This is a genomic window from Oligella urethralis DSM 7531 (genome assembly GCF_000372065.1).
GTDB classification, from domain to species: domain Bacteria; phylum Pseudomonadota; class Gammaproteobacteria; order Burkholderiales; family Burkholderiaceae_B; genus Oligella; species Oligella urethralis.
Genome location: NZ_AQVB01000005.1, coordinates 1 through 57,671 on the forward strand (window position 1 = coordinate 1; position 57,671 = coordinate 57,671).

Here is a 57,671-nt window from a genome sequence, read left to right on the forward strand (position 1 = left end):
GCGTTGCATGCGGATATTATAATATGGCCTATGAGCGACGACAACGATATTAGGCATGGACGACACTGCGTTTTTAAGATACATGTCCATGTGGTCTTTGTANCGAAGTATCGCCGCAGCGTGTTCGATGGAGATGCTATCAACCGGCTGCTCACCATCTTCGCCAAGGTCTGCGCCGATTTCGAGGCTGAACTGATGGCGATGGTTGGCGAAGACGATCACGTGCATCTGCTGGTCGAGTACCCGCCCAAGGTCGCCATTTCCAACCTCGTGAACAGCCTCAAGGGTGTGTCCAGCCGCCTGCTGCGCAAGGAACGGCCCGACATCCAGAAACGCTACTGGAAGGGCGTACTGTGGTCGCCGTCTTACTTCGCTTCATCCTGTGGCGGTGCGCCGATTTCCATCGTGTGGCAGTACATCAAGCAGCAGCAGACACCCCACTGAAACTCAAGGACGGCTACGCCGTCTGCGCTATCCTTCCCCGCCCTGAACGGAGGGGCTTGTCGCGCACCCGGTCAAGTAAAAAAATCAAATACTCACGTATCAGACTGACACTGAGCTTAATATCTTTGATTTGCATCAAAAAACAAATAATTTGTTAAAATAATAACCTTGTTGATTCAACTAGTGATGACTAGTTATTTTCATAGGTAGTGGTATGAGCAAAACCATCATTCTTGATGATAAGTCGGTGCACTGTAGTCAGTGCATGAGTAATCATCTCTGTATGCCGGCCGGTTTAAATGCACAGGAGACGGAAAAACTAACAGAGCTGGTTAAGGAGCGTATCCGTATCCCCAAAAATCAAGTCTTATTTCAAGCCGGTGATTCTTTCAGCGCTATTTATAGTGTGCGCTCTGGCTCGCTCAAAACGCAATTAGAAAGTGAAAATGGTCACATACAGATCACCGGTTTTTCACTACCTGGTGAGTTGATTGGCTTTGATGGTATTGCCACCCAAACGCACTCCTCTACCGCTATGGCCATGGAGGACTCTGAGGTCTGTGTTATTCGTTTAGATGATTTAGATCGTTTAGCTCAATCCATCCCCGCGCTTAATTCACAGTTACGTCAACTGATGGGTAATGAAATTAACCGCTCTCACCATATGGCCTTGACCTTAGGCTCACTAAAATCCGATCAACGCGTTGCCGCCTTTATTTTAAATATGGTGGATCGCTTAGCTCGTTTAGGTTATTCATCCAGTGAATTTATTCTACGCATGACACGTGAGGAAATTGGGGTCTATTTAGGTTTGACCTTAGAGACAGTTAGTCGCTTGCTGTCGCGCTTTGCCCGTGAAGGCTTAATCACGGTGGAACAAAAAGAGATTAGAGTATTAGACCGTGCAGGCTTACAAGCCTTGATAAAGAAAGAGAATCACTGATATCAACAGTGAATTACACTTATTTAAAAAGACCATGACAGTATCAGGCTGCCATGGTCTTTTACTATGAAGTATTATTTTTCAAACTGTGAGCGCAAATGCTCAGGAATTGGACGATCGACTGGCGGCAGAAAGCGTGGTGCCTCAGCATCGGCACTACGATCAATCTTTAAACCCTGGCGGTTTTGCTTATTCACCAAAGGGATATCTCTATCCTGAGTAAAGGCTAAATAAATCGTAATAATACACGCCACAACAACAATCGCTGGTCCTGCCATCAGGAACCATGGCCAACGCTCCTTGTACCATGGTTTACTTACTTGAGGCTCAATCGCGCCTACTTGATTTAATCCTTTTGAAGACATAATAAAACCTCAATTATTCGGGTACAAAGAAACTGCTGGATTTATCGATTTTGAGCTCCTTGCCCTCATCAATACTACGCACATGGAAGTCCATATCATAGCGACCTACCGCACTACCCTCTACTGGAGCACGCACAATCAGTGGAATCCATTGGTTGGTACGAGGTGAAACAACGATCGTATTAGAGCCACTATTCTCAAGATTGACATCCAGTTGTGACAGGGCAGGAGAAACAGCATCGATCCTAAACTCACGGGTCTCGGAACTCATATTGACTAATAGAACGCGGTAAACGTTTTCATAGTAACCACCTGGCACCTCTCGACCTAATGAATTACGGTCACGCACCACATCAAAGCGCAACTCGTTACGTAGGGCTAAGGAGGTCACAATGCTAGTAATAAAAATAACTAACAAGGTCAAATACACTAAGGTACGTGGTTTAAATAAACGCTTACGCTCTTCCTTCTTAGTCAGTCCCATCTTGATGCTGTTTTCAGAGGTATAACGAATTAAGCCGCGGGGATAATTCATTTTATCCATCACATCATCACAGGCGTCAATACAGGCACCACAGCCAATACACATATACTGTAAGCCATTGCGAATATCAATACCGGTAGGACAGACCTGTACACAGAGCGTACAGTCAATACAGTCACCTAAACCTAAAGCCTCAAGATCCGCCTTTTTGGAGCGTTTACCGCGTGGCTCACCGCGCTTCTGATCATAGGTTACGATCATTGTGTCCGCATCTACCATCACACTCTGGAAGCGCGCATAAGGACACATATAACGACAGACGTTTTCGCGCAAGAAACCAGCGGCTAACCAACAGAAACCACCATAGAGGAAAATCCAGAACCACTCCCAAAAACCAAGATCTAGTTTTAATAAGTTCGGAAATAACTCACGAATCGGTGAGAAATACGCAACAAAGGTAAAGCCCGTCCAAAAACCAACTAGGACCCATAAAATATGCTTAGTCGCCTTGATTCTAAACTTGCGTGCGCTCATCGGTGCTTCATCTAAGCGCATACGCTGAACTCGATCACCCTCTACCCACTTCTCTATATACATAAAGATCTCCGTGTAGACGGTCTGCGGACAGGCGTAACCACAGAATAAACGGCCGGCAATCGCAGTAAAGAGAAACAGCCCATAGGCCGAAACGATCAAAATAATGGCCAGATAGAAGACATCTTGAGGCCATAGGACAAGACCAAATAAATAAAACTTACGCTCGACCAAATCAAATAACACGCTTTGGCGACCGTCCCAGTTGATCCAAGGTAAGCCGTAGAATAACACCTGGGTAAACCAGATTAAGGCAATACGCCAATTATTAAAACGCCCCTTTACTGAACGCATATAAATTTTTTGCGTCAAGTCAACGAACTCAACCTCATCACCGTCCAGATTAGAGGGGATATGACCAACCACCGCAGTCTTTGGCTTGTGCTGGGCCTTGGATTTAGCATTTGCTGCGTGCTGACTATGACTTTCTGCTGCTTGAGGCTGCCACTCAGGCACCGCTTGGGGCTGCTCTGATGGTTTTTGAGATTTATCTTCGCTCATAATTTACCACGTCAATTGATTTATATATATCTAGATATTATACAGCCCAATTATCCTTGCGAACAATTGGGCTGAAATACAGGTGAAGTTTAGTATATTAAAATACGAATAAAATTACTCGTTATTCGATAAACCCCAAACATAAGCAGTTAACACATCAATTTGCTCAGGTGTTAAGTAATGCTTTTGTGGTGGCATAATGTTAGTACGACCTTCCATAATCGTTTTAACGATGGTTTGGTGTGAAGAGCTACCTAACCAAATATCATCGGTTAAGTTAGGCGCACCTAGTAATGGATTGCCTGTAGCATCGACACCGTGACATGCCACACAAACCTTGTCATATTGCTGCTTACCCTTAGCAATGAGGGTAGCGTCAGCATTAAGACCAGAAAGTGAACGCACATAATGCGCAATGGCATTGGCATTATCCGTTTGCTCACCCGCAGTGGTACCCAAGGCCGCACCTAATGGCGCCATTAAGCCAACGCGACCGTCAGTGATCACACCATGAATGTATTCTGGTGTACCAGCACCTAACCAATCATTATCAGTCAAATTAGGGAAGTCAGTTGCACCTCTAGCGTCAGAGCCATGGCACTGAGCACAGGTATTGAGGAATAAACGCTCACCAATAATACGGGCCTCGGGATCCTTGGCTAGTTCCTCTACGCTCATATCCTTAAAGCGAGCATATACTGGTGCAATACTTTCGCGTAATTGCTCCTGACCCTGCTCTACCTCATGCGCCGCTTGCCAGTTTCTAAGGCCACTCCATGAACCTACCGCTGGGTAAAGTACCATAATGCCCACACCAATCACGGTTAGACCGAGATACATAATAATCCACCAACGAGGTAGCGGATGGTTCAACTCTCGAATACCGTCCCACTCGTGACCCGTATCTTCAGTTACAACCGTTTTTTGACCTAGCCAAGAACGTTGAGTCCATAAAAGCCAAAGTACAAAGACTACCCCCAAGATTGAGACGACTGCGACCCATAACGCCCAGCCACTATTAACAAAATCACTCATGATCCTTGTCCTTGCGCTCACTATCAGCGCTTAAATTTTTTTCGTCCTCTAGACTAAACGGCAGTAGGGCCGCTTCCTCGTTATCCTTACGGCGTTGCTTGGAAAAAGCCCACCACACAATACCGAGGAAAACAACAATTGCCAAAAAGGTCGCAATACCGTTAAGCGCACCCCACATAGTTTAGCTCCCTCTAATTACTTCGCTTCAGCTGTTGTATCACGTTGGCGCCATGCGTTCATATAGCCAACACCAAGACTCTGAAGAAAAGCCACCACGGCATCCTCTTCAGTCTTACCGACTAGGGCTGCTGGTGCCTTCTCGATTTCTTCTTCAGTGTACATAGGCTTACCGTCATGATGCTCACCTAGCCAGTTAAGCGCACGCATCCGGGCTTGTACATCAAAACCCTCGACACTCTTATGCTGCAACCAAGTATAAGCAGGCATATTAGACTCAGCAACCACATCACGTGGATTACGTAAATGCACGCGATGCCATTCGTCCGAGTAACGACCACCCACACGAGCCAAGTCTGGACCCATACGGCGAGAACCCCATAAGAAAGGATAGTCGTACACCGTCTCACCGGCTTCAGAGTATGGACCGTAACGCTGCACGTCAGAGTTTAACAGACGAATCTGCTGACTATGACAGCCCACACAGCCCTCTTTGATATAGATATCACGACCGATCAACTCAAGTGGTTGATGCGGCTTAACACCCGCTGAAGGCTGGGTAGTTGAGTGTTGATGGAACAATGGAACAATTTGCACAAGTCCTGAAACACCTACCGTGATAAGGGTCAACACCATCAACATCGGTAGATTTCTCTCAATCATCCCGTGAGAGAAAAATTTAACTTTTTTATCATCAGACATTTTTAAAACCCTTTATCTTCAAATTATGCATTTGCTTCAGCAGCCACAACAGGTGCCGGCTTACCATGAGATGGCGCAGGTACCGGTGGGTTAACACCAGTGCGACCGATAACCGTAGCTAAGGTATTGAACAGCATAATCACAATACCGGTTAAGAATAAACCACCACCGATTAGACGCATAATTAATAAGATTTTCTTCGAAGCGAGTGCCTGTACAAAGCTGTAAGTTAAGGTACCGTCAGCCTCAATAGAACGCCACATCAAGCCTTCCATCACACCGGCAATCCACATAGAGGCAATGTATAACACAATACCAATGGTAGCTAACCAGAAGTGTAATTCGACTAATGATTTTTTGTACATCTGATCACGACCCCATAAACGAGGAATCATGTAGTAGATAGAACCGAAAGAAATCATCGCAACCCAACCTAAAGCACCAGAGTGTACGTGTGCAACCGTCCACTCAGTATAGTGAGATAGGGAGTTAACCGTACGAATAGCCATCATTGAGCCTTCGAAGGTAGACATACCGTAGAAAGACAATGAAACCACTAGGAATTTCAAGATAGGATCGGTTCTAAGCTTATGCCATGCACCGGACAAGGTCATAATACCGTTAATCATACCGCCCCAAGATGGCGCTAATAAGATTAAGGAGAATAACATACCTAAACTTTGAGTCCAGTCAGGTAGTGAAGTGTATAGCAAATGGTGAGGACCTGCCCACATATAAGTAAAGATCAAGGCCCAGAAGTGAACAATGGATAAACGATAAGAATAAATCGGACGCTCGGCTTGTTTAGGCACGAAGTAGTACATCATACCCAAGAAACTGGTCGTTAAGAAAAAGCCTACTGCGTTATGACCATACCACCACTGTGCCATCGCATCCTGTACGCCAGCATAGTAGGAGTATGATTTGAATAAACTCCAAGGCACTTGCAGGTTATTAAAGATGTGCAACATGGCAATGGTAATAATATATGCACCATAGAACCAGTTTGCCACATAAATATGCTTAGTGCGACGCTTAGCAACAGTACCGAAGAATACGATTGCATAAGCCACCCAAACCAAGGTAATTAGGATATCAAGTACCCACTCGGTCTCAGCATACTCCTTGGATGAGGTGTAACCCATCGAAAAGGAAACCGCAGCAGCCGCCCAAATAATCATCCAGCCATAAAAAGTAAAGCTGGCTAACCACGGGGCAAACAGCGTGGTATGACAGGTACGTTGTACCACATAGTATGAGGTCGCAAATAATGCACTACCACCAAAACCGAAAATCACCAAGTTTGTATGAACTGGACGTAAACGCCCATATCCAAAAAACTCGTTAAAGCTCAGCTCCGGGAACACGAGCTGGCTAGCAATAAATACACCCATTGCCATGCCGAGCACACCCCAGATAACTGTCGCGATCGAGAACTGTCGGACTATCTTATAGTTAAAGGTTTCCGACCCAATCACATTTTGAGTACTCATAGTACCTACCCTCTTTGTAAACAAAAAACTTATTAATACTAGTAAAGCTTGATTGCGGAAGAAGCGCTTTATAGTATGGGTTAATAAGAAAGAAACTAAGCTAGTTGTAACAAAACCCAGTCCCAAGTTATAACATTTTACTACAAAAGCTAAGCATTATGTATTAACTAAAAACCTTGTTCTGATGTAAATCAAAGTTGAAGTGCAGATATTACCCTATTCTGTGGAATTTTTTATGATTATTCCGCTACTCAATGATTTTAAGAAAGCTTAGGGTGTGCGCTAGCAGGATGACATTGAACCATCAGCGATGACTTATTTTATGCTGATCGCCATTTAGATGACTCGTACTATCATCATCATAAAGAATGGAATCACCCTTTTCATCAATATCATCATATTGACCTTTAAATACCGCCCAATATAAAAAGAAACTGATAAAGCCAATAAATACAATCGTTAGGCTACCGAGAATTAAATAGATTTTCATACTGAATCGCTTCCAGCTAGCTTAAGTCCTAGCATACGTATTGATGGTTCTCATCATCTCTACTGCATTACTGCGTTTCTTGCTTCCAGCTCAGAGCGGAAGCGCTTATATAAGCGCCAGCCCATGAGACCAACCCACATGGAGGAGATAAACATAATAATGGCAGCTAACCACGGCGACACCAAACCAATCATTGCCAGTGGCGTCATCAACAGATGAAAAACAATGGAGACAGTTAAACAAAAACGTGCAGTGTGACGCGTTCTCTGCAAGATTGACTCAAGCAAGGTCTCATCAACTTGTGATGCGGCAGCGGCATTAATTAACACAGTACGGGCAGCGGCGTAGCAAGACGGCACCGACATAGCCATTGCACAGGGGCAACTCATCACAAACAGTGAAACCGTCACTGCTAGGGCATGAGCCGGATCAATATAAAAATACCACACTAAACCACTGACCACCGCCAGGGCTATCTGTATCATCACAAAGTAAAAGGCATAACGATCCGCATGCGCCATATCCTCATCACGACACTGCTTAATTCTGTCGAGCACATGGTGCTCACCAGCGATATATGATGACTGCACGGCAATATACTCTAAATAACGTGCCGTCAACAAAAAGGCAATAAACATTACGATAGAATCGTAATACACCTCACCCTGATGATAAATGGTGGTATGCACGCTAGGAAAAAAGGCCACTGCAATTCCCAACGCCACGGGTAAATTCATATTGACCATGCTATGGCGATGCGCAAACTCACTATCGGCGGCAAAGAGTCCCTTCCAGATGGGTACTGCACAATAAAAAAGTACCGGAATAGTCAGCAACAAGCCGATCCAATTTAATAATACCAGAGCAACCTCAAGCGACTCTTGAATATCCGTGCCCATGTACTGATGCTTGAAGTAGCCAGGCGCAGCAAACATCATCACCTGCATCATAATCAACCACGACAAGCCTAAACGCACCACCATGCGGCGACGCTCTAAACGCTCAGCCGCTGGCAGATCCTTTGGTATGGCAAAAATTGAAACCGCTTTCATTAGTCGTCGTCTAAAACCTAATTAAAAATACCATCGGACAGATAGCGGTCACCTCGATCACACACGATGAATACCACTGTACCACTGGTCAGGCGCTTAGCTGTGCGAATCGCTGCGACTAGCGCACCAGCAGAGGAAATACCACCAAAAATACCCTCGCGCGCTGCTAAATCCCGCGCCATTTGCTCAGCCTCGGCCTGCTCAATCGGTTCAAAAACATCAATCATCTCAGGCTTAAAGATCGCTGGCTGATACTCCGGCGCCCACTTACGGATACCAGGAATCGAAGCACCGGGCGCTGGTTGCGCACCGATTAATTGGATGGATGGATTTTGTTCCTTTAAATACTTGCCGGTGCCCATCATGGTACCGGTGGTACCCATGGCACTCACAAAGTGAGTAATTTGACCCTGCGTTTGCTGCCAAATTTCAGGACCGGTTGACGTATAGTGAGCTGAAGGATTATCAGGATTACTAAACTGATTGAGAATCAGCCCCTTGCCCTCGCTTTGCATCTGCTCAGCTAAGTCACGTGCATACTCCATACCACCTTTAGCCGCCTCAGTCAGGATTAATTCTGCACCATAAGCCTTCATTGAAGCCCTACGCTCAAGCGATAAATTATCCGGCATGATTAAAATCATCTTATAACCACGAATCGCGGCTGCCATGGCCAACGCAATGCCGGTATTACCACTGGTGGCCTCAATTAAGGTATCACCTGGTTTAATTTGACCCCTTGCCTCAGCCTCGGCGATCATCTTAAGTGCGGGGCGATCCTTAACCGAGCCGGCGGGATTATTACCCTCTAGCTTAGCTAATATCACGACCTGATCCGACACACCGAATTGCTGCGGCAAGCGCTGTAAACGAACTAAAGGGGTATTACCTACCACTTGGTCAATGGTGGGATAATGAACTGATTTTTCAGACATAGACTTAAGGCACCGAAATAGTTAACAAAAAGCAAGCGATATGCAATTACAAGTAATCATTTTAACACTTAAGCCAGCTTCTGCTGCTAAAGTTTACTATCAGCTAGCGCACGCCATGCCCATCGTCCTTAGCAGCGGCACACAAGCGACTACTTTGGCTTGACCCAATAAGGTTCTGCGCTGACGGATGAGGACCTACCTTGCACACGCTTTTTGACCGCCACCACTTCCTGTGCTACCTGCGATTTCAGGGTGGCGCTGGATAACAAGGATGGCTTTGGCTGCCCTGAGGTTTCCCCATGAGCAATAATCAACCCCGCTTCCACCAGCTTAGCGGCTCGCTTTTGACCTAAGCCCTTAACCCGCAGGGCAAAGTCCTCAAGCGACTCAAACGCACCAGCACGCTCCCTCTCCTCAATAATTCGCGTCGCTGTTTTTTCACCAATTCCCTTAATACTTTGTAATTCTGTCTTGGTCGCGGTATTGACATTCACCGTTTGGGCAAAGGCCACTGACGCGCCAATAAGAAAAACACTAATAAGCACTGCCAAAAAAGATAATCTGCTACACATAACAATCCCCATCATCAATTAAAAACACTTAATTAATTATGGGGAAAGCAAATAGTAAATGTGTTTAAGTGGCTATTTTTAGCCAGTCGACTAGCCGCCGCTTAGTGGTTTAGCTCTGTGCCAGCAAGTGCTTGACGTACTCGGCCACTCCCTCTTGTACCCGCTTAAAGCGATGTTGATAGGCACCCACTTGTCTAAGCTTATCAGTATTCGCTTGCGTAAAGCTTTGGTAACGCCCCTTTAGATCCTCGGGAAAATCAATGTATTGCAGAAGACCTTGAGCGATCTGCTCCTCCAAACTAAGCGGTGCCTCTCCGCGCGCTTGACGTACCGTATTAATCACCGTATGAGCAATATCATTAAAAGGTTGCGCTTGCCCAGTACCGCAATTAAAAATACCACTGATTTGCGGGTTTTGCATAAAATGCAGATTGACGTTGACTACGTCTTCTACATAAATAAAGTCACGCACTTGCTCACCAGGACCGTAACCATCATATTCACCAAATAAGCGCACCCGCCCTTCAGTCATAAACTGATTAAAATGATGAAAGGCAACCGAGGCCATGCGGCCTTTATGCTGCTCGTTAGGACCATAGACATTAAAGTAACGCAAACCAACAATCTGCGCCTTACGCTCAGCCAAACGACGGCGTACCACCTGATCGAAGAGGAATTTAGAATAGCCATATACATTTAATGGTCCCTCTGACGCTAACTCTTCAGTAAAGCGCTGTTTGGCCCCATAGGTAGCGGCTGATGAGGCATATATGAAGGGAATACCTCGCTGCTGACAATAATTTAATAACTCCAACGATACTTGGTAGTTATTATCCATCATATAGCGACCATCGCGCTCTGTGGTATCGGAGCAAGCCCCTTGGTGAAAGACAATAGAAATGGGGGGCAACTGATCAGCCAGCAGCTCCTGGCGGAAAAGATCCTTATCCTTATAATCGGCAATTTGATGATTGCGTAAATTCACAAATTTATCGCCTTGCAATAAATCATCAACCGCTAAAATATCATCCAAGCCCTGTTGATTTAAACCTTTTAGCAATTGACTACCAATAAAGCCAGCGGCTCCAGTTACAACTATCATAACAATTCCTCTGCACTAACAATCGATGTCCCTAACTTGCCCACCACGATACCGCCTGCCTTATTTGCCCACTTAATTGATTCAGACCAACGCATACCAGCCGCACGAGTCACGGCCATGGTAGCTAACACAGTATCGCCAGCACCGGACACATCAAAGACCTCTTTCGCTTCAGCATTCACATGATGCACGCCATCAGCCGCAAATAAGGTCATCCCCTTTTCAGAACGAGTAACCAGCAACGCCTCTAAGGCCAGTTTCTCGCGTAAGGCTTGTGCCTTTTGCACTAACCCCTCTTCATCTTTCCAGGTACCCACTGCTTGCGTCAATTCCAACTGATTTGGGGTTAATAGACTGGCATATCGATAAAGTGAGTAATCCGTCCCCTTAGGATCGACCAAAACCGGCACCTGATGCTGATTAGCAAGTGCGATCATACTTCTAATATCTCTTAAAACGCCCTTGGCATAGTCTGATAACACCAAAATATCATGTTCAGCAATCAAATCAACAAGATGCTGATAAACACTTCTTAAACTATGATCAGTAGGTGAATGCTCAAAATCAACCCGCAGCATTTGTTGCTTTCTGCCTAAAATTCGCATTTTTAAGGTGGTGTTGATATGCTGATCTAGGCTAAGCACTGCATTAATACCCATATCATCGCACAGACTTTGCAAACGCTCGCCACCCTCATCAACCCCAATAACTCCCAACAAGGTTGCTTGGCCACCCAAACTAACCACGTTACGTGCTACGTTAGCGGCACCGCCTAAGCGATCCTCCTTTTTGACCACACGAACAACTGGCACCGGCGCTTCTGGTGAGATGCGATCGACCTCACCAAACCAATATCGGTCTAGCATCATGTCGCCGATGACTAAAATTTTTTTATTTTTAATTTGAGCGATAGGATAAGGGCTCATACTACTTTCCCTCTAAGCGCTTGGTTGAATACGTTTCCCATTGATTACAACCAGGGCACTGCCAATAAAATGATTGAGCTTGAAAACCACAAACACGACATTCACGACGATCTAAACGCTGTGCATGTTGATGGATAATTTTATATAGAAAATCCACCTGTAATATCTCGGCTAAGGCACTGGACTCGCTGGCGGTGAAACCCGTTTCTGCTGCTGACGAGGCTTTGAGTTCGGACTCAAAAAATTTACTTAGACCAAGTAAGCTAGGATGCGCCGCTAAGGTTTTAGCAGCAAAACGACGAGCCACCTCATCATCACCTTGTAGACGATAGTGCTTAAGTAGTATCACAAATAGATCAAGCGAAAAATGTGCTTCAAAATGATGTGCTAATAACTCAAGCCCTCGCGCTAACTGATCCGTCTGTTGATAATTTTGTAATAACTTCTCAGCCACCAAGCTACTATAACTAGGTGCATCATTCAGTACACTCTCAAGCTGCAATCGTTGATTCTGAGTTTGTCCTTGTTGTGCAGCAATCTCTGCTCGCAGCATGGCTATACGCGCCATGGACGCTTCACTACGTTGTTCAAGCGAATCCACCTGCATCGCCTGTTCTGCTTGATCTAGATGCTTAATCGCCTCATTCAGATTAGCGGGTTGCGTGCGTAGTGCCTGCTCAACCAATTCACAATGATAATGAACCAGGGCTGGCACCGGCTCGTTTAATAGCGCTTTGAGTCTTTCAACCATTTCGATGGCTTTAGGCCAATCATGCACCGACTCATAAATACGAATCAGATGACGGATGGCGGAAACACTCAGGCTCTGACTATTCATCACCCGTTTAAAAGCCTCTTCGGAACGATCAAACATCCCGGCTTTAAAATAGTCCTGACCAATTTGATATAAAGCCTGCTCCTGATCCTTACGTGGTAAATCGGCACGATTCAAGAGACTCTGATGTACACGAATCGCCCGTTCAATCTCACCGCGACGACGGAATAAATTACCTAATGCAAAATGCAACTCGGTGGTTTCTGTATCAAGTTTAGCCACCTCGATAAAGGCATCAATCGCTTTATCGTGATCCTCATTTAATAAAAAATTCAGACCTTTAAAATACGAATCTGGCAACTGCCGCGTCTCCGAGAGCATTTGTTTGAAGTCTACTCTAGCGGCTATCCACCCCAATGCAAACACAATGGGAATTAAAATAAACCACCAAACCTCGAAATCTACACCTGCTTCCATGGTTTATGATTTGCTATTAGGCTGCAAGGCAATAAAAATATCAGGACCATTGGCGTTAGCTGCTTTTGCATGATCTTCTTGCACCTGTTCGCGGACTTTAGTGGCGGCCTGACGGTGCAAGCTAGCAATCTCATCTTTTAGCTTAGCCTGTTGATACTTACCCCGGAAGTAAGACGGCGCCATCAAGAAGTAAGCGAAGACTGAACCCGCTACAAAAGCAATGAGAAGCACGAGAATCAGTGGCACCCCCTTGGCGCGTAAATCCGCAAAGAAATTCACATCCACCAGATGGGTATTATTAAGCGCAAACAATAAAACAAGAACAAAGATGATTATGCGAATAATCCAAACCAAATACTTCATCGACTTCACTCCGGAAATTTATTTATCGTCTATTGTAATAGGAATTAGCAAAAAACTTAAGTAAATAGCGATTATTCTAGCCGAAATAAAAAAACCCGAAATCGGGATGGTTCCAGACTTCGGGTTTAGCGAAAAGATCGCAGTACAGCAAACGATAAATTAACCGATAGCTTCTAATTGACAGTTATCTTGATTGACTCCGGTGGCAGTCCCCGGCGTAGCTGATAACTCCTCTTGGAAGGTCGCATCAACTCGTTCGCGCAACTCCTTACCGGCTTTAAAGTGTGGCACCTTTTTGCCAGGCACCATCACTTTTTCACCTGATTTAGGGTTACGACCGACACGAGGGGCTCTCTGCGACAAGGAAAAACTTCCAAAGCCACGCACCTCAATACGCTTACCCTCAACCAAGGCATCAACCATGGCATCAAGAATGGTATTAACTGCGTAATCAATGTCGCGAGCCGGCAGCTGTGGAAAAGCAGCTGCCAAAGCCTCAATTAACTCAGATTTCGTCACTGTTACTCTTCGTCTTTAGCTTCATCAAGCTTAGCTTTAAGTAAAGCACCTAAGCTTGTGGTACCGGATTGAGCAGCTGAGCCTTTGATGCTCTCCAGTTGTTCAGCAGTTTCTGCATTATCACGTGCCTTAATAGACAACTGAATTGCGCGCTGCTTACGATCCACATTAAGAATCATTGCTTCGACTTCATCACCCTCTTTAAGTGCGGTTGTCGCATCCTCTACGCGACCGCTAGAGATTTCCGAAGCACGTAAGTAACCCTCAACATCTACTGATAAAGTAACGACTGCGCCTTTAGGCTCAACCGATTTAACCGTACCTTTAACAATGGCACCTTTATCATTAGTAGAGACGTAGTTATTGAACGGATCACCTTCTAACTGCTTAATACCTAAAGAAATACGCTCTTTATCGGTATCAATCGCAAGCACAACCGCCTCAACCTCGTCACCTTTTTTGTAGTTACGAACCGCTTCTTCGCCAGACTCGTTCCAAGAAAGATCAGATAAGTGAACTAAACCGTCGATATTACCAGGTAAACCGATGAATACGCCAAAGTCGGTAATTGACTTAATTGCGCCCTGAACCTTGTCGCCACGGTTAAAGTTAGCAGCGAAATCCTCCCACGGATTCGAGCGGCACTGCTTCATGCCAAGTGAGATACGACGACGATCTTCGTCAATATCCAACACCATCACTTCAACTTCTTCACCTAAGCTGACAACCTTACGAGGATCAACGTTTTTGTTAGTCCAATCCATTTCAGAGACGTGAACTAAGCCCTCGATACCAGACTCAACCTCAACAAAGGCACCATAGTCAGTTAAGTTAGTTACCTTACCGAATAAGCGTGTGCCTTTAGGGCAACGACGAGATAAGCCAATCCAAGGATCCTCACCCAATTGCTTAACGCCGAGTGAAACACGGTTTTTCTCGCGATCGAATTTAAGTACCTTAGCCTCGATTTCCTCACCAACGGATAGTACTTCAGACGGATGACGAACACGACGCCATGCCATATCCGTAATATGTAATAGACCGTCAATCGCACCCAAGTCAATGAAGGCACCGTACTCAGTAATATTTTTAACCGTACCTTTAACTACTGAACCCTCGTTGAGCGTTTCTAATAGCTTCTCGCGCTCTTCGCCCATGGTCACTTCAAGTACAGCACGACGAGATAGTACAACGTTATTACGCTTACGATCTAATTTGATTACTTTAAACTCGTAAGTCTTACCTTCGAAAATGCTGGTGTCTTTAACAGGACGTAAGTCAACTAAAGAACCTGGTAAGAAAGCACGGATACCGTTAGTCATCACAGTCAGACCGCCTTTAACGCGACCAGTGATAGTACCGTTAACTAACTCGCCTGATTCTAGTGCTTTTTCTAACTGTAACCATGCAGATAAACGCTTCGCACGGTCACGCGAAAGAATGGTTGAACCGTAGCCATTTTCGATAGAGTCGATAGCAACTGATACGAAATCACCTACCTCAACCTCTAACTCACCCTGATCGTTTAAGAACTCTTCGATAGGGATTAGGGCTTCAGACTTAAGACCGGCGTTAACAGTCACTAGGTTGCGGTCAATGGCCACAACTTCGGCTGAAATAACTTCACCGGATTTCATTTCTTGATCGTTAATGCTTTTCTCGAATAAATCGGCAAAGCTTTCGCCACCTAGGGCGTCTTGAAAGTTTAAGGATGTCATTAAATTAATAATCCAAAGGCAATCAATGCCTAATAAAAATACACGTCGATGCAAGCACCGACGGAGTTAACAAACTTTTGTGCAGAAAATACCAACTATCTACGCAAAAGACCAAAAATCGATTGCAACTAATTGCAGTGCACTAAAGCTACTCAGCCGGATCAATACGGTGATACCAATGCTTCAGTACAACGGCCACCGTCTCATCAATATCCAAATCCGACGAGTCTACCGTAATCGCATCGTCAGCTGGCCTAAGTGGCGCATACTCACGATTCATATCACGCTGATCGCGCGCTTCTAAATCTGCAATTAAACTACTAAGTTTAACTGAAAAACCCTTGTTCATCAACTGCTTATAGCGTCTTTCAGCTCTTTTTTGCACGTCCGCAACAAGGTATATTTTTAAATCCGCATCGGGAAACACTAAGGTCCCCATATCGCGACCATCAGCCACTAGACCTGGGGCACGGCGACAATTACGCTGGCTTTGCAATAAGGTCGCACGCAGCTTAGGATACACCGCTATTTTAGAAGCGATCGCACCCACTTGCTCACTACCGATGCTCTCGCTTACATTCTCATCGTGCAAAAACACACCCTCAGGTAAGAATTTAATTGATAATCCTGCGGCCACGGCAGACACTGCATCCTGGTCATCAAGGTCCACCTTTTTCTTCATACAGTCTAAAGCTGTTAAGCGATAAAGTGCACCAGAATCCAAGGCATACCAGCCCAACTCACGCGCCAATAATGTCGCCACGGTACCTTTACCAGAGGCGCTGGGGCCGTCAATCGTAATCACCGGGATATTGCTGATGGTATCCATTATTTCCTCATTCTTTGTATGATTGGTTGATTTTAACTTATTTCAAGAGTCGCTTATACTCTTGGAAGTAAGTGGGGAAGGTCTTATTCACGCAGGCTGGATCCATAATGCGCACCTTGGCATCTGCAAATATCGCTAGCGAAAAGCACATCGCCATACGGTGGTCATCATAGGTCTCAATCGCAGCGTCTTGCCAGTGCTGTGGCGGCGTGATTTTAAGATAATCAGGTCCTGATTCTACCGTCGCACCCATCTTCGCTAATTCGGCATGCATCGCCTCAATGCGATCGGTTTCCTTAACCCGCCAGGAAGCAATATTCCTCAAAACACAAGGACCATCTGCATAGAGTGCCAATACCGCCGCTGTCATCGCTGCATCAGGAATCAGGTTAAAGTCTTCATCAAAGGCCTTAACCCTAGGAAAGCCATCTCCCTGATTAGCGCTCACCTCCACATAATCCGCCCCATATCGCAACTCAGCACCAATTTTTGCCACAAAATCCGCAAATAAAATATCACCCTGTATGCTTTGCTGATTAATACCATAAATACGAATTGGGCCTGCACCCAGTAGACCTAAAGCCAGAAAATAGGAAGCTGATGAGGCATCACCTTCAACCCAAATTTCCCCCGGTGATTGATAAACTGCATCGGCAGCAATAATATAACGCTGCCAGTTCTGATTTTCCACCTTCACACCAAAACGTTGCATCAGATTTAGCGTAATACCGATATAAGGCTTAGAAATCAGCTCCCCTACCACCTCAATTTCAATGGCTTGATTAAGTTTTTTTGCCATGATGGGTGCGGCCATCAGCAATGCAGTTAAAAACTGTGAGGACACAGTGCCTGCCACCTTAATCACCGTATTTGCTTTCAAAGTAGGACTTTCGATTTGTAATGGCGGATAACCTGGATTTTGCAAATACTCGATATTTGCACCAATACCCTGCAGCGCTTCAACCAAGTCGCCGATTGGACGCTCATGCATTCTGGGAATACCATGTAAATGATAACTTCCACCACTCACCGCTAAGGCAGCTGTGAGCGGACGAATCGCCGTACCTGCATTTTGCATAAACAGATCGGCATTTTTAACTGGAAACTCAGCCACACCATGTACCTTAACCGAGTGATTGCCTAAATCCTCAATGCGTAGACCGAGCTTTTTTAAGGCTTCTAGCATAACCGTGGTATCGTCCGAATCCAATAGCCCATGCACGGTGGTACTACCTTTTGCTAAAGCCGCCAATAACAAAACCCGATTGGAGATACTTTTTGAACCAGGTAAATGAATCTCACCTGCAGCTTTTTTCACCGGCGCTAAATCCAAATAAGCCACTGACTGAACCACGGTCACCTCCGAAACTGTTTATTTTAAATTTAAATGAACAAATCTAGCACTATGATTTTAATTGCCAGTTTTTTCTCGCAGATGAGGCAGTATTAAACCATTCGTACATTTTATCCTGCTGCTCATTTTGCAGATAAACTTTTGCTTCATTTAGCTGCCGTATAAAATCATCAAGCTGCGCTAACATGGCTTCTTTATTAGCGAAGAAAATATCACTCCACATTTCTGGCGAACTGGCAGCAATGCGAGTAAAATCCCTAAAACCCGTTCCCGCCATGGCTAAAAATAACTCCCGATGCTCCGAGGCTAATAAACTGTTCATATAAGCCGCACTAATATAATGTGGAAAATGACTGGTAGCAGCAAAAATCCTATCGTGTATTTGTGCATCCATACAATACACGGTTGCCCCTAGTGCCTGCCAAGTAGCTGCTAACAAAGCAATATCTGCAAGGGCATTTTCTGCCAGAGGCGTAATAATCAGCTTGCGATCTTCGTACAAATCACCGCGCGCAGCAGCAACGCCCGATTGATGTGAGCCAGCAATGGGATGCAAGGGTACAAATTGCCCAATGCGCTCACCTAAAATAAGCCGTGCCTCCATCATCAAATCATATTTGGTGCTGCCACCATCGGTAATAATCGCCGTCTCTGATAAATGTGGTATTAATTGCTTAAACACCGAAGCAAAGGCTTTAACGGGGACAGCAATAAAAATAAGATCAGCCTCTGCTGCTAAGCACTCAACACTCACCACCTCATCAATTACCCCGAGCGCCTTAGCATTGAATAAACTGCTTTGCTGTCTACCAGCCGCTATCACGCGCTCACAAAGCCCTGCGCTTTTCATCGCCAAAGCGAAGGAGCCGCCAATTAAGCCGACACCAATAATACCAACTGTGTTAAAGGCCGGCGGCTTGGCTAAGTCCTCAATGCGCGCAATCCCATCATTAAAACTGACACGCACCGCCTCCGCCAGAGGTAGCGCCGACAGCAGTTTAGGCATTAAGCAAGTACCTCTTTTAAAGCGGCGATAAAGCGCTGATTTTCTTCTTCAGTACCGATTGAAACGCGTAAATGATTAGGTAAACCGTCACCTACGACAGGGCGCACGATCACACCCTTGGCTAATAAAGCCTCGGCAACCTTAGGCGCTTCATTCATTTCAAATAAAATAAAGTTTGTAAAGCTCGGCACATAGGCTATCCCCATACGCTCAAACTCAGCCGATAAATAGGCCTTGCCCGCTTTATTCATTTGATAACTTTGCGCTAAAAACTCCTCGTCTTCTAAGGCCACCATTGCCGCAATTTGAGCTAAGGTATTAACATTAAATGGCTGTCGCACACGATTCAGATAATCCGTGACTTCGCTCTGCGCAATCGCAAAACCAACCCGCAAGCCAGCTAAACCATAGGCTTTGGAAAAAGTGCGCAAAACGACTAGATTCGGATAGTGCTTTATCAACTCGGCACTATTAAAACGCAGCTCAGGATCAAGGTATTCATTATATGCTTCGTCTAGAACCACCAAGGTCTTATTACCACGACTCGCATAGACACGATCTAAGAAAGCGATAATGTCATCCCTAGGATGAAAGGTGCCGGTCGGATTATTCGGATTGGCAATATACACCAAGCGAGTATCCTCCTCAATCGCCTCATACATACGCTCTAAATCCAAACCCAAACCCTTTGTCGACACCGCCAAATGTCGGGCGCCACGAGCTTGGGTGCTGAGCTTATACACCACAAAGGCATGTTCCGAATAGACAGCTGAACTATGCTCATCCAAAAAAGCTAAAGAGATGATTTCCAACAAATCATTAGAACCATTACCGATGGTGAGATTTGCCATCTCAACACCGTAATGCTGTGCCAGTACAGCTTTTAAATCAAAGGCATTGGGGTCAGGATAACGACCTAATTCAGCCAATGAACTGGTGCTTAAATAATCAATTAAAGCTTGCTTAACCCGTGGCGAAAAACCTAAAGGATTTTCATTCGAGGCTAGCTTAACAATAGAAGCTGGCTCTAAGCCAAACTCACGCGCCAACTCAGAGCTTGGCTTACCGGCACGATATGGACTAATAGCACGGATATTAGCCGGCACTGAAAAGTCAGATGTTGCTGAAATCGGGGTCTTATTTAAGTTTAAATCGCTCATCGCTATCGCTTAAGATTATATTAATGTGGTCGGATCACTTTGTCGTGGATAGGAGCCAAGAATCTTCAGGAATGAAGACTGCGCCTCCAGATCACTTAGGGCAGCACGGATATTATCATCATCACGATGACCCAAAATATCGATGTAAAAATAATACTCCCATTGACCAGTACGGGCAGGACGCGACTCAAACCTACACATCGAGACGCCATGATTTAAAAAAGGCGCAATTAAGTCGTGCAAAGCTCCAACTCGGTTAGGTACGGCCACAATCAGGCTCGTTTGATCATTGCCACTGGCTTGATTAACGATATGACCTATCGCTAAAAATCGGGTTTTGTTATTGGCATCATCCTGGATATTTTCAGACACCATGCTTAAATCCCAAGCAAGTGCGGCATGCTTACCCGCAATGGCAGCCACGGTCGGATCCTCGGCGGCAATGCGCGCCGCCTCAGAATTACTGGCAGCTGGCTCCTTAGGCAAATTAGGGTAATTCACTGACAGCCATTGGTGACATTGAGCAAGCGTCTGCGGATGCGCCATAATGCGCTCCACGCCCTTCATTTCACCCGTTTTAGTCATCAAACAATGGCGAATGGGTATGGTACGCTCACCGTGCACCTTAAGCGTGGTGCTAAGCAATAAATCCTGCGTACGATTCACCGCTCCCTCGGTGGAGTTTTCTACCGGTACCATACCGACGTCGGCCTGCCCCGCCTCTACCGCTCGAAATACCTCATCAAAAGAAGGACATTCCAACATCTGCACGGCATGACCGTAAAACTCATAGGCGGCCTGCTCGGAAAATGAACCCTTAGGACCCAAATAGGCAATAGTCAGACCACGTTCTAGCCCGCGACAAGCCGAAATAATCTCGGTCCACACTGCCTCCACCGACGTATTAGGAAAGGTGCCGTAGAGATTATCCCCTTGCAAGGCACCGATCACCTGTGCCTCACGCTCAGGCTTTAGAATCGCATCATCGGCATTGTAAGCGTGCTTTACCTTACCTACCTCAATCGCGGTTTGAGCGCGTTGATTTAGCAAATCCAAAATTTGATGATCAATGGCATCAATTCTGTCACGCAAAGGCTTAAGTAACTGATTCAATTTGCTGCTCATGGCTTCCTATCCGTGCTGACGCTCAAAGTCTTGCATATAGTCGATAAGGGCCTCTACCCCCTCAATCGGCATGGCATTATAAATCGAAGCACGCATCCCACCCACCGACTTATGGCCCTTAAGATTTAATAAGCCGCGCTCCTTGGCACCTTTTAAAAACTGAGCATCCAAGGCTTCATTGGCAGTAACAAAAGGAACGTTCATAATCGAACGATGCGACGGCTGCACAAAATTGTGATAAAAGTCGGTACTGTCAATATAGTCATATAAACGCTTGGCTTTCGCCTTATTTTGTTGTTCTATGGCCGCTAAACCACCCTGAGCTAATAACCATTTAAAGACCAAGCCTGACATATAAATACTATAGGTCGGTGGCGTATTAAAGCGTGAGCGCGCCTCATCTAAATTTTTATAATTAAAGACATCAGGACAAATCGCTTCACATTGACCGATCAACTCACGTCGTATCACAATGATGGTGCTACCGGCTGGACCAGCATTTTTCTGCGCACCCGCATACAGCATATCGACGCCCTCAAGATTCCAAGCACGCGCCAGAAAATGGGATGAGGTATCCAAAATCAGTGGCACAGCCTCAGCACCGATAGCTGCCTTATCAGGGAGCTGGGCATACTCAACGCCACCGATCGTTTCATTACTACAATAATGCAGATAGGAGGCGTTGGGGTTTATTTGCCATTCACTAAAATCAGGCGCCCACTGCCAAGCTTGATACTGCACGCCGTCAATCTCACGTGCCTCGGCACTGCTAGCTGCGATGCGCATCTCACCATAGCCCTTGGCCTCTTTATAGGCTTTATTAGACCAAGAGCCAGTCAACACATAATCAGCCGTCCTACCCTCTTTTAAGGCAATCAGATTCATTGGCAAAATCGCGTTTTGTGCGCTTGCGCCACCCTGACTAAAAAACACCGCCCACTCGTCACCGACGCCTAGCAGCTTGCGTAAATCCGCTTCCGCCTCATCACAAATCTGTGTGAACTCAGCACCACGGTGACTCATTTCCATCACCGATTGACCACTACCGTGCCAATCCAACATTTCCTCAGCTGCCTGCTGTAAAACCTCCTTAGGCAACACAGAGGGACCCGCCGAAAAGTTCCAAAACTGCTTCATATCCACTACTCCTCAGCCGCTGAGTCATCAGGCTCGGGGCTTTGATCAACACGCTCACCAGTTGACTCCACAGATGCCTCATCAGCACTCTCGGACTCATCCAAATCACTTTCTACCACACGCTTAACACCGGTTAAGAAGTCACCCTCATCACAATTAATTAAGGTCACCCCTTGGGTAGCTCGACCCATTTCGCGGATTTGCTCTACCGTGGTACGAACCAAAACGCCAGCGGAGGTAATCAACATAATCTCATCCGCCTCTTCAACTAAGACTGCACCTACGACCTTACCATTACGCTCAGAGGTTTGAATGGCAATCACGCCCTTATTACCACGACGATGACGCGGATACTCGGTAATTGAGGTACGCTTACCGAAGCCGTTTTCAGTCGCAGTTAACACACTGCGACCCTCATCATCAGCCACTAATAAGGCAATCACCAATTGCTCATCGTCCAGATTCATACCGCGCACACCGCGCGCATTACGACCCATCGGACGGACATCGCTTTCATCAAAGCGCACTGCCTTACCATCGTCGGAAAACAGCATTACATCGTGCTTACCGTCAGTTAATTCAGCACCAATTAAGAAGTCACCCTCATCTAGATTAACGGCGATGATACCGCCGCGACGCGGATTAGAAAAATCAGTCAATGGTGTTTTTTTCACCGTACCCTTGGAGGTTGCCATAAACACATACTGGTCCTCAGTAAACTCCTTGACCGGCAAGACCACGTTAATGCGCTCGCCCTCGGCCAGTGGGAACAAATTAACAATAGGACGACCGCGCGAATTACGACCACCCTGTGGCACTGCGTAGACCTTGAGCCAATACATGCGACCATGATTAGAGAAACAGAGTAAGTAATCGTGTGTATTAGCAATAAACAAGCTGTCGATAACATCGTCTTCCTTCATCGATGTCGCTTGCTTACCACGACCGCCACGACGCTGAGAACGATACTCAGACAATGGCTGACTCTTAATGTAGCCCTCTTGCGATAAGGTCACCACCATATCCGTCGGCGTAATTAAATCCTCCATATCGATCTCATTGGCATTAAGCTCGATAGTGGAACGGCGCTCATCCTTAGTATTGGTGCTGAACTCCGTCTTAATCGCGGTCAACTCCTCAGCAATGATATTTGAAATACGCGCTGGCTTAGCAAGAATATCAATCAGATCGGCAATTAAACGCATCACCTCCTCATACTCGGAGACAATCTTTTCTTGCTCAAGACCGGTTAAGCGTTGCAGACGCATATTAAGAATTTCTTGGGCCTGCACCTCACTTAGACGATATAGCCCATTTGCCTGCAAACCAAACTCCGGCTCTAAGTCCTCTGGGCGATAGGCTGCCGCACCCCCCATCACACTACCCTCATCGGCCGCATCCAACATGGTGCGCACCAGTGAAGCATCCCACTCACGTGACATTAACTCTTCACGTGCCACTGGCGGCGTCGGCGCCGCACGAATAATACGAATAAACTCGTCAATATTGGCTAAGGCGACTGCCAAACCCTCTAACACATGACCACGTTCACGTGCCTTACGCAGTTGAAACACGGTACGCCGAGTGACCACCTCACGACGATGTCGTAAGAAGCACTCGACCAATTGCTTAAGATTCAACAAGCGAGGCTGACCCTCAACCAAGGCCACCAAGTTCATGCCAAAGGTATCCTGGAGCTGAGTCATTTTATAGAGGTTATTTAATACCACTTCAGGCATCTCACCGCGCTTTAGCTCAATCACTAAACGCATACCCTCTTTGTCCGACTCGTCACGTATATCAGAAATACCCTCAATACGCTTATCGTTGACGAGCTCGGCAATTTTTTCTTGTAGTGTTTTCTTATTGACCTGATAAGGAATTTCGTCCACCACAATGGCCTGGCGATTACCGCGATCAATCTCTTCAAAATGCGTTTTAGCACGCATCACCACACGACCCCGCCCTGTGCGATAGCCCTCAATCACGCCTTGAGTGCCATAGATAATACCGCCTGTTGGAAAATCAGGCGCCGGAATAATTTCGATCAACTCATCAACGCTACACTCTGGATTACGTAAGGCATACAAACAACCATCAACCACCTCGGATAAATTATGTGGCGGGATATTGGTGGCCATACCCACGGCAATACCCGAGCTGCCATTGACTAGTAAATTAGGTAGGCGTGTAGGCAACACCAGTGGCTCTAACTCAGAGCCATCATAGTTAGGTCCGAAATCGACGGTTTCCTGCTCAATATCAGCCAATAACTCGTGGGCAATCTTAGATAAGCGGACCTCGGTATAACGCATGGCGGCCGCACCATCACCATCAATCGAGCCGAAGTTACCCTGACCATCAACCAAGGTATAGCGTAGCGAGAAATCCTGCGCCATACGCACAATCGTATCGTATACGGCACTATCACCATGAGGGTGATATTTACCGATGACGTCACCGACAATACGGGCAGATTTTTTATGCGGACGGTTCCAGTCATTGTTTAGTACATCCATCGCATACAGTACACGACGGTGAACCGGCTTTAAGCCATCACGCGCATCAGGTAGCGCACGACCAACGATAACACTCATGGCGTAGTCTAAATAGCTACGACGCATTTCGTGCTCTAAAGAGATTTGAATCGTTTCCTTAGCAAAAGAATCCATATTTACTCGCTAACAGCTATAACGCTTTATTTTACAAATTTAACCCTTTATTCTAACATTTATCGACCAGCTAAAACTTAGGCGTGAACCCAGGAGCAAATTTATACAAAAACATCAAGTATCTTTTTTAAGATGCACTTGCTTATACATTTGTTTTTTTACAACATTCTAGTGCGCAATTGAGTCGAGAAAAATCAGCTTCTATCCATATCGCAGTTGCTTATAAACAACAATTACAACCAAAAAGCTGTATTTATCTATAAAATACAGATACTTACATGATTAACTTAAGCAAAAAAATAGGAAATCATTTAACATCTTAAACGGGCATCTTAGAAAATCTATTCAAAACACTTTGAATGATGTTTCATTGATTGCTATACTAAACCTGATTTCCATTCTGCGGCGGTTTCGCTGCGAGTAACTTTTTAGCTTTATTTAGCTCATCGAGGAGAAACATGAACAAAGCCTCTAAATTCGCATTAGCATTCGCCGTTGCAGCCTCTGCAACTACTGGCGTAGCATCTGCTCAAACAATTGATAACTGGGTAAACAACTACGGTATCGTTTGGATGAACGGTTCAGACGAGCACTGCTGGCGTAACAACTACTGGACTCCAGCAACTGCAGCTCAAGGTTGTGGCGCTCCAGAAGCTGCACCTGAGATGGTTGCTAACAAAGTAGCGTTTAACGCAGATACTTTCTTTGATTTCGACAAAGCTACTATCAAACCTGAGGGTCGTAATATTCTTGACCAAGTTGCTCAACAAGCACAGCAACTTTCTTTAGAGTCAATCATTGCGGTTGGTCACACCGACAGCGTTGGTTCTGAACAGTACAACCAGGGTTTATCTGAGCGTCGTGCAGCTGCTGTTAAAAACTACTTAGTTTCTCGCGGCATCCCTGCTGATTCAATCATCGCTTCCGGTCGTGGTGAGACTCAGCCTATCGCTGACAACTCTACTCGCGAAGGTCGCGCACGCAACCGCCGTGTTGAGATTGAAATCGTTGGTACACGCGCTCAGTAATTACTGCATAGCGTTTACTTCTGCTTTGATTAAGCAGAAGTACCACTGATATTGCAATAGGCTCCGTTTAGTAGCGGGGCCTTTTTTTATGATAAATTGATTTAATTCCCCTAGTAGAGAGCACAACGTACACCATGAGTGATCACCCAAAGCATATTAATGTTGACCCCTCTGAGATTGAAAAGTTCAGCGCTGTTGCCTCCAAGTGGTGGGATACCGAGGGTGAATTCGGTCCCCTCCATCAAATTAATCCCCTACGTAGTCAATGGATCATCGATCATGTCGGCAGTTTAGATGGCTTAGATGTTATTGATGTGGGTTGCGGCGGTGGCATTTTAGCGGAAAGCCTTGCTAAAGCCGGTGCCAATGTGACCGGTATCGATATGGCACAAAAGTCCCTAACCGTCGCCAGACTGCATAGCCTAGAAAGTCAACTCAGCATCGACTATAAAAAAATCCCTGCTGAGGAAATGGCGGCACAGTATCCCGAGCATTTTGATGTGGTTACGTGTATGGAGATGCTAGAGCATGTACCCGATCCGCATTCGATTATTCGCGCTTGTGCTCAAATGGTCAAGCCCGGTGGTTGGGTGTTTTTCTCTACCATTAATCGCAATGCCAAGTCCTTTTTACAATTAATTGTCGCGGCCGAATATATTTTGGGACTCGTCCCTAAGGGTACTCATAGTTATAAGCAACTGTTAAAGCCTAGTGAGCTGCGTCAAACCATTGAGCAATCTGGTTTATCTCTAAGATCGATCTGCGGTCTTAAATACAATATTTTTTCTAAACACTACACCTTAACGCAAGATGCCACGGTTAATTACTTTATGGCCGCTCAAAAATGATTGATACGGTTTTATTTGATTTAGACGGCACGCTTGTTGATAGTGCGCCTGGCTTAGCCTTAGCAGCAAACTTACAGCGTCAAAAATGCCAACTACCAGACTTGCCTTATGAGCGCTTACGCGTCGTCGCCTCACAAGGTACGCGTGGCTTATTAAAGGTTGCGCTGGAGCTAAATCAGGAGGACTTGGTTTATCCCTATTTCAGGGATAGGTTTTTAGAGGATTATCGTGATTGCATGCTTGATAATAGCCACCTTTTTCCACAAATCAGCGAGCTATTAGATACAATTGAGTCACGTCATTTACTTTGGGGCATTGTGACCAATAAAAGTGAGGCTCTCACACTACCACTATTGGACTATTTAAAACTAAGCGCTCGCAGCAGTGTAAATGTTTGCGGCGACACCACCCCTTATATTAAGCCTCATCCCGGGGGTTTAATTTATGCCACTGAAAAAATAGGTAAAACACCTAATCAATGTGTGTATATCGGTGATGATGAACGTGATATTATTGCCGGTAAAGAAGCTGGCATGAAAACGATTGCACTCAGTTACGGTTACAGCTTAGACAAACAGGGTGCAATAGCTACTCAAGCCGACGCAATTGCGCATCACCCGGCAGACATTGCCACTATCCTTTTTGGTGATGCTGATACAAAAGGTATGATTAATGCATAGTACAAGCCCTTACTCTCCCCTAGTTAAACTCTCCAAAGCGGGCGTGATTATTAGCACGCTCCTTTTGAGTGCCTGCACCGCCACGATGGACAGCAGCAGCCAAGGCGGCAAAGGTAGTTTTAGAGTTGAACCAGATGGTCGACCTGCTACTGGTAGCCCTGTGACATGGGTCGCCGGCAATTGGCAGGAACTCACCAAGACGATTAATACTGCTAATACGACGAATTTAGCGATTGAAGTCAATCAAGTGCACGATGGTAGTTTGCGTGTACTTATACCTGCGGCTGATGTTTTTGTGGGTAATACCGTCAGAATTAATCGTAAATCTCACGCATTTTTGAACAGAATCGTTGAGGTTATGAACGCCCGTCAAGAATTACGTGTGCGCATTGTCGGTCATACCGACAGCAGTGGTGACGATCTACAAAACCAGATCCTATCGCTCAATCGATCCAGCAGTGTCGCTAACTACATGATCAAAAAAGGCCTTAGAAGCTCTAGAATTGAGTTAGAGGGACGCGGTTCGGTTGACCCCTTGGTAAGTAATGATAGCCGCGAGAACCGTCTGATAAACCGGCGTATTGAGCTGTATCTATATCGCTTAAAGTAATTTACACAAGCACAAGCTGAGCAAATAAAAAAGGGGCCGAAGCCCCCTAATATAAGAAAAGGGGCCGAAGCCCCTTTAATCCGTTCTGTTGCCAAGTGGATCAAACTCCTAGCGACACCATATTAGGCGGCTAATGCGTAACTTTCGTCATTTGCATTTATAAGGTTTGCTAGATTTACGGTCTTCGCCTACCGGCTGCCAATCTCCCTATTTTTCCCTGTCGAAACCAATGACGCCCCCATCATAAGTACACCGCCGTGCGCAATGCACTTATGGTGGAGGCGGCGGGAATCGAACCCGCGTCCAGAAAACTGTCAGTCAATCAGATATACAGCTTAATTACTACTATAGCAAAATTGATTTAAGATAGCAAGATGCGCCGTGATGGACTAAATTTAGGTTATGATTAAGGGTTATCTATTGCTGCTCGGCATCCCTAATGACCGGGCTTTTTGCTTATTTCTGCTCCATCGTTATGAAAGCTGCATTTCTTATTTTATCTGCTATTAATCAAGTACCAGCTACCGCTTCAGCGGCACTAACACAGCTTCAACAATGCGTATTTAGCCTCAACCGCGATTATGAGGCATGTCCAATCGCAGTGATTGAATACGCTGAAGAGGCGCTCAATCCACAGCAAAAGCAAGCCTTGCTTGAACATACCGATCTGTTGGCTGAATTTAAAGCCAATCAAGTATTGCAGGATTTAAAAGCGAGCGGAGTAGATGCGCAAGCCTATCAAGCGCTATTAAAAATAGTCGCTCTTAATTGGTTTCTACAAAATGCACAGGGTGCTGGTTTATTTAATGAAGTAGATTATGTGGTAGTGATTGAAGATGGCGTTGCGCTCGATAAGAGCCTTATCCATTTATTAAATCAGTCGGCAGCAGTCAAAAACAAGTTCTTTTTCAAAAAAGCGGTGAGCAGCGCAAGCCCAAATGAAAAAGCTAAAAGCCTAATGCACTACCCCACTGAGCAATGGGCATACGCTGCCGAACTAACAGAAGGCGTGATTGACGATCTGATTGAGGCCTCAGAAAATGCCTATCATTTACTGCAAGCCAATGACAATCCTTCAGCGACGGACTTAGGGCAAGAGCTTTTTAAAGCAGTGGATCTATCGAAAGTACACTTTCTAATTTAAATATAAAGCGCTTATGAATTTAAACTCATAAGCGCTTTTTTAATCACCTCAATATAAATCGACCAAATCAGCGGCAATATTTGCCGCTTCGCGCGTCGGCGTATCGATACTTTCCTTGCGGCGCTTTTCGATTTCCAGCTCTTCCTTAAGATTACCCTCACCAAAGGATAGTCCATCATCCAAGCGGAAAACACCGACATCCGACTCACCTAAGCCCTTGCGACGCTCATTAAACTGCTGGCGCTGTTGCTCCATATCCTTACGCTCTTGTAGACGCTTCTCGTAATTTAAGGAGACCTCCTTGCGCTCAGATAACTTCACGCTGTAGTCTGTTTCATCCACATACAGCTGCCATGAACCGGATTCCTTAGCCCGTTGCTCATGTAACTTTCGCAGCTCTTTAATAATCGGCTGCATATCCTTAAATTGACGATGTTTAACTGGATTAATCTGGGTCCATGGCAAGGCATTAGGGTAACTCGACTCGCCAAACTCCTCATGATTAAACTGTGAAGGGAAATGAATATCTGGCTCAACCCCTTTGGCTTGCGTGGAAGCGCCATTTACTCGGAAGAACATTTGAATCGTCCATTTTAAAGCACCGATTTCAGGATTAGTGATCATTTGTTGCTTGATAAAATCAGACAAATTCGTCAGGGTCTGCACCGTGCCTTTACCCCAAGTATCATCACCGACCACAATACCACGTCCATAATCCTGTATCACGGCAGCAAAGATCTCCGAAGCAGAGGCAGAAACACGATTCACCATCACCACCACTGGTTTATCCCAAACCATGGCTTGACTGTTACTACGTACATGAGAAACACGATCGTTATTATCCTTGACCTGCACAATATGATTCATCGGCCCAACGAATAAACCGCTCAAATTCGCTGCTTCTGATAAGGAACCGCCGCCATTATTACGCAAATCCAGCACCACGGCTGAGACATCTTGCTGATTCAAGTCCTCTAGGATTTTTTTCACATCACGCGTCACGCTCTTATAGTCATCTTGACGATTGGAGCGCCCCTCAAAATCCTCGTAAAAGCTAGGAATCGTAATCACACCAACCTTACGCTGTTTACCTTCAACCTCAACCTCGAGTGTTTTAACGCGTGCCGCTTGATCCTCCATCATCACCCGATCACGCACAATGCGCACAATACGACTCTGCGCCTCTACCCCCTCATCTCCGGGCAAAATCTCCACCCGCACCACGGTACCACGCTCACCGCGCACCTTAGCGACAATATCATCAAGACGCCAATCAATCACATCCTCCATCGGCCCCTCTTCACCTTGACCAACCGCAACAATACGATCGCCTGGTTGAATCTGTCCCGATTTTGCTGCCGGCCCACCAGCAACGACTTCGCGAATTTGTGCATACTCATCACGCTTTTGTAGCACCGCTCCAATGCCCTCAACTGAAAGACTAAGTTGTACATTAAAGTTTTTAGCCGACGTAGGACTAAAATAACTGGTATGGGGGTCAGTGCTGTCAGCATAAGCATTTAAGAACATCTCAGCCACATCTTCGCTATTAGCCTGAAGGGTTAGCTTCTGATTATTGGTATAACGCTTACGCAAACGGTCGATAATCTCGGCATCCGTTTTATCGACCAGCTTTAAGCGTAAAAAGTCATTTTTTACACGTTGACGCCATAAATTATGCAGCTCATCCTTGCTTTTGGGCCAAGGCAGTTTCTTACGATCTAAAGAAAAAGACTCATCCTTAGTGAAATCGAACTGATGACCACTATCTAGTAAGGCAAATATATACTGATAATGCTCCTGCACACGCTCACGATAGAGCGTATAAATATCAAAAGCCATGCTTAACTCACCATCGGCAATCATGGCTGCGGTATTTAAACGCTGTGGACGGAAACGTTCAATATCTGATTGCAGCAAAAACATACGCTGAGGATCCAAGGCATCAAAATAAGCATCGAAAATACGCCCCGCCATCTCCTCATCTAGTGGCTGCTTATTGTATTCAAAGCCAGACAAAATACGGCTAGTAATCACAGAGGCCCGATAAAAATCCTCGCGCGTGGAAAGCTTGGGTAAGATCTCACTGTCTTGATACGTTGTGGGCGCTTGTTTAGACTCTCTGAGCGCAGCCATATAATGACTGCCAACTGAACCCACTTGAGCAACTGTTTGAGCCTGTGATTGATGCATCACCGAACTCTCACAAGCACTGACTACAAAGCAGGAAGAAAGCAGCAGTGCCAACAATCTAATGCGTGATTTAATCGTCATGAAATACAAAATCCTTAAAGCCTGACTAGACAATCTATCATTTTAGCGATCTTTCGCTAAGACTGCTAAAATGAAGAATAATTCCTTTAATTTTACGTGATGGTAAACAAAGCAATGGCCCTAACCCCCTTTTTTAAATCCAAGCTCAAGCTATACACCACGACTCTGCTATTAAGTGCCTTTAGCCACAGTGCCTTAGCCCAATCTGCAGCAAGCTTTCCGAGCTGTCTACAATCCCTGCAAGCAGAGGCTACTAGCGCCGGGGTGAGTCCAGCCACCTACCATGCTTTAACCCATCAATTACAGCCAGAGCTAAGTATTTTAGAAAAGCTCAACTATCAGCCTGAGTTTCGTCAGCCTATCTGGGACTATCTGGCGGCGCTCGTTGATGAGCAGCGTGTCGCTGAAGGTAAGGCGCTATTGCGACAGCATCATGATTTATTGCAGCGTGTACAGCAAGTGTACGGTGTAGATCCCGCCACAGTCGTTGCGGTTTGGGGTGTTGAAAGTAATTACGGGCAAAACTTCGGCAGTTACCAAATCATCCAAGCCCTCGGCACCTTAAGCTGCTACGGTCGACGTCAGGCTTTTTTCCGTAAGGAGTTTTACTCAGCACTTAGAATCGTCCAGTCCGGTGATATTAAGGCCGATGAGTTTAGGGGTTCATGGGCTGGTGCCTTTGGCCATACTCAATTTATGCCAACTACCTTTGAGCGCTTAGCGGTTGACTTCGACGGCGATGGTCGTCGTGATCTTATTAGCAATACGGCAGATGCCTTAGCTTCTACCGCTAACTACCTCAAGCGTAATGGCTGGCAAACAGGGCAAGTATGGGGCTTTGAGGTAAAGCTGCCGGCAGGCTTCAATACCAAGGGTGAAGGTAGAAAAACGAAGCGCAGCATTCAGACTTGGCAACAACGTGGGCTCAAGGGCGTATTAGGTCAATCGTTAAGCGAGCTAGCACCTGCTAGCCAACAGGCGGGATTACTTACGCCGGCAGGCCCACAAGGTCCAGCGTTTTTAGTATTTAAAAACTTTGATGTCATTTATAGCTACAATGCCGCAGAAAGCTACGCCTTAGCCATTGCACATTTAGCTGATCGTTTAGTTGACGGTCCAGGCTTTTTTACCCCTTGGCCTACGGATGATTTAGGTCTATCACGAGCCGAACGCGTACAACTACAAAAGCTGCTATTAGCCCGTGGCCATGCCATCGGTGAAGCGGATGGTCTTATCGGCGCCCGCTCCCGCGAGGCAATTAAAGCAGAAGAAAGTCGCCTCGGCTTGCCGGTGACTGGTCGAGCGGGTCAGAAAATTCTCAAACGCTTACAGCAATAAGCATTTTCTTAACGCTAAAAAATACAGCTCACATCAAATACATGATGTGAGCTGCATCACTCCTTTAGGTACAGAGGTCGAATCAATCACCGTCTAAAATACGACCCTCTAGCGCAATTGCATCATTGGCTGATGCCATCGGTACATTTAAAATACCATCGCTAACAGCACGATTAATATTGAGATTAGAAATCAGATTGTCTTTATAGGTAACCGTCAACGAGCGACCGATATTCTGAGAGGTAATACGCTGTAACTTCTGGCTGCCGTTGGGGTTAAAGAATAATCTCACATAAGGACGACCCTGATCATCCTGCTCAGCTAAGACATTTTTCAAATCACTGCGCAATAAGGTCTGACGAGGATCAACATAAATACGCTGATTATTGCGCTCAACCATCACATAACCATCAATCGGTGTTGCCGATGAAGCATAAATTACCAAAGAGGAGGTGGTGGTACGCTCCGTGCTACCCTGATAAGGTGGTGGTGGGGTCTTAGGAACATTCTCAATTGGTGTGCCTGTGCCCGTAGTGCGCTGTGTCTTACTAGAGGAGCCGAAGGTACCGTCCATAAAGTCATTAAACGTCTGACAGCCGGCTAATAGCGTTGAGCTAACAACCACGCCCAAAAGCAACTTTTTATTAATCTGCATTATTCCTATACTCTCAAAAGATATCAATTAGTTGTAGCTATTAAAGTTTCTATTTTACCGTAATGACAAGAAAATTAATTAAAAATCAACTTTTTACAGTCGATAGCCACTTTGATGAACCACCATCAGCTTGATAATTCACGCACAAAGCGTTTATAAAAACCGTTCATGTGCTTTTAAATAGCGCCATTGACCCTGTGGTAGATCTGCCAAGGTGACATTTCCCATACGTACCCGTTTCAAACCCACGACCGTCAAACCCACCGCCTGACACATGCGACGAATTTGACGCTTTTTACCCTCTTGTAGAATAAACTTTAACTGATCATCATTTTGCCAAGTGACTTCTGCTGGCTTTAATTGCTCACCGTCCAGTGATAGTCCGTAATTTAATAGGCGTAGACCATTATCCGTGAGATTACCCTCAACCCGTACTAAATACTCCTTTTCAACTTCCGAATCCTCAGCGATTAGCTGACGCGCGATGCGTCCGTCTTGGGTCAACACCAATAAGCCTTGGGAATCGATATCTAAACGCCCTGCTGGCGCTAAGCCTCTTAGGTGTTGTGGCTCAAATTGATGTTTATTCCGATCAAATTGGCGCTGGGGTGTAATTAAGGAGGTGGCAAGTTTATAATTGCCATCAGCCTGGTGTGACACATAGCCTACCGGCTTATTTAAAATGATGGTGACGCGCATATCTTGCTTTTGCTGAGCAAGTTTATTTAAACTAATCACTTGCTTAGCGGTGGCCTTGGCGCCAAGACCTACCACTTGACCATCTACCTTAACCCAACCTTTTTCAATATAATGATCAGCTTCACGTCGTGAACAGATACCTCGATCAGCTAAAAGTTTGGATACACGAATTTTTTCTACTGTTTTTTTCATAAGTATTAATAAATTATAATGATGACTGATACACACCTAGCACAAAATTCTTGGCGTAGCGAAGTCGAACCCTCATTCAGTGAGGTAGAAAAATACTGGTTAACACGTCCGGGCGCACTCACTAGCGGCTTACGCCAAGTAGGTGACTTTTCTATCGAGGTCCTAAATGAGTATATTGCCTATGTTAAAGAGGATGAAGCGTCTGAGCTAAACTTAAAACTAAATGACATCGTTTGGGTACGCGAAATCGTCATGAGCATCAATGCCCAGCAGGCTGTCTATGCTCGCAGTCTTACCAGCTTAGAAGCTTCAAAGACTATCTGGAAAGGCATCCGAGCACTTAATACGCGACCATTGGCAGATATTTTATACAATGATCCAGCGATTAGCCGCAGTCGTTTTGAAACAACTAAACTCACTCCCCCCCTCTCGCTCAGCCAATCCCTTAGGCACTACCTCAAGCTTCCTCAAGGTGCATTTCTTGCTAGACGTTCGACATTTTTCCAAAATGATATGGGGCTGATGGTTAATGAAGTCTTTTTGCCTGGTTTTTGGCAAGCGCTAGCAAAGCACGCAAAAACGCAGCAGATCAACTTCTAGTGCTCATCAAATAGCCAAGGCGTCTTGCTCGCCAGTGCGGATACGAATTACTTTTTCAACGTTGGTCACAAAAATCTTACCGTCGCCGATTTTGCCGGTACGTGCTGCCTTGATAATAGCCTCAATACACGCATCAACCTGATCCTTGGTCACCACCACATCAATTCTTACCTTGGGCAAAAAATCCACCACATACTCGGCACCGCGATACAGCTCGGTATGACCTCGCTGTCTACCAAAACCTCTGACCTCGGTGACGGTTAAACCGTTAACACCAATTTCAGATAACTCCTCACGCACCTCATCTAATTTAAAAGGCTTAATGATTGCGGTAATTTGTTTCATTAGTTATACCTTAAAATAAATTGTTCTTTTCAATAAGACTTTCGCTATTATCCTTCATTTAATCAAACTTTACAGCTACTCAGCTGCTCTTAACTGTTGTTTTTAGTATTTAAAGCCATGAGCAAGTGGATAGCGCCAATCCAGACCAAAAGCGCCCTCGCTGATGCGGGGACCTGGCGCTGTTTGACGTCTTTTATACTCATTAAACTTTAATAAACGGCTAATTCTCTGCACGGTGGTCTCATCAAAACCTGCTTGCACGATCGCTTCACTACTTTGCTTTAGCTCAATCAAGCGATACAAAATCTCATCTAGCACCTCGTAAGGCGGCAAACTATCTTGATCTACCTGCCCTTCGGCCAACTCCGCCGAGGGCGCACGACTGATTATGCCTGGCGGAATAATCTCTTGCTGCAGATTACGCCAATGCGCCAAGCGATAAACTAAAGTCTTAGGCACATCTTTAAGAATCGCAAAACCTCCCACGGTATCGCCGTAGAGGGTGCTGTAACCCGTGGCTGCTTCGGATTTATTACCACTACAAATCACCATGCCCCCGAGTTTATTGGATAAGGCCATTAAAATCACGCCGCGAATTCTGGCTTGTAGATTTTCCTCCGTGGTATCTGCCGGTAGGTCCCCGAATACAGGCGCTAAGCCCGCCATATAGGCATCAAACATGGGTTCAATACTGATTTGGTGATAGCGCACAGCTAAGCGATCAGCCATATCCTCTGCTAAGTCCAAGGATAATTGCGAAGTATATTTGGATGAGAGCATCACGGCAGTGATATTGTCTGCACCAATGGCATCATAAAGTACCGCTAGCACTAAGGCAGAATCCATCCCACCGGATAAACCTAAAGTCGCCTTAGACATGCCACTATCCCTTAAAAAATCACGGGTCGATAACACTAAGGCGCGCCAAATTTCAGCCTCCGTCGCTTCTGTGCTTTGATATAGAAGCGTCTCTGGTAGCGCCTGGGCATGTGACTCAGGGCTAAGCGCATGGGCCTGGATAAAAGACCAACGCTCGCGTTGATCCAGTTGAAAGATGGCCATTGCCTCTACAAAGTGGTCTAATTCAAGCTGCAATTCTTGCTCATGATTTAGTAAAAAGGCATGCCCCTCATAAATTAGCTCATCATGCCCACCCACCTGGTTGGTATAAAAGAGATTGACTGGCTGCTCAGCCAATTGATCGCTTAGACGCTTTTGATACTCACGGATACGACCCACATGATACGGTGTAGCATCTAGCAGCAAGATACTTTTAACGCCCTGCTCAGTCATGCGCTCAGTAAATCCAGTGCGCCAAATCTCATCACCAATGGCAGTGGCAAAATGATGCCCCTTAATATCCAAGCTTGGTGACGCTAAATCAATGCCCTCATCTAAATCAAAGGTATCCCCCAAGCGCTGATTACTTTTTGCCGATAATTGATGATGTGTCTGCTTAACTTCACCATTAAACAACACGGAAGCGCTATTAAATAACTGCCCTTCATGTGGACTTAAGTGGCCCACGACCACATATAAACCCTGACATTGAGCCAATTCTTGCGCTAAACGTTGGAGCGCCTGTTGTTGCTCAACTAAAAAAGCTTGGCGGCTAACCAGATCCTGTAAACCCACGCCACAAAGGGCTAAAGCCGGCAATAACAATAAATCCACCGACTGCGACTGCACTGCTTTGGCAATGGCAACAATTTTTTGAATATTTGCCTGAAAATCGGCAACAGCGAAACGGGCTTGGGCAACGGCAATTGTTAAAGGGCGCTCAGTCATAACATTTTCACAAATAAAATACGCTTTGCATCAGGCGGCGTACAAAGCCTTTATAATTAAAGATTAGATTAGCAAAATAATTCATTACATTGCGCCACCTGCTTTTTGCTAGGCGCTGTTCTATTTTACAGATATTTTCAATCAAATGACTGATTCTACTACCCCGGATAACAACACTCACAATCAATTTGACAATAAAGCCAAGGCTTGGTCAGCTCGTTTTAGCGAGCCGGTTTCTGAGCTAGTTAAGCGTTACACTGCATCAGTGGATTTTGATAAACGCCTGGCCCCTTTTGATATTCAAGGTTCGCTTGCGCATGCTGAGATGTTGGCCCATGTGGGCGTTATCAGCAAGGATGATTTAGCCCAGATTGAACAAGGCATGGCTACGATTCTTCAAGAGATCGAGGCGGGTGATTTTGATTGGTCGCTTGATCTTGAAGATGTGCACTTGAATATTGAAAAGCGTTTGGTGGAGCTTATCGGCGATGCTGGCAAGCGCCTACATACCGGTCGCTCACGTAATGACCAAGTAGCGACGGATATGCGCCTCTGGTTACGCGCTGAGATTGACCGCTTACTTGAATTACTCAAGCAGTTACGTCAAGCCTTAGCGCGCGTTGCCCTAGCGCAGCATGCGACGATAATGCCAGGCTTTACACATTTGCAAGTTGCGCAGCCAGTGACCTTCGGTCATCACTTGCTAGCCTATGCAGAGATGTTCCAACGTGATGCAGAGCGTTTAGCTGACTGCCGTCGCCGTGTTAATCGCTCTCCTCTGGGCGCTGCTGCTTTAGCCGGCACCTCCTATCCTATTGATCGTGAGCGTAGCGCTGAGCGTCTGGGTTTTGAGGCGGTCTGTCGTAATTCTTTAGATGCGGTGTCAGATAGGGACTTTGCCATTGAGTTCTGTGCCGCTGCCAGCTTAGTGATGACACATATCTCACGCTTTTCTGAGGAGTTAATTCTCTGGATGAGCCCACGTTTTGGCTTTATTAGACTCGCTGATCGCTTTTGTACTGGCAGCTCCATTATGCCGCAAAAGAAAAACCCTGATGTACCGGAACTAGCGCGCGGTAAAACTGGTCGTGTTAATGGTCATTTAATCGCCCTACTTACGCTGATGAAGTCTCAACCACTGGCTTATAACAAAGACAACCAAGAGGATAAAGAGGGTTTGTTCGATACCGCTGACACCTTACGGGATACCTTAACCATTTTTGTAGATATGGTAGACGGTATAACAGTTAATGCGGATAATATGCGGGATGCCGCACTGCAAGGCTTTTCAACAGCCACAGACTTAGCGGATTACCTAGTCAAAAAAGGCCTGCCTTTCCGTGATGCGCATGAGGCGGTTGCCTTAGCAGTACGCAAATGTGAAGAGCTTAGTTGTGATTTGGCCGAACTGGATTTAGCGCAACTTAAAGCTTTTGACAATCGCATTGAAGAGGATGTGTTTGAGGTCTTAACCCTTGAGGGCTCGGTTGCTGCTCGCAACCACCTTGGTGGCACCGCCCCCGAGCGTGTTAAAGCCGAGGCTGAGCGAATTTTGGCAGAAAAGTAGTTGATAGCCTGAAAAAAAGCTAAGGGTGTATATACATCCTTAGCTTTTTTGTTGAGCTCCTAGGCTGTTATCGTGTGTGCCTTTACTTTGTTAGCATGGATTGGACAGCGTGCCGGCAATTGTTGATAAACCACACATCACTCATCATCCTCAGGTGCACCGAGTGAATTAACTACCCGATAGACCACATCCGCAGTAAAGCCTCGGGAGGCCAGAAAACGCATCTGCTTGGCCCTTTCCTTGGCCTGCGCTTCAGGACTCTGCTGCTTGAATTGCTGCAACAGTGCCTCATCTACCTCGCTCTCTGGATCATAGGGATCTAATCCGTACTTCGCACCAAAGCGCTTTAACCAAAGCTCCCGAGCTCGTTGATACTCCGTATCTTTGAGATCGTCCCGAAGTTCGGCTAATGTGTCGCTATCAAGCTTGTGCTGCGATAGGGTTTGTAGAATTTTTTGATTACCCCAACGCTGCTCTCGGCTCTGCACAAAACTCTCTACAAAGCGCTCGTCAGACTGCCAGTTTTCCCGCTGTAGACGGGCCAGCACCGCATCTATCTCATCCAAATCGTCCGTATAGCGCTGCAACTTTTGCCGCAGCTCTGCTTCAGAATGCTCACGACGTGATAAAAACGCAATGGCTCGTGCTAATAAACTGAGCTGCGATTGCTTGGACTTAGCGGCTGAAGACTTAAGCAACAGCTCCTCGGAAAGGGAGCTGTAATCTCCGGGATCGTGACTATCGTGCGAACTCATCTAATTGACTCAGATTTCCTCAGGCGATTCGGCGTCTGCACCCTCAACCGGATCGGTCGACATGGCACGTTGGATAATGCCTAAGTCCTCGCGGATCTTATTCTCAATCTCCATTGCCATGGCAGGATTTTCTCGTAAATACTCACGCACATTGTCCTTACCCTGGCCGATACGGGTGCCTTCATAGCTATACCAGGCACCGGCTTTATCCACAATCCCTGCTTTCACTCCTAGGTCAATAATCTCACCCTCACGTGAAATGCCGGTACCGTACATAATATCAAACTCGGTTTGCTTAAACGGAGGGGCGACTTTATTTTTGACCACCTTAACACGAGTCTCATTACCAATGGTTTCGTCACCACGTTTAATTGAACCAATGCGGCGGATATCCAGACGTACCGAAGAATAGAACTTCAGTGCATTACCCCCAGTGGTGGTTTCAGGACTACCGAACATCACACCGATCTTCATACGAATCTGATTAATAAAGATCACCATGCAATTGGTGCGCTTGATGGAGGCAGTTAATTTGCGTAGCGCTTGACTCATCAAACGTGCCTGCAGACCGGGTAGATTATCACCCATATCACCCTCAATCTCAGCACGTGGCGTTAAAGCGGCAACCGAGTCAATCACGATCAAATCCACTGAACCAGAACGTACTAAGGCATCAGTAATCTCAAGCGCCTGCTCACCTGTATCTGGCTGAGAAATCAAGAGATCCTCAAGATTAATCCCTAAGCGAGCCGCATACTGCACGTCCAAGGCATGCTCAGCATCAATAAAAGCACACGTACCGCCGATCTTTTGCATCTCAGCAATCACCTGTAAGGTTAAGGTGGTCTTACCTGAAGACTCCGGACCATAGATCTCGATCACACGACCACGCGGCAGCCCGCCGACACCTAAAGCAATATCCAAGCCTAAGGAACCGGTAGACACAACCTGAATATCGTGCTGGACCTCATTATCACCGTAGCGCATCACGGATCCCTTACCAAATTGCTTTTCAATCTGGGATAAGGCTGCTGCCAAGGCTTTTGAACGCTCGTCATTAGCCACACTAGTTGCTTTTTTACTCATGCAATTTTCCTTAAAATTAAATTATGGTGCTGATGTAGCGGTACTTGCTCTGCTACGGTGCAATCATTATGCCATTAATTATACTGTATATTTGCACAGTATTGCTAATTTTATCTACCCCTTGTGTTTTTCTTACGACTTAGTATTAAGTGCTACACTTAGCTTTTTGGCAAAAATATGTGGTTCAAAAATCTCAAACTATTTCGTCTCAATCCTGACTGGACAATCTCTGCCCAAGACTTGGAGGAAAAGTTACAGGCACATGCCTTTGTCGAAGGTAGCCCGGGACCAGACACCAAACTCGGCTGGACTACTCCGCTGGCGGAAAGTGGCTTAGTGTATGAGCTGGGCCAGTATTATTTCCTTTGCTTACAAGCAGAAAAAAAACTACTACCGGCCAGTGTAATTAACCAATTTACCCGTGAAAAAGCACTCGAAGTTGAGGAGCAACAAGGTTATAAGCCAGGTCGTAAGCAAATGCGTGAGATTAAGGAGATGGTCACTGACACCCTCATTCCTAAGGCATTTAGCATTTTTAGGCAAACCCGTGTCTGCTTGGATTTGGAAAATCACTGGCTCTATATTGATGCAGGCACCGCAGCCAAGGCCGATGAGGTCATCTCCTTATTAGTCAAGGCCTTAGACCCCATGCCAATTCAGTCTTTTATGACCGAAGTCTCTCCTAGCACCGCGATGACAGAATGGATCTTTAGTGATGAGGCGCCGGCAAGCTTTAATTTGGAACCTCAGGTGGAGTTTAAATCAACCCAAGAGGATCGTGCGACGGTACGTTTTAGCAATGTGATTCCAGGCCAAGAGGAAGTAACTAAGCATATTGAGAGCGGTAAAATTGTCACTAAGCTTGGTTTAACTTGGCGCGATCGTATCAGTTTTGTACTGAATGACACCATGGAAATTAAGCGCATACAGGCGTTGGACATTCTAGATGAACAGCGCAACCCGAGTGGCGCCGATGAGATTGAACGCTATGAAGCGGATATGACCTTGATGTGCAAGGAATTTTCAGGCTTACTTGAGGATCTTAGCAGCGCCCTTGGTGGTGAGAAAAAGCAATCATAGGCGGTCCAAGTCATCACGGGCTAAGCCACTCCTCTAGGCAGTGTGCTAGCCCATGGATGATGGCACGGGCCAATCAATTAAGGTCCATTTCATCCCGTATTTAGCATCACCAAAATGTGACTTTTCTGCTTCAAAAAAGTCTTTTAATAAGGCGATTTGCTCCGCCTCCAACTGACCGTACTGCTGCTCCATTTGTTTTAAAAAAGCGGCTTCATCGGTGCAGCTTGCCAAACGACCGGCCGCTTGTACAAAGCTTAGGCTAGGGTCAATGCCCATTTCATAGAGCACATTAACAATATGAATATAATCAGGATAAGGCGCTTGCTGCTTATTTAAGCGCTCAGCGATGACTGGCTGATCAAAGCGACCACCCACCAAGTAGGAGTAGTAAATATGCTTTTTAGCGTAGCGGTGAAACTTAGCAAATAATGCCGCTACATCCGCATCTAAACCTGAACGTGAGGATATTAATATATCCACCTGAGGCACCTTGCCTTGCCAATCATCTTCTTTGGCTAAGTGGATGGTACTGATATTTTCAATCCCGGCAGCACGCGCATTAAGCTCCACATAATCTAACATCACACGGCTATAGTCTAGGCAATAGACATGCTCAACCAAGGGCGCCATTTGCATGGCTAAAACACCATTACCCGAACCCACATCTAGCACCGTAGCGATACCGTTAAAATCAATGCGGTCCATAAAGGCTTTGATATAGGGGGAGACCACCAGCCCTTTTTGCTGCATGGAATGCGCACGCTGATCCCAACGTGCTGGCGGCTGCTCTGCAAAGCCAATGTGCGCCATATAATCTTTATACCATTGGCTCATATCAAGGTCTGGTAAAATGCGACGTTGTGACATATGGCTCCTCCTTTTGCTCAAATCGGGCTAATCCTCGGCGAGTTGTGCATCCAACCAAGCCATCACTTCCTCTACCATAGGAAAGAGCTCAACTCCTAAGTCACCACTGTAACTGCGCCAAGCATCAGCATATTTTTGGTGTACAGCTGCTAGCACCGGCACCCCCTCACTGGCGGCGCGTGTCATTTCCGCAAGTAAGCCATTGCCCTCTGCCTCAGCAACCCCAAATTTATTAATCACTAAGACATCTACCCCTTGATCCAAAGCCTCACGAGGTACCTCACTGGACTCTGCTAACGCCACGCTATCAAGCCGACACCCACTAGCACCGGCACCTCGACTAACAAGTATCGTGTATTCACGATCGTCATTCACCGAGCAAATCACCTCACCAATATAGCCACCCGCAGCGTCTTTTTTATTTAATAAGCCACCCACCCTGAGCTGCCTTTGCTTCATTGCGGCAACCGCATTCCACATGGTCATCACCGCTTCGTTACCATCATCTTCAAAGACTATCACTGCTAAGGGTTTATTTTTCATCACCTACTCGCTGCCATTTATTTTAATCTTAAGGAAATATTAAAGAGCTGGGGCACTGCCTGTTGATTTTCAGCCTCTTGAGCTTGAATTGATTCAATATGCGTGCGGAATACTAAACGTATTTCATACAGCCCGGTGGCGGGAATGGTATAAGGCTCACCGCTAATCAAGGTATACACACTACTGCTGACATTACTAAATAGGAGCATCTCAAAGGTCTGACTTTCCTGAGCCGCCAACTCCGCTAGCAATTCCTGACCAGCCGTTGCATGCAGTCGAAAAATGGCATTACCCGCACCTTTAATGTAGCCTGTGTATTGAGCGCCATGTTGCAAATCATCGTCAATATCATGCGAGAAATTGGTCAGTGAACGTACCATAATCTCTTCCTGCTTTTGCTTGCTAATCACCTTGCCCTCTTCTATTTCTTGAGGCGCCGCAGGGATTTCCTCGGGTAAACTTTTGGTTGGCGGCATCAGACCCGCCAAAGCCACCAAGGCAAAAGTAACCGCAGCAACAATAACAATGATTTTTTTAGAAAGCGGAGTAATACGCATCGATCACATTGAATAAACTAAATTAAAAACTAATCATACCTGGATTAATAAGAAAACCCCAGTAGAGCCCTATGAGTTTAACAAAACTTCTTGCTTTAACCGTTGTAACTGATCACGCACCACCGCCGCCTGTTCAAACTCCAGGTTTTTGGCATGATCCAACATTTGTTTTTCTAAGCGCTTAAGCTCTCGACTGAGGGCCTTTTCGTCCTTAATAAAGCGCTTTATATCATCTTGTGAGAGCGCCATGCTAGGCTCCTCCAACGGTGTCATTACCCCGTCAATCATCTCCTTAACTGCTTTATGCACCCCAACTGGGGTAATACCATGCTCCTCATTAAAGGTGATTTGCTTAAGGCGACGTCGCTCGGTTTCATCAATCGCTCTAGCCATGGAGTCAGTGATGCGATCCGCATATAAAATCGCTTTACCGTTTAAGTTACGTGCGGCACGACCAATGGTCTGAATTAAGCTACGATCGGAGCGTAAAAAACCCTCCTTATCCGCATCCAAAATCGCCACCAACGATACCTCTGGAATATCTAAGCCCTCTCTTAGGAGGTTAATGCCCACTAGAATATCAAAGGTGCCCAAGCGCAAATCACGAATAATTTCAACCCGCTCCACCGTATCAATATCCGAATGCAAATAACGTACTTTCAGACCATTTTCCTCTAAATACTCGGTCAGATCCTCGGCCATACGTTTAGTTAAAGTCGTCACTAACACGCGTTCACCCACGGCAATACGCTCTTTCGCCTCACCCAGCAAATCATCCACCTGAGTCAGTGCAGAGCGCACTTCAACCACCGGATCCACTAAACCCGTCGGTCGTACCACCTGCTCCACCACCTGATCTGAATGCGCCAACTCATAGTCAGCCGGGGTAGCAGAAACAAACACGCTTTGGCGCATGCGTTGCTCAAATTCTTCAATTCTTAAGGGGCGATTATCTAAGGCGGAGGGTAAACGGAAACCGAATTGCACTAGCGTTTCCTTACGCGAACGGTCACCACGGTACATGCCGCGTAATTGTCCCATCATGACATGACTCTCATCAAAAAACATCAAGGCGTCTTGTGGTAAATAATCAATTAAGGTAGCCGGTGGCTCACCCGGGGCTGCGCCTGACAAGTGTCGCGAGTAGTTTTCAATGCCCTTACAAAAGCCCAACTCCTGCATCATTTCCAAGTCAAATAAGGTACGCTGTTCAATCCGCTGCGCCTCAACCAACATGCCTTGATCGTAGTAATACTGCTTGCGCTCCCGCAGCTCCTCTTTAATGGTTTCAATCGCCCGCAAAATAGTAGCCCGCGGCGTCACAAAATGGGAACTTGGATAAATCGTAAAGCGAGGAATCTCCTGACGCACTCGCCCAGTCAAGGGATCAAATAGCTCAATGCGCTCAATTTCATCATCAAACATACTTAAGCGCACTGCTAATTCAGCGTTTTCCGAAGGGAATATATCAATCACATCACCCCGTACTCGGAAGGTACCGCGGCTAAAGTCCATATCATTACGTTCATACTGCATGGCTACTAGCCGTGCCAATAGCTCGTTACGAGGGATTTCATCAGCCCGTCTAAGCAATAAAATCATCGCATGATAATCGCTTTGATTACCGATACCATAAATTGTCGACACCGTACCTACCACAATGGTGTCACGTCGCTCCAATAAACTTTTGGTCGCCGATAAGCGCATCTGCTCAATATGCTCATTTACCGAAGAGTCTTTTTCTATAAATAAATCACGCGCTGGCACATAGGCCTCTGGTTGATAATAATCATAGTAAGAGACGAAATACTCCACCGCATTGTGCGGGAAGAATTCACGCATTTCCGCATAAAGCTGTGCCGCCAAGGTTTTATTCGGGGCCAAAATCAACGCTGGCCTACCTAAGCGGGCAATCACATTGGCCATGGTATAGGTTTTACCCGAACCAGTGACCCCCAATAATGTTTGAAACATTAAGCCGTCATTAATCCCCTCAACCAGCGTATCAATCGCTCCTGGTTGGTCGCCGGCAGGTGGAAATGGTTGATAAAGTTGAAAGGGGCTATTAGGAAATTCTACAAATTTTGCTTGGCTCATTTGATATAATTATTTGCTGTGGATGCGCCCATTGGGCAATAAACCATTATCGCTTTTTTATTCTTTATTTTCAAAATCAGGTGTGTACATACGATGAGTAGTCTATACCAAAACGTGGCCATGGCTCCACGCGATCCTATCTTAGGTCTTAATGAGCAGTTTAACGCCGACCCCCGCCCGCAAAAGGTCAACCTGGGCATTGGGGTTTACAGTGACGACGCTGGTCGCCTGCCTTTACTCAAAGCCGTACGTACCGCTGAGCAATTACATTTTGAGGGGGCTTTGCCACGCGGCTATTTACCAATTGAGGGCTTGGCTGCTTATAACCTAGGTGCCCAAAAGCTTCTTTTAGGTGCAGACTCCTCCTTGATCGCTGAAGGTCGTGCAATCACTATTGAATCCATCGGTGGTACCGGTGCGCTTAAAATCGGGGCAGATTTTTTAAAAACGATCGTCCCGGATGCGACCGTTTATATCAGTGATCCAAGTTGGCAAAATCACCGCGCTATTTTTGAAAACGCCGGCTTTCAGGTGGCTACTTATCCCTATTATTCAGCTGCCACACACAGCTTGGACTTTGAGGCGATGAAGGCACATTTTGAAAGCTTGGCACCGCGCAGCATTCTGATTTTACATGCCTGCTGCCATAATCCAACCGGTGTGGATCCTAGCTTAGCCCAATGGCAGGAGCTCTTAGCGATTATCAAATCGCGTCAGCTTATCCCCTTTTTGGATATTGCTTATCAGGGTTTTGGTGCGGGACTTGAGGAAGATGCCCAAGTGGTACGTCTATTTGCTGAATCTGGCATTGAGATGTTAGTTAGCTCCTCATTTTCCAAGTCTTTTTCACTGTATGGTGAACGTGTCGGCGCATTAACCCTCACTACTGATTCTAAAGAGATTGCGACTAAGGTATTGAGTCAGATTAAGACCGTAATTCGTACCAACTATTCTAATCCACCAACGCATGGAGCAACGGTGGTCGCCAGTGTACTTAACTCACCCGAGCTATTCGCCCTATGGGAAGAGGAGCTGAGTGAGATGCGTTGCCGTATTCGTAGCATGCGCGAACAATTAGTTCAAAAGATCAAGGCGGCTGGCGTGAGCCAGGACTTTTCCTTTATTTTGGCGCAAAATGGCATGTTCTCCTACTCTGGTCTCACCAAGAGTCAAGTCGAACGCTTGCGTGAGGAATTCGGCATTTATGCCGTGGATTCGGGTCGTATTTGTGTCGCCGCATTAAACTCAAACAACATTGATTATGTCGCTAAGGCCATTGCAACTGTGCTTTAATCAGAGGCTGTGGTCTAAATAGTGCTTGCATTTATCTGCATTATGATAGAAAATGACTGTACAGATGTACAGTCATTTTCTATTTCGGAGTACCATGAGCATCAAACTCACTGCCCGACAGCAGGAAGTCTTTGACCTGATTCAAGCCAGCATTCGTCGCACTGGCTTTCCACCCACACGCGCCGAGATTGCTCAGAGCTTAGGCTTTCGCTCTGCTAATGCAGCCGAGGATCATCTTAAGGCCCTAGCTAAAAAAGGCGCGATTATTTTGACACCTGGCACCTCTCGTGGCATACGACTAAACCCCGACTTAGAAGCTACGACTCCCGCCACGGCAAGCGCTGCCGCAGCCGAATTAAGCGAGCGACTGACTACCCTACCCTTGATCGGTCGAGTTGCTGCGGGTAGCCCCATCTTGGCGCAAGCACATATTGAAAAGGAGATTCCTGTCGATCCTGCCATGTTTGAAGATAAGGCCGACTATCTGCTGCGTGTACGCGGTGAGTCGATGATTGATATAGGAATTTATGATGGCGACTTACTAGCGGTTAAAAAGAGCCAATCCGCACATAATGGCCAAATTATCGTGGCCCGGATTAATGACGATGTGACGGTTAAGCGCTTTCAAAAGGGTGCAAATCGCATCACGCTCATCGCCGAAAATCAGCATTTTGCGCCCATTATCGTCACTCCCCAAGATGAGTTTGCGATTGAGGGCTTAGCAGTAGGATTAATTAGAAGCCTAAACTAATTTTAATTTTTATAGCGGGTGAGCGCTCACCATATGCATCATAAACTACGCTCCCCGGTACAACTAGCCTATAGAGGCGCTTTAAAGCTTTTTAAACGCAAGGCATTCGTCAGCACGAAGACGCTTGACAAAGCCATTGCCCCAGCAGCAAACATAGGCGACAACAAGATCCCCTTAAACGGATAGAGAATACCGGCCGCCACGGGTATTAGCGCTGTATTATAGACAAAGGCCCAAAATAAGTTCTGATGGATATTTTTTATGGTCGCCTGCGAAAGAGCAAGGGCATTAGGCACGCCATTTAGGCTACCCGACATCAGCACCACATCCGCCGCTTCCATTGCCACATCCGTACCGGTACCGATGGCAATACCCACATCGGCTTCAGCTAGTGCTGGTGCATCATTAATCCCATCACCCACAAAGGCAACCGCACCATATTGCTTACGTAAAGCGTTAATCTGCTCCAGTTTATCCTGCGGCAACACCTCTGCCACCACCTCATCAATACCAAGACGCTTAGCGATGGCTTCCGCAGTTTGTTGCTTATCCCCAGTAATCATCACTACCTTAAGACCTAAGTCGTGCAAGGCCTGAACCGCTGCGGGGGTACTCTCCTTAATGGGATCGGAGACCGCAATAATGGCAGCCAATTTACCATCAATAGCTGCATACATCGGCGACTGAGCCTCATTCGCTAAACGCAAGGCAGTCGCTTCAAACTGACTAGGATCTAAGCCTAAAGAGCGCATGAAGCGATCTGCGCCGATCGCAACGCTGCGACCCTCGACCTGCGCTCTTACCCCCATCCCGCTAATGGCTTCAAACTGAGTTAGTGTAGGAAGGCTCAGCCCTTCAGCCTCAGCCGCTGCCACAATCGCATGCGCAATCGGATGCTCAGATTGCTGCTCTACTGCAGCGATTAAGGCTAATACCTCAGAGCGCTGAAAGCCCGCAGCAGTCTCGAGTGCCGTCATGGTTGGACGCCCCAGGGTTAAGGTACCTGTTTTGTCGACTGCCACTACCTTAGCATCTTTAAGGCTTTGTAAGGCATCGCCTTTGCGAAATAACACACCCAACTCGGCACCGCGCCCGGTACCCACCATAATTGAAGTCGGTGTCGCCAAGCCCATCGCACATGGGCAAGCAATAATCAATACCGCCACGGCATTGACAAGCGCATAGCTTAAGGCTGGTTGCGGTCCTAATACCAACCATAGTACAAAGGTGATAAAGGCTAATAAGATGACCGCTGGCACAAAGAAATAGGTGACGCGATTGACGACCGATTGAATTGGTAATTTAGCCGCTTGTGCCTGCTCTACCAAACTAATAATCTGCGACAAAACCGTCTTCTCTCCTACAGCACTTGCCTTAAAAGTAAAAGCACCCTGCTGATTAATGGTGCCGCCAATTAACTGACTACCCGGCACTTTTTCAACGGGAATCGGCTCACCGCTAATCATGGCCTCATCAACAAAGCTCTGCCCCTCCAGCAAGATACCGTCTACCGCAATTCGTTCACCGGGACGCACTTGTAACACATCATCTAACTGCACCTCTGCGAGCGCTATTTGCTGCCATTCGCCGTTACGTAGTACCCGGGCCTCCTTGGGCTGGAGCCCAACTAAACGCTGAATTGCTGCTGAGGTACGACCTTTGGCTTTAGCCTCTAAATAGCGACCGAATAAAATCAAGGTGACAATCACCGCTGCCGACTCATAATAGACATGGACTGAAGCCGCAGGCAACACAAAAGGGAAAAACGTGGCTACCACTGAAAAACCATAAGCCGCTAGCGTACCGATAGCAACCAAGGAATTCATATCTGGTCCCATACGCAATAAGGCAGGAATACCGATTTGATAAAAGCGGCGACCGGGAAAGCTTAATACCAAGCTGGTTAATAAAAATTGTAAATACCAGCTATTGTGCAAACCGATACGAGTTTCCACCCATTGCTGCATGGCGGGTATTAAATGCGCACCCATCTCCAAAATAAACACCGGTAGACTAAGCAGCAAGGCAACGATCAAATCCCTTTTTAAAAGCGCTTCTTCTCGATCTTTGCGTTGCGCTAACTGCTCCACCCATGAGCTGTCAACAGGCGAGCGTGCCTCGGACTCAGTCCCTGTCATCGAGGACTGGGGCAATACCGTTGCGCTAAAACCAGCTTTATGAATCACCGCCTTAATCGCATCAATCTCGGCAGGCGCAGTGGCATCCAAAACAATATCCGCTCGCTCAGTGGCTAAATTGACATTAATTGCTGCTACGCCCTCCATACGTCCCACTAGCCGCTCTATGCGGGCTACACACGAGGCACATGTCATACCCTCAATGGTCATGCTTAGATGCGTATTAGACATACTGATTTACTCCAAATAAATGCATTGTTCTGACACTACCCTTAAAACCAAGGCGCATTAGATTAGATACTATCGAAATCGTATATTTTAAGTCCTGATTGATATAGGCACTGCCGCTTATACGCTAAAGACCAGGACCGTTCCCCTATTATCATACGAAAAAACAACAGTTAATATTAAAAGCCATACTTTTTATAAAAAAACACTTCACAAATACAAATAGGCACCATATAATTATGAATTCAGCGCCCGTAGCTCAGTTGGATTAGAGTGCTTGGCTACGAACCAAGAGGTCGTGGGTTCAATTCCTGCCGGGCGCGCCAGATTTAAAGGGTCACTTCAAATGAAGTGGCCCTTTTTCATTATTGCACCAAGATAGTTTAGTTTAGGCTTAGCAATCCCCTCCTAGCCCTTTTCACATGCCTATATCCGTTTTTTCAGATAGCAAGGTCACTCTACCTAAGCGAATAATACGAAATACTATGGTTTTCCCTTAATTTAATAATCTAAGGGAAATTGCTATTTACATCGGTCGCTTTTTACGTTAATTTATTGCTATGCATCAATAAGTCTTATGTTTTATATAAGACTGCTTCTAACCTAGTATTATCAAGGCATTAAGTCTTGTATAAGACCAAAAATAAGCAAATTTACTAGGTTAGTACGCTACAACGCAACAAATTTTTTATTAATCAACAGGGAGAGTGTTATGACTCAAAACTATCAAGCTGAAGTTCAAAAGGCTCAAGCAGAAATTAATCAAGCCGGCTCTGGTTGGAACGCTATCAATGCGGATGCTGTTGCACGTATGCGTATTATGAACCGTTTCCAAAATGGTCTGGATATCGCACGTTACACTGCTGATATTATGCGTAAAGACATGGAAGAGTACGATGCTGATCCATCTAAATACACTCAGTCTTTGGGTTGTTGGCACGGTTTTATTGCTCAGCAAAAATTAATTTCTATCAAAAAGCACTTCAAAACCACGGATAAGAAGTATTTATACTTATCCGGCTGGATGGTAGCTGCTTTACGCTCTAAGTTCGGTCCACTTCCGGATCAGTCAATGCACGAGAAAACTTCTGTTGCTGACTTGATCGAGGAGCTTTACACCTTCTTACGTCAAGCCGATGCACGTGAATTAGACTTACTCTTCACGGCCTTAGATGCTGCTCGTGAAGCTGGCGATAAAGCAAAAGAAGCTGAAATCATCGACCAAATCGACAATTTTGAAACCCATGTTGTGCCGATTATTGCGGATATTGACGCTGGTTTTGGTAACGAAGAGGCGACTTACTTACTTGCTAAGAAAATGATTGAGGCCGGTGCATGTGCGATTCAGATCGAGAACCAAGTATCGGATGAGAAGCAATGTGGTCACCAAGACGGTAAAGTAACTGTGCCACACAACGATTTTTTATCCAAAATCAATGCCGTGCGCTACGCTTTCCTAGAGTTAGGTATTCCTAACGGCGTGATTGTGGCTCGTACCGACTCCTTAGGTGCTGGCTTAACTAAGCAAATCGCTATCACACATGAAGAAGGTGATTTAGGTGATCAGTACAATAGCTACTTAGACTGTGAGGAAATCTCTGCTGATCAATTAGCTAATGGCGATATTATCATCAAGCGTGAGGGTAAATTATTACGACCTAAGCGTTTAGCGAGCAATCTCTTCCAATTCCGTAAGGGCACTGGTGAGGACCGCGTCGTACTTGACTGCATCACCTCACTGCAAAACGGTGCTGATATGATCTGGATTGAGACTGAGAAGCCTCATGTAGGTCAGATTAAAGCGATGGTGGATCGTATTCGCGAGGTCGTGCCGAATGCGAAGCTAGTCTACAACAACAGCCCATCATTCAACTGGACACTTAACTTCCGTCAGCAGGTCTTCGACAAATGGCAGGAAGAAGGCAAAGACGTTTCTGCCTACAAACGTGATGCACTTATGAGCGCCGAGTATGATGGTACTGAGCTATGCGAAGAGGCTGATAAGCTAATTAGCAGCTTCCAAAAAGACGGTTCTGCTCAAGCTGGTATTTTCCACCACTTGATCACCCTACCAACGTACCACACCGCAGCCCTTTCAACCGATAACTTAGCCAAGGGCTACTTCTCGCCTGAAGAAGCGATGCTTGCCTATGTGAAAGGTGTTCAGCGTGAAGAAATTCGTCAGGGTATTGCTTGCGTTAAGCACCAAAATATGGCGGGCTCTGATATCGGTGATAACCACAAAGAGTTCTTCTCAGGTGATGCGGCACTTAAAGCCTCTGGTAAAGACAACACAATGAACCAATTCAACTTCTAAATCAAATTAGAAGCTTTATTATCGAATCGTTCTATGTCTTGAAATTGGCTTGCTACGGCAAGCCAATTTCGTTTAACACTTTTTCTGGATGATGTTATGACTCAGTACAAGAAAATAGAATCTTTACAAGTTGAAGAGACACTTTTCAATTTGATTAATAATGATATCTTAGCCAATCACCCCCACAAGTTGGACCGTGATGAGTTTTGGAAAAACTTTTCCGATCTGGTAAAAGCACTAGCACCAAAAAACAAGGCCTTACTTGAAAAGCGTGATGCCTTACAAGCAAAAATCGATCAATGGTATCAGCAGAATCCTGGCCCTATTCAAGATATGGAGGCTTACAAAGCCTTTTTAAAAGAAATTGGCTACTTAGTCGATGCACCGGCCGATTTTAAGATCAGCACAGAAAATGTTGACCGTGAAATCGCCGAACAAGCCGGTCCGCAACTCGTCGTACCCGCAACCAATGCCCGCTACTCCCTCAATGCAGCCAATGCACGCTGGGGCAGCCTGTACGATGCGCTTTACGGCACCGATGCCATTGATCAGGACGGTGAATTAGCGCCCACTGGCGAATATAATCCACAGCGCGGGGCTGAAGTCATCGCTTTCGGGCGTCGCTTCTTAGATGAGAGCATCCCGCTCGTTGAGGGTTCACACGCAGATGCCGTTGCTTACCGCATTGAAAATGGTGAGCTCAAAGTAAGACTAAACAATGACCATGAAACAACGCTAAAGCATAATGAGCTCTTCGTTGGTTTTAATGGCGATGCCGCGGCACCTAGCTCAATGGTTTTCTTACATAACGGCTTACATTTCGATATTCTAGTCGATAAAAATCACCCCATCGGCCAGCAAGATCCCGCCGGGATTAAGGATATTGTAATGGAAGCGGCACTATCCACCATTATTGACTTTGAAGATTCGGTAGCTGCTGTTGACGGTCCTGATAAAGCCTTAATTTATCGTAATTGGTTAGGCCTAATGACCGGTGAACTAAGCGAAGAAATTGCTAAAGACGGTAAAGTCTTTGTCCGTCGTTTAAACGAAGATCGCGAGTACTTAAGTGCGAGCGAGCAAAAGCCTTTTAAACTACCAGGCCGCTCCCTATTGTTCTGCCGCAATGTGGGTCATTTGATGTCTACCCCTGCCGTGTTGGACGAAGCAGGCAATATGATCCCTGAGGGCATTTTAGATGCCGTCGTCACCGCCATTATTGCGGGCTACGATCAGGCACGCGATAGCAATAAAAACAGCCGCAATGGCAGTGTGTATATAGTTAAGCCTAAAATGCACGGCCCTGAGGAAGTGGCTTTTGCCAATGAGCTTTTTGCTGCGGCTGAGCGTGTAGCTAAGCTGCCTAAAAACACCCTCAAAATGGGGATTATGGATGAGGAGCGTCGTACCTCGGTTAACCTTAAAGCATGTATTTACGAGGCAAAAGAGCGTTGCGTGTTTATTAATACCGGTTTCTTAGACCGCACCGGTGACGAAATTCACACCTCAATGCTCGCTGGCCCAATGATCCGCAAAGGTGATATGAAAGCAACGCCATGGATCAAAGCCTATGAAGCCAATAACGTGCAGGTTGGTTTAGCATGTGGTCTGCAGGGCAAAGCACAAATCGGTAAGGGCATGTGGGCCATGCCTGATCTTATGAAAGCCATGCTAGCACAGAAAATCGCCCACCCACAATCTGGCGCTACCACCGCTTGGGTACCCTCACCTACCGGTGCGACTATCCACAGCTTGCATTATCACCAAGTGAATGTATTCGATGTACAAGCCGAAAAAGCAAAAGACAAGACGGACTATCTGGACGATTTATTAACGATTCCGGTCGCTACGGATACCTCATGGTCTGATGCTGAAAAGCAAGAAGAGCTGGATAACAACTGCCAAGGTATTTTAGGCTATGTGGTACGCTGGGTAGATCAGGGTGTAGGTTGCTCAAAAGTCCCTGATATTCACAACGTCGGCTTGATGGAGGATCGTGCAACGCTACGCATCTCCAGTCAGCATATTTGCAACTGGTTAGCCCATGGCGTGGTCAGTGAAGCGGATGTGGACGCCGCACTTCGTCGCATGGCTAAAGTCGTTGACGAACAAAATGCTGGCGACCCTTTATACCGTCCAATGTCAGGCAATGAGCAAAGTTCCGCTGCCTTCAAAGCGGCGAGTGACCTAATCTTTAAAGGTAAAGAACAGCCTAACGGCTACACTGAGCCTTTACTGCATTACTGGCGCGCTGAAGTTAAAAAGGCTTAATCACAGCATCGTTTTAACTAAGCAAGTCAATTAGCTCAAGCCCATGTGCGCAACAATGCACATGGGCTTTTTGCTGTCTTTATATTCTCTATTGAAGCTCCCAATACACTTTTCCACCAGTATCCGTTATTAACCACAAAAGTTGTGGATAACTTTGTGTATTGCTTGATGAGTTCAAGCTATGTGATTGATTTATAAGCTTAAGTCACAATTGATTACATACTAAGCATGCGTGCCGCTTGAGGCCGGTCGACAAGGCCAATGCAAGCCAGAGGTAAAAACAAAAAACCTTGATTAATCAATAAGCTAGCTATTTTTTGGATAACATTAAGGTGTCTAGCTAGCGCGACTGTGATCGAAGCTACTAAAGTTTCAAATCACATATAAAGCGTCTAGCACGCCCTGATTTAATGAGCACAGATTAACCACAAAAGTTGTGGATAACTTTGTGTATTGCTTGATGACTTCAAGCTATGTGATTGATTTATAAGCTTAAGTCACACTTGATTACATACTAAGCATGCGTACCGCTTGAGGCCAGTCGACAAGGCCAATGCAAGCCAGAGGTAAAAACAAAAAATCGTGATTAATCAATAAGCTAGCTATTTTTTGGATAACATTAAGGTGTCTAGCTAGCGCGACTGTGGTCGAGGCTCCTAAGGTTTTAAACCACCTATAAAACGTCTAGCATGCCTTGATTTAATCACCATAGATTAACCACAAAAGTTGTGGATAAACTTTGTGTATTAACTGATGAATGCGCTCTATCCCATTGATCTAGCAGCTGATATTAGCTTTGATAAGATTTGAAGCAACACCGCGTAACTTGCTAGCGGTGAGCATAAGTGCTAGCGGTGAGCATAAGACATACGCCATGGGTGTGAACTAACTTACACTCACAAAGCACATTATTAACAGCAAAAAAAAGACCTGGCGAAAAATTCAGCACAGGTCTTTGAGACATCAATGGAGGCCGTACGATGACGACAATTTAACTCTCAGCAGAGTCGCCCTCTTCCTCTTGCGTCTCATACGATGTATTAATACTGTCTCTACTAGCGACTTTCAGTACGTTTTTATTACCAGTGTGACGCACATCCTCACCCTGAACCGTATAAATCACACGCTCAGCCATGTTTTTAGCATGGTCGCCAATACGCTCTAAGGAACGTGCCATAAACATTAAATCGATAGCGGAGCTGATGGTACGTGGATCCTCAATCATAAAGCTACTGGTTTCACGTAACACGCTGCGCCACTCTTTATTAATCTTTTTATCACGACGCACCACTTCAGCAGCGGCGATAGGATCGAAACGAGCAAATGCATCCAGTACATCATGCAAGTTTTTGACCACCAGACTACCCATATAACTTAGGTCAACAATGGGCTCAAAACGAGCTTGTTGCTCGATCAGGCGTCTGGCCGTACGCGCCATTTTCTCGGACTCATCCCCAGAACGCTCCAAGTCGGTTAACATTTTAGTGACCGATAAAAGCAAACGTAAGTCAATCGCTGCCGGTTGTTGACGTGCAATCACCTGAGTAATCAAGGAGTCAATCTCGACTTCCAAGTTGTTTACTTCAATTTCATACTCCATGACGCGCTCAACTAATGCCGTGTTACCGGAGCTAAGCGTTTCAACTGCGTCATTAATCATGGACTCAACCAAGCCGCCCATGCGTAGAAACTGAGAACGAATTTGCTCTAAAGACTCGCCGTAACGGGTACTTGTGTGCTGTTCAATCATCTGACACTCCATATTGAAAATTATTACATTGTAATAGTAGATTATGACAACTCAATGACATTAGGCCGTGATAACTTTGACGCCCTGCGGTGCTGCCATTAAAACAACGCTGGCCGGACGCAGTGCAAATAAACCGCAAGTCACCACTCCCGGGATTTGATTAATCTGCTGCTCTAGTGCAGCTGCATCGGCTAATTGAAAGCCAGCCACATCTAAAATAGGATGGCCATTATCCGTAATGAAGCCGCTACGTTCTACCACCTCGCTCGCCCCCAAGGCTTTAAGCTGATTAGTAACGGCGTGCTTTGCCATCTGAATCACTTCTAGGGGAATCTTAAAACGACCTAAATGCGTAACCCACTTAGAATCATCTACAATACAAACAAAACGCTCGGCCACTGAGGCAACGATTTTCTCACGCGTTAGGGCACCACCACCCCCCTTAATCATCTGCAATTTGGGATTCACCTCATCCGCACCGTCCACATACACCGACATCGAATCGATCTCATTTAACTCAAAGACCTGGATACCATGCGCTTGTAAACGTGCTGCCGTACGTTCTGAACTGGCCACGGTGCCCTTAAACTGATCCTTGTATGGTGCTAAGGCATCGATAAACTTGTCTGCGGTGGAACCGGTGCCCACACCAATCACGGCATCGGCCGTAAAAAACTCACGAATATAGGCTACGGCAGCCTCTGCTACTTGCTGCTTTAATTGATCCTGACTTAAACTCACGCCACGAACTCCTGATAAGAGGCTTCTGAAAAGCCTAATTTAAAACCACCCGGATAAATCAGTAAAGGCCGCTTCATCACGCTGGGATGGGCTTGGATTAAGGCAATGTGATCCGCCTCGCTATTCAACACTTTAGCGCTATCGTCTAATTGACGCCATGTCTGCGAGGCCTTATTAATCAGTTTATCCCAACCTAAGGCGGCTGCCCAGGTTGTTAATTGTTCAGCACTCGGCACCTGCTCGCGCACATCAATCATAAGCACCTCATGCCCCTGGGCTTCAAGCCACTTTTTTGCCTTAACACAGGTGCTACAACGCTTTAAACCAACTATTTGAAATGACATTCATATACCCTTTACTGTTTCATCGAATTGCTGCGACTCAGACTATCTCGCTCAAACAATACGCTATGATCGCTAGTTAAACAAGTAATTAGCGGCCTGAAACGGCCGCTAATTACATCAGTTTAACTGTCAGTC

At 45.9% G+C, this 57,671-nt stretch carries 54 protein-coding genes, 1 tRNA gene and 1 other RNA gene (1 of these 56 running past the window's edge); 16 read left to right on the plus strand and 40 right to left on the minus strand.

Going from position 1 to position 57,671, the window contains the following annotated elements; translation table 11 throughout:
* Positions 1–30: 30 nt before the first annotated feature.
* Both tnpA and fnr read left to right on the plus strand, forming a co-directional pair.
* Positions 31–444 (plus strand): IS200/IS605 family transposase, encoded by a 414-nt coding sequence (tnpA, locus tag A3GA_RS0104065; protein ID WP_081606593.1) that lies wholly within the window; start codon positions 31–33, stop codon positions 442–444.
* Between the two features lie 214 nt (positions 445–658).
* Positions 659–1,387 carry a fumarate/nitrate reduction transcriptional regulator Fnr gene (gene fnr, locus A3GA_RS0104070; RefSeq protein WP_018026116.1) on the plus strand — a complete coding sequence of 243 codons (729 nt, stop codon included), beginning with the start codon at positions 659–661 and terminating at the stop codon, positions 1,385–1,387.
* Between the two features lie 74 nt (positions 1,388–1,461).
* On the opposite strand, the gene A3GA_RS11290 is transcribed toward fnr, so the two are convergent.
* The 23 genes from A3GA_RS11290 to gyrA all read right to left on the minus strand — a co-directional run bounded on the left by A3GA_RS11290 (position 1,462) and on the right by gyrA (position 24,950).
* The gene (locus tag A3GA_RS11290) at positions 1,462–1,752 is read right to left on the minus strand and encodes a FixH family protein (protein WP_065420995.1); all 291 of its coding nucleotides are present in this window, start codon (positions 1,750–1,752) and stop codon (positions 1,462–1,464) included.
* A 13-nt stretch (positions 1,753–1,765) separates the two neighbouring features.
* On the minus strand, positions 1,766–3,331 hold the full coding sequence (gene ccoG, locus A3GA_RS0104080) for a cytochrome c oxidase accessory protein CcoG (protein ID WP_018026118.1): 1,566 nt from the start codon (positions 3,329–3,331) through the stop codon (positions 1,766–1,768).
* Between the two features lie 114 nt (positions 3,332–3,445).
* Positions 3,446–4,366, minus strand: coding sequence for a cytochrome-c oxidase, cbb3-type subunit III (gene ccoP / locus A3GA_RS0104085; protein ID WP_018026119.1), 921 nt, complete (start codon positions 4,364–4,366; stop codon positions 3,446–3,448).
* On the minus strand, positions 4,359–4,544 hold the full coding sequence (locus A3GA_RS0104090; RefSeq protein WP_018026120.1) for a CcoQ/FixQ family Cbb3-type cytochrome c oxidase assembly chaperone: 186 nt from the start codon (positions 4,542–4,544) through the stop codon (positions 4,359–4,361). Before A3GA_RS0104090 ends, ccoP begins: the two co-directional genes overlap by 8 nt.
* A gap of 17 nt (positions 4,545–4,561) precedes the next feature.
* Complete coding sequence (gene ccoO, locus A3GA_RS0104095) at positions 4,562–5,245, minus strand: cytochrome-c oxidase, cbb3-type subunit II (protein ID WP_018026121.1); 684 nt, start codon at positions 5,243–5,245, stop codon at positions 4,562–4,564.
* Between the two features lie 23 nt (positions 5,246–5,268).
* Positions 5,269–6,738, minus strand: coding sequence for a cytochrome-c oxidase, cbb3-type subunit I (ccoN, locus tag A3GA_RS0104100; RefSeq protein ID WP_018026122.1), 1,470 nt, complete (start codon positions 6,736–6,738; stop codon positions 5,269–5,271).
* 304 nt (positions 6,739–7,042) lie between these two features.
* On the minus strand, positions 7,043–7,228 hold the full coding sequence (gene ccoS / locus A3GA_RS0104105; RefSeq protein ID WP_018026123.1) for a cbb3-type cytochrome oxidase assembly protein CcoS: 186 nt from the start codon (positions 7,226–7,228) through the stop codon (positions 7,043–7,045).
* A gap of 59 nt (positions 7,229–7,287) precedes the next feature.
* Positions 7,288–8,280, minus strand: a complete 993-nt coding sequence (locus A3GA_RS0104110) for a P-type ATPase actuator domain-containing protein (RefSeq protein ID WP_018026124.1) — start codon at positions 8,278–8,280, stop codon at positions 7,288–7,290.
* Positions 8,281–8,297: 17 nt separating this feature from the next.
* The gene (gene cysM, locus A3GA_RS0104115) at positions 8,298–9,215 is read right to left on the minus strand and encodes a cysteine synthase CysM (RefSeq protein ID WP_018026125.1); all 918 of its coding nucleotides are present in this window, start codon (positions 9,213–9,215) and stop codon (positions 8,298–8,300) included.
* A gap of 149 nt (positions 9,216–9,364) precedes the next feature.
* Positions 9,365–9,760 (minus strand): ComEA family DNA-binding protein, encoded by a 396-nt coding sequence (locus A3GA_RS0104125; RefSeq protein ID WP_244264045.1) that lies wholly within the window; start codon positions 9,758–9,760, stop codon positions 9,365–9,367.
* A gap of 136 nt (positions 9,761–9,896) precedes the next feature.
* Entirely contained in the window at positions 9,897–10,889 is a 993-nt protein-coding gene (gene rfaD / locus A3GA_RS0104130) for an ADP-glyceromanno-heptose 6-epimerase (RefSeq protein WP_018026128.1), read from the minus strand.
* Positions 10,886–11,815: a D-glycero-beta-D-manno-heptose-7-phosphate kinase gene (gene rfaE1 / locus A3GA_RS11295; protein WP_018026129.1), complete on the minus strand. Its 930-nt coding sequence runs from the start codon at positions 11,813–11,815 to the stop codon at positions 10,886–10,888. Before rfaE1 ends, rfaD begins: the two co-directional genes overlap by 4 nt.
* A 1-nt stretch (position 11,816) precedes the next feature.
* Positions 11,817–13,067 carry a lipopolysaccharide assembly protein LapB gene (gene lapB, locus A3GA_RS0104140; RefSeq protein ID WP_018026130.1) on the minus strand — a complete coding sequence of 417 codons (1,251 nt, stop codon included), beginning with the start codon at positions 13,065–13,067 and terminating at the stop codon, positions 11,817–11,819.
* Between the two features lie 3 nt (positions 13,068–13,070).
* Entirely contained in the window at positions 13,071–13,430 is a 360-nt protein-coding gene (locus A3GA_RS11300) for a LapA family protein (protein ID WP_018026131.1), read from the minus strand.
* 159 nt (positions 13,431–13,589) lie between these two features.
* Positions 13,590–13,949, minus strand: coding sequence for an integration host factor subunit beta (locus tag A3GA_RS0104150; protein ID WP_018026132.1), 360 nt, complete (start codon positions 13,947–13,949; stop codon positions 13,590–13,592).
* A gap of 2 nt (positions 13,950–13,951) precedes the next feature.
* Entirely contained in the window at positions 13,952–15,667 is a 1,716-nt protein-coding gene (gene rpsA, locus A3GA_RS0104155) for a 30S ribosomal protein S1 (protein WP_018026133.1), read from the minus strand.
* Between the two features lie 148 nt (positions 15,668–15,815).
* The gene (gene cmk / locus A3GA_RS0104160; protein WP_018026134.1) at positions 15,816–16,496 is read right to left on the minus strand and encodes a (d)CMP kinase; all 681 of its coding nucleotides are present in this window, start codon (positions 16,494–16,496) and stop codon (positions 15,816–15,818) included.
* Positions 16,497–16,533: 37 nt separating this feature from the next.
* Complete coding sequence (aroA, locus tag A3GA_RS0104165) at positions 16,534–17,850, minus strand: 3-phosphoshikimate 1-carboxyvinyltransferase (protein WP_018026135.1); 1,317 nt, start codon at positions 17,848–17,850, stop codon at positions 16,534–16,536.
* 49 nt (positions 17,851–17,899) lie between these two features.
* Positions 17,900–18,856, minus strand: a complete 957-nt coding sequence (locus tag A3GA_RS0104170; RefSeq protein WP_018026136.1) for a prephenate dehydrogenase — start codon at positions 18,854–18,856, stop codon at positions 17,900–17,902.
* Entirely contained in the window at positions 18,856–20,016 is a 1,161-nt protein-coding gene (gene hisC / locus A3GA_RS0104175) for a histidinol-phosphate transaminase (protein ID WP_018026137.1), read from the minus strand. The genes A3GA_RS0104170 and hisC overlap by 1 nt, the downstream gene beginning before the upstream one ends.
* Positions 20,017–20,031: 15 nt before the next feature.
* A complete protein-coding gene (pheA, locus tag A3GA_RS0104180) occupies positions 20,032–21,141 on the minus strand; it encodes a prephenate dehydratase (RefSeq protein ID WP_018026138.1) in 1,110 nt (369 codons plus the stop codon).
* A gap of 6 nt (positions 21,142–21,147) precedes the next feature.
* Entirely contained in the window at positions 21,148–22,278 is a 1,131-nt protein-coding gene (serC, locus tag A3GA_RS0104185; RefSeq protein ID WP_018026139.1) for a 3-phosphoserine/phosphohydroxythreonine transaminase, read from the minus strand.
* A gap of 5 nt (positions 22,279–22,283) precedes the next feature.
* Positions 22,284–24,950, minus strand: coding sequence for a DNA gyrase subunit A (gene gyrA, locus A3GA_RS0104190; RefSeq protein WP_018026140.1), 2,667 nt, complete (start codon positions 24,948–24,950; stop codon positions 22,284–22,286).
* Positions 24,951–25,408: 458 nt separating this feature from the next.
* Here gyrA and ompA point away from each other — a divergent pair, with 458 nt between their 5' ends.
* The 4 genes from ompA to A3GA_RS0104210 all read left to right on the plus strand — a co-directional run bounded on the left by ompA (position 25,409) and on the right by A3GA_RS0104210 (position 28,116).
* Complete coding sequence (ompA, locus tag A3GA_RS0104195; protein WP_018026141.1) at positions 25,409–25,978, plus strand: outer membrane protein OmpA; 570 nt, start codon at positions 25,409–25,411, stop codon at positions 25,976–25,978.
* 134 nt (positions 25,979–26,112) lie between these two features.
* The gene (gene ubiG, locus A3GA_RS0104200; RefSeq protein ID WP_018026142.1) at positions 26,113–26,826 is read left to right on the plus strand and encodes a bifunctional 2-polyprenyl-6-hydroxyphenol methylase/3-demethylubiquinol 3-O-methyltransferase UbiG; all 714 of its coding nucleotides are present in this window, start codon (positions 26,113–26,115) and stop codon (positions 26,824–26,826) included.
* Positions 26,823–27,506 (plus strand): HAD family hydrolase, encoded by a 684-nt coding sequence (locus A3GA_RS0104205; protein ID WP_018026143.1) that lies wholly within the window; start codon positions 26,823–26,825, stop codon positions 27,504–27,506. The genes ubiG and A3GA_RS0104205 overlap by 4 nt, the downstream gene beginning before the upstream one ends.
* Positions 27,499–28,116: an OmpA family protein gene (locus A3GA_RS0104210; protein ID WP_018026144.1), complete on the plus strand. Its 618-nt coding sequence runs from the start codon at positions 27,499–27,501 to the stop codon at positions 28,114–28,116. The genes A3GA_RS0104205 and A3GA_RS0104210 overlap by 8 nt, the downstream gene beginning before the upstream one ends.
* A gap of 54 nt (positions 28,117–28,170) precedes the next feature.
* On the opposite strand, the gene ssrA is transcribed toward A3GA_RS0104210, so the two are convergent.
* Positions 28,171–28,503: a transfer-messenger RNA gene (ssrA, locus tag A3GA_RS11955) on the minus strand.
* Between the two features lie 88 nt (positions 28,504–28,591).
* Between ssrA and A3GA_RS0104215 the strand changes: the two genes are divergently transcribed.
* Positions 28,592–29,260, plus strand: coding sequence for a hypothetical protein (locus tag A3GA_RS0104215; protein ID WP_036560057.1), 669 nt, complete (start codon positions 28,592–28,594; stop codon positions 29,258–29,260).
* 48 nt (positions 29,261–29,308) lie between these two features.
* On the opposite strand, the gene A3GA_RS0104220 is transcribed toward A3GA_RS0104215, so the two are convergent.
* Positions 29,309–31,534: a carboxy terminal-processing peptidase gene (locus tag A3GA_RS0104220; protein WP_018026146.1), complete on the minus strand. Its 2,226-nt coding sequence runs from the start codon at positions 31,532–31,534 to the stop codon at positions 29,309–29,311.
* A 99-nt stretch (positions 31,535–31,633) separates the two neighbouring features.
* Between A3GA_RS0104220 and A3GA_RS0104225 the strand changes: the two genes are divergently transcribed.
* A complete protein-coding gene (locus A3GA_RS0104225) occupies positions 31,634–32,872 on the plus strand; it encodes a lytic murein transglycosylase (protein ID WP_026156792.1) in 1,239 nt (412 codons plus the stop codon).
* A gap of 82 nt (positions 32,873–32,954) precedes the next feature.
* Here the strand turns inward: A3GA_RS0104225 and A3GA_RS0104230 are convergent, their stop codons facing one another.
* Together A3GA_RS0104230 and A3GA_RS0104235 are read right to left on the minus strand one after the other, a co-directional pair.
* Positions 32,955–33,527 carry a SecDF P1 head subdomain-containing protein gene (locus tag A3GA_RS0104230; protein ID WP_018026148.1) on the minus strand — a complete coding sequence of 191 codons (573 nt, stop codon included), beginning with the start codon at positions 33,525–33,527 and terminating at the stop codon, positions 32,955–32,957.
* A gap of 153 nt (positions 33,528–33,680) precedes the next feature.
* Positions 33,681–34,418, minus strand: a complete 738-nt coding sequence (locus tag A3GA_RS0104235; RefSeq protein ID WP_018026149.1) for a pseudouridine synthase — start codon at positions 34,416–34,418, stop codon at positions 33,681–33,683.
* An 18-nt stretch (positions 34,419–34,436) separates the two neighbouring features.
* Here A3GA_RS0104235 and A3GA_RS0104240 point away from each other — a divergent pair, with 18 nt between their 5' ends.
* The gene (locus tag A3GA_RS0104240) at positions 34,437–35,018 is read left to right on the plus strand and encodes a chorismate--pyruvate lyase family protein (RefSeq protein ID WP_018026150.1); all 582 of its coding nucleotides are present in this window, start codon (positions 34,437–34,439) and stop codon (positions 35,016–35,018) included.
* A gap of 6 nt (positions 35,019–35,024) precedes the next feature.
* Here A3GA_RS0104240 and A3GA_RS0104245 read toward each other — a convergent pair whose 3' ends face one another.
* Both A3GA_RS0104245 and A3GA_RS0104250 read right to left on the minus strand, forming a co-directional pair.
* Positions 35,025–35,363, minus strand: coding sequence for a P-II family nitrogen regulator (locus A3GA_RS0104245; protein WP_018026151.1), 339 nt, complete (start codon positions 35,361–35,363; stop codon positions 35,025–35,027).
* Positions 35,364–35,465: 102 nt separating this feature from the next.
* Complete coding sequence (locus A3GA_RS0104250; protein ID WP_018026152.1) at positions 35,466–37,151, minus strand: NAD+ synthase; 1,686 nt, start codon at positions 37,149–37,151, stop codon at positions 35,466–35,468.
* A gap of 145 nt (positions 37,152–37,296) precedes the next feature.
* Here A3GA_RS0104250 and argH point away from each other — a divergent pair, with 145 nt between their 5' ends.
* Positions 37,297–38,718 carry an argininosuccinate lyase gene (argH, locus tag A3GA_RS0104255; protein WP_018026153.1) on the plus strand — a complete coding sequence of 474 codons (1,422 nt, stop codon included), beginning with the start codon at positions 37,297–37,299 and terminating at the stop codon, positions 38,716–38,718.
* Between the two features lie 137 nt (positions 38,719–38,855).
* Here the strand turns inward: argH and recX are convergent, their stop codons facing one another.
* Positions 38,856–39,473, minus strand: coding sequence for a recombination regulator RecX (recX, locus tag A3GA_RS0104260; RefSeq protein WP_018026154.1), 618 nt, complete (start codon positions 39,471–39,473; stop codon positions 38,856–38,858).
* Between the two features lie 9 nt (positions 39,474–39,482).
* Positions 39,483–40,559, minus strand: a complete 1,077-nt coding sequence (recA, locus tag A3GA_RS0104265; protein ID WP_018026155.1) for a recombinase RecA — start codon at positions 40,557–40,559, stop codon at positions 39,483–39,485.
* A 177-nt stretch (positions 40,560–40,736) separates the two neighbouring features.
* Here recA and A3GA_RS0104270 point away from each other — a divergent pair, with 177 nt between their 5' ends.
* Positions 40,737–41,639 carry a recombination-associated protein RdgC gene (locus A3GA_RS0104270; RefSeq protein ID WP_018026156.1) on the plus strand — a complete coding sequence of 301 codons (903 nt, stop codon included), beginning with the start codon at positions 40,737–40,739 and terminating at the stop codon, positions 41,637–41,639.
* A 45-nt stretch (positions 41,640–41,684) separates the two neighbouring features.
* Here A3GA_RS0104270 and A3GA_RS0104275 read toward each other — a convergent pair whose 3' ends face one another.
* The 4 genes from A3GA_RS0104275 to uvrB form a co-directional block, all read right to left on the minus strand.
* Positions 41,685–42,506, minus strand: coding sequence for a class I SAM-dependent methyltransferase (locus A3GA_RS0104275; RefSeq protein ID WP_018026157.1), 822 nt, complete (start codon positions 42,504–42,506; stop codon positions 41,685–41,687).
* A 27-nt stretch (positions 42,507–42,533) separates the two neighbouring features.
* Positions 42,534–43,049, minus strand: coding sequence for a DUF2478 domain-containing protein (locus A3GA_RS0104280; protein ID WP_018026158.1), 516 nt, complete (start codon positions 43,047–43,049; stop codon positions 42,534–42,536).
* Between the two features lie 17 nt (positions 43,050–43,066).
* The gene (locus A3GA_RS0104285; protein ID WP_018026159.1) at positions 43,067–43,606 is read right to left on the minus strand and encodes a hypothetical protein; all 540 of its coding nucleotides are present in this window, start codon (positions 43,604–43,606) and stop codon (positions 43,067–43,069) included.
* Between the two features lie 69 nt (positions 43,607–43,675).
* Positions 43,676–45,703, minus strand: coding sequence for an excinuclease ABC subunit UvrB (gene uvrB, locus A3GA_RS0104290; RefSeq protein ID WP_018026160.1), 2,028 nt, complete (start codon positions 45,701–45,703; stop codon positions 43,676–43,678).
* Positions 45,704–45,796: 93 nt separating this feature from the next.
* On the opposite strand from uvrB, the gene A3GA_RS0104295 reads away from it, so the two are divergent.
* Together A3GA_RS0104295 and lexA are read left to right on the plus strand one after the other, a co-directional pair.
* Complete coding sequence (locus A3GA_RS0104295; RefSeq protein WP_018026161.1) at positions 45,797–46,996, plus strand: amino acid aminotransferase; 1,200 nt, start codon at positions 45,797–45,799, stop codon at positions 46,994–46,996.
* A 94-nt stretch (positions 46,997–47,090) separates the two neighbouring features.
* Positions 47,091–47,747, plus strand: a complete 657-nt coding sequence (gene lexA / locus A3GA_RS0104300; protein WP_026156793.1) for a transcriptional repressor LexA — start codon at positions 47,091–47,093, stop codon at positions 47,745–47,747.
* A 68-nt stretch (positions 47,748–47,815) separates the two neighbouring features.
* On the opposite strand, the gene A3GA_RS0104305 is transcribed toward lexA, so the two are convergent.
* The gene (locus A3GA_RS0104305) at positions 47,816–50,116 is read right to left on the minus strand and encodes a heavy metal translocating P-type ATPase (RefSeq protein ID WP_018026162.1); all 2,301 of its coding nucleotides are present in this window, start codon (positions 50,114–50,116) and stop codon (positions 47,816–47,818) included.
* Positions 50,117–50,361: 245 nt separating this feature from the next.
* Between A3GA_RS0104305 and A3GA_RS0104310 the strand changes: the two genes are divergently transcribed.
* The 3 genes from A3GA_RS0104310 (at position 50,362) to A3GA_RS0104320 (ending at position 54,701) form a co-directional block, all read left to right on the plus strand.
* Positions 50,362–50,439: transfer RNA gene (locus A3GA_RS0104310), tRNA-Arg, on the plus strand.
* A 386-nt stretch (positions 50,440–50,825) separates the two neighbouring features.
* Positions 50,826–52,430, plus strand: coding sequence for an isocitrate lyase (locus A3GA_RS0104315; protein WP_018026163.1), 1,605 nt, complete (start codon positions 50,826–50,828; stop codon positions 52,428–52,430).
* 96 nt (positions 52,431–52,526) lie between these two features.
* On the plus strand, positions 52,527–54,701 hold the full coding sequence (locus A3GA_RS0104320) for a malate synthase G (RefSeq protein ID WP_018026164.1): 2,175 nt from the start codon (positions 52,527–52,529) through the stop codon (positions 54,699–54,701).
* Between the two features lie 991 nt (positions 54,702–55,692).
* On the opposite strand, the gene phoU is transcribed toward A3GA_RS0104320, so the two are convergent.
* The 4 genes from phoU to A3GA_RS0104340 all read right to left on the minus strand — a co-directional run.
* Complete coding sequence (phoU, locus tag A3GA_RS0104325; RefSeq protein WP_018026165.1) at positions 55,693–56,451, minus strand: phosphate signaling complex protein PhoU; 759 nt, start codon at positions 56,449–56,451, stop codon at positions 55,693–55,695.
* A 60-nt stretch (positions 56,452–56,511) separates the two neighbouring features.
* A complete protein-coding gene (gene rpiA / locus A3GA_RS0104330; protein WP_018026166.1) occupies positions 56,512–57,192 on the minus strand; it encodes a ribose-5-phosphate isomerase RpiA in 681 nt (226 codons plus the stop codon).
* Positions 57,189–57,536, minus strand: coding sequence for an arsenate reductase family protein (locus tag A3GA_RS0104335; protein WP_018026167.1), 348 nt, complete (start codon positions 57,534–57,536; stop codon positions 57,189–57,191). The genes rpiA and A3GA_RS0104335 overlap by 4 nt, the downstream gene beginning before the upstream one ends.
* 122 nt (positions 57,537–57,658) lie before the next feature.
* Positions 57,659–57,671, minus strand: partial view of an ABC transporter permease subunit gene (locus tag A3GA_RS0104340; RefSeq protein ID WP_018026168.1) — the end only. The gene runs 788 nt beyond the window's last position; only the last 13 of its 801 coding nucleotides appear in the window; the start codon falls outside the window, past its right edge; it ends in the stop codon at positions 57,659–57,661.

Bases quoted from the DNA above. Each gene is read 5' to 3' on its own strand.
- lapB (WP_018026130.1), bottom strand. From the start codon at position 13,067: ATGGAAGCAGGTGTAGATTTCGAGGTTTGGTGGTTTATTTTAATTCCC.
- A3GA_RS0104240 (WP_018026150.1), top strand. From the start codon at position 34,437: ATGATGACTGATACACACCTAGCACAAAATTCTTGGCGTAGCGAAGTC.
- A3GA_RS11300 (WP_018026131.1), bottom strand. From the start codon at position 13,430: ATGAAGTATTTGGTTTGGATTATTCGCATAATCATCTTTGTTCTTGTT.
- cysM (WP_018026125.1), bottom strand. From the start codon at position 9,215: ATGTCTGAAAAATCAGTTCATTATCCCACCATTGACCAAGTGGTAGGT.
- rfaD (WP_018026128.1), bottom strand. From the start codon at position 10,889: ATGATAGTTGTAACTGGAGCCGCTGGCTTTATTGGTAGTCAATTGCTA.
- fnr (WP_018026116.1), top strand. From the start codon at position 659: ATGAGCAAAACCATCATTCTTGATGATAAGTCGGTGCACTGTAGTCAG.
- A3GA_RS0104245 (WP_018026151.1), bottom strand. From the start codon at position 35,363: ATGAAACAAATTACCGCAATCATTAAGCCTTTTAAATTAGATGAGGTG.
- A3GA_RS0104110 (WP_018026124.1), bottom strand. From the start codon at position 8,280: ATGAAAGCGGTTTCAATTTTTGCCATACCAAAGGATCTGCCAGCGGCT.
- uvrB (WP_018026160.1), bottom strand. From the start codon at position 45,703: ATGAGCCAAGCAAAATTTGTAGAATTTCCTAATAGCCCCTTTCAACTT.
- A3GA_RS0104210 (WP_018026144.1), top strand. From the start codon at position 27,499: ATGCATAGTACAAGCCCTTACTCTCCCCTAGTTAAACTCTCCAAAGCG.
- phoU (WP_018026165.1), bottom strand. From the start codon at position 56,451: ATGATTGAACAGCACACAAGTACCCGTTACGGCGAGTCTTTAGAGCAA.
- argH (WP_018026153.1), top strand. From the start codon at position 37,297: ATGACTGATTCTACTACCCCGGATAACAACACTCACAATCAATTTGAC.
- ccoG (WP_018026118.1), bottom strand. From the start codon at position 3,331: ATGAGCGAAGATAAATCTCAAAAACCATCAGAGCAGCCCCAAGCGGTG.
- rfaE1 (WP_018026129.1), bottom strand. From the start codon at position 11,815: ATGAGCCCTTATCCTATCGCTCAAATTAAAAATAAAAAAATTTTAGTC.
- A3GA_RS0104225 (WP_026156792.1), top strand. From the start codon at position 31,634: ATGGTAAACAAAGCAATGGCCCTAACCCCCTTTTTTAAATCCAAGCTC.
- A3GA_RS0104220 (WP_018026146.1), bottom strand. From the start codon at position 31,534: ATGACGATTAAATCACGCATTAGATTGTTGGCACTGCTGCTTTCTTCC.
- gyrA (WP_018026140.1), bottom strand. From the start codon at position 24,950: ATGGATTCTTTTGCTAAGGAAACGATTCAAATCTCTTTAGAGCACGAA.
- ubiG (WP_018026142.1), top strand. From the start codon at position 26,113: ATGAGTGATCACCCAAAGCATATTAATGTTGACCCCTCTGAGATTGAA.
- ompA (WP_018026141.1), top strand. From the start codon at position 25,409: ATGAACAAAGCCTCTAAATTCGCATTAGCATTCGCCGTTGCAGCCTCT.
- A3GA_RS0104295 (WP_018026161.1), top strand. From the start codon at position 45,797: ATGAGTAGTCTATACCAAAACGTGGCCATGGCTCCACGCGATCCTATC.
- ccoP (WP_018026119.1), bottom strand. From the start codon at position 4,366: ATGAGTGATTTTGTTAATAGTGGCTGGGCGTTATGGGTCGCAGTCGTC.
- A3GA_RS0104215 (WP_036560057.1), top strand. From the start codon at position 28,592: ATGAAAGCTGCATTTCTTATTTTATCTGCTATTAATCAAGTACCAGCT.
- A3GA_RS0104230 (WP_018026148.1), bottom strand. From the start codon at position 33,527: ATGCAGATTAATAAAAAGTTGCTTTTGGGCGTGGTTGTTAGCTCAACG.
- A3GA_RS0104305 (WP_018026162.1), bottom strand. From the start codon at position 50,116: ATGTCTAATACGCATCTAAGCATGACCATTGAGGGTATGACATGTGCC.
- rpsA (WP_018026133.1), bottom strand. From the start codon at position 15,667: ATGACATCCTTAAACTTTCAAGACGCCCTAGGTGGCGAAAGCTTTGCC.
- ccoN (WP_018026122.1), bottom strand. From the start codon at position 6,738: ATGAGTACTCAAAATGTGATTGGGTCGGAAACCTTTAACTATAAGATA.
- A3GA_RS0104315 (WP_018026163.1), top strand. From the start codon at position 50,826: ATGACTCAAAACTATCAAGCTGAAGTTCAAAAGGCTCAAGCAGAAATT.
- hisC (WP_018026137.1), bottom strand. From the start codon at position 20,016: ATGAGCGATTTAAACTTAAATAAGACCCCGATTTCAGCAACATCTGAC.
- A3GA_RS0104280 (WP_018026158.1), bottom strand. From the start codon at position 43,049: ATGAAAAATAAACCCTTAGCAGTGATAGTCTTTGAAGATGATGGTAAC.
- ccoS (WP_018026123.1), bottom strand. From the start codon at position 7,228: ATGAAAATCTATTTAATTCTCGGTAGCCTAACGATTGTATTTATTGGC.
- A3GA_RS0104320 (WP_018026164.1), top strand. From the start codon at position 52,527: ATGACTCAGTACAAGAAAATAGAATCTTTACAAGTTGAAGAGACACTT.
- pheA (WP_018026138.1), bottom strand. From the start codon at position 21,141: ATGAGCAGCAAATTGAATCAGTTACTTAAGCCTTTGCGTGACAGAATT.
- serC (WP_018026139.1), bottom strand. From the start codon at position 22,278: ATGAAGCAGTTTTGGAACTTTTCGGCGGGTCCCTCTGTGTTGCCTAAG.
- lexA (WP_026156793.1), top strand. From the start codon at position 47,091: ATGAGCATCAAACTCACTGCCCGACAGCAGGAAGTCTTTGACCTGATT.
- A3GA_RS0104170 (WP_018026136.1), bottom strand. From the start codon at position 18,856: ATGCCTAAACTGCTGTCGGCGCTACCTCTGGCGGAGGCGGTGCGTGTC.
- A3GA_RS0104335 (WP_018026167.1), bottom strand. From the start codon at position 57,536: ATGTCATTTCAAATAGTTGGTTTAAAGCGTTGTAGCACCTGTGTTAAG.
- cmk (WP_018026134.1), bottom strand. From the start codon at position 16,496: ATGGATACCATCAGCAATATCCCGGTGATTACGATTGACGGCCCCAGC.
- A3GA_RS0104270 (WP_018026156.1), top strand. From the start codon at position 40,737: ATGTGGTTCAAAAATCTCAAACTATTTCGTCTCAATCCTGACTGGACA.
- ccoO (WP_018026121.1), bottom strand. From the start codon at position 5,245: ATGTCTGATGATAAAAAAGTTAAATTTTTCTCTCACGGGATGATTGAG.
- A3GA_RS0104205 (WP_018026143.1), top strand. From the start codon at position 26,823: ATGATTGATACGGTTTTATTTGATTTAGACGGCACGCTTGTTGATAGT.
- A3GA_RS0104090 (WP_018026120.1), bottom strand. From the start codon at position 4,544: ATGTGGGGTGCGCTTAACGGTATTGCGACCTTTTTGGCAATTGTTGTT.
- A3GA_RS0104235 (WP_018026149.1), bottom strand. From the start codon at position 34,418: ATGAAAAAAACAGTAGAAAAAATTCGTGTATCCAAACTTTTAGCTGAT.
- A3GA_RS0104250 (WP_018026152.1), bottom strand. From the start codon at position 37,151: ATGACTGAGCGCCCTTTAACAATTGCCGTTGCCCAAGCCCGTTTCGCT.
- A3GA_RS0104275 (WP_018026157.1), bottom strand. From the start codon at position 42,506: ATGTCACAACGTCGCATTTTACCAGACCTTGATATGAGCCAATGGTAT.
- recA (WP_018026155.1), bottom strand. From the start codon at position 40,559: ATGAGTAAAAAAGCAACTAGTGTGGCTAATGACGAGCGTTCAAAAGCC.
- A3GA_RS11290 (WP_065420995.1), bottom strand. From the start codon at position 1,752: ATGTCTTCAAAAGGATTAAATCAAGTAGGCGCGATTGAGCCTCAAGTA.
- recX (WP_018026154.1), bottom strand. From the start codon at position 39,473: ATGAGTTCGCACGATAGTCACGATCCCGGAGATTACAGCTCCCTTTCC.
- A3GA_RS0104285 (WP_018026159.1), bottom strand. From the start codon at position 43,606: ATGCGTATTACTCCGCTTTCTAAAAAAATCATTGTTATTGTTGCTGCG.